The organism is Caulobacter sp. GW821-FHT09B11, from assembly GCF_059418205.1.
Genome location: NZ_JBWKPK010000003.1, coordinates 114585 through 170180, shown reverse-complemented (window position 1 = coordinate 170180; position 55596 = coordinate 114585). Strand labels below are relative to the sequence as shown.

Below are 55596 nucleotides of genomic sequence, written 5' to 3'. Positions count from 1 at the left end.
CCTGCGCCGCATGCACGATCGCTTCGGGTCGCCTGGCTTCCTTGCTGCGTACAATGCTGGGCCGGATCGCTACGCACGATACCTCGCTGGCGAGCGGGGGCTGCCGATGGAAACCCGTCTCTATGTGGCCCGGTTGGCCCCTTTGGTGCGTCTTGAAGCGGCGCCGACCGTCGTCATCGATTGGCGCTCGTCAGGCCTGTTCGTGGCTGGCGGACCGCGTCCCGAACTGGCTGGAGCCCGTCCATGACCTCCGAGCGTCAGAGGCCCGGGATGGTTCTGGGCAGCGAGGAAGAGAGGCGAGGGAAGCCTCACCTCCAAAGGCAACGTCTAAGGCAAGTTAAAAGGACAGGGACCATTGCTGCGCAAGTCCCTGATGGTGTTGGTGATTTCGAGGGACCTGCAGATCGCGTGCGGCCCTGTGATCAGCGAAAGTCCCTTAGAAACAGCGACTTGATAGGGACCTTTCACCTAACGGGCCATTGCCATGGGTCGTGACGATGAATTCGAGCTACGGCTTGGCCGGCTCGGTGATCGCGGCAAAGGCCAAGGGCGCGTCCGGGCTTTCACCGCCGACGTCATCGCCGCCACCCGGCGCGCCTCGAGCGGGATGATCAGTCAAGGCCGCGCCGTGCGAAGTCGGTCATTCGGGCGAGGGCGCGTCTCGGCTGAGCGGGCCAGCACACGCCGCGTCGTGGTCAAGGCGCGTGTCGTCCGTCACCAGGGCGCGCGGTTTCGGGCCGCCAGCCTGGGGACGCACCTCTACTACCTGCGCCGGGGCGGCGCCGGCAGGGATGGCCGAGCCGGTGAGGCTTTCGACCGCGACGGCGTCGCCGATCACGAAGCCTTTGCGTCCCGCTGCGAGACCGACCGCCATCACTTCCGTTTCATCGTTTCCCCGGAGGACGCCGACCGCCTGGCTGACCTTCGAGCAACGTCTCGTGACCTGATGGCGCAGATGGAACGCGACTTGGGCACAGCCTTGGACTGGATCGCCGTCGACCACTGGAACACCGACAATCCGCACCTCCACGTGCTTGTCCGGGGCGTCGGGGATGACGGCGCTGATCTGGTGATTAGTCGCGACTACATCAGCCGGGGGCTTCGCCAGCGGGCCGAAGCTCTCATGACCGAGGAACTCGGGCCCCGAACCCAGAAGGAGATCGATCAGGCCCTCGACCGGGAGGTCAAGGCGGAGCGGTGGACCAGCCTTGATCGACGGTTGCGAGATATCGCAGCGAGGGGCGATGGCGTTGTCGATCTTCGTCCTGCGGATCGGTTCGGATCCAGTGACTACAGGAGGCTCATCGGGCGGGCCCAGGTGCTTGAGCGGTACGGTCTGGCTGACGAGGTCGCTCCGGGGCGATGGCGTTTGGCGACTGATCTTGAGGCGCGCATGCGCGAACTCGCCCTCCGTGGGGACATCATCAAGTCGCTGCACCAGGCCATGGGCGCTGAAGAGCGGGACGCTGCAGACCTCGTCATTCAGGGCGGTCGGATTGAGGCGCCGATCGTGGGCCGGCTTGTCGAACGCGGGCTCCACGACGAGCTCAATGGCGAAGCCTTCGTCGTTGTCGATGGGACCGACGGTCGTTTGCACCACATCAGGCTCAAGGACTTGGGCGCGGCGGGCGACACGCCTGTAGGCGGTCTTGTTGAAGTGCGCGGTGGTAACGGCGGTGAAGCGGGAGCGCAGCTTATCCACCGCGCCGATCTGTCGATCCAGGCCCAGGTCTCTGCTGATGGAGCCACCTGGCTTGATCGCCAACTCGTCGTCGCTGAGCCGGCGCCGCTCGCCAGGCGAGGGTTTGGGGTGGAGGTTCGAAACGCGCTCGCAGCGCGACAAACCCACTTGGCCGGACAGGGGCTTGGGCAGGTTCGCGATGGCCGGTTCGAGCCGGCGCCTGGCTTGATCGCCAAGCTCCGCGACGGGGAACTCGCCCGGGTGAAAGCCGAACTTGGCGCCCGAGCTAGCACTGCGCCAGCGGGGGAGGGCGAGACCGTCGCGGGGACCTATGTGCGCCGCCTGGACCTCGCCTCAGGGCGGTTCGCGATGATCGACGATGGGATGGGGTTCCAGCTCGTGCCTTGGACCCGGGCGCTGGAGAGCGAGATCGGACAAGAGGTGCGGGGGACGGTCATGAAGACCGGGATGGATTGGACTTTGCGGAAGAAGCGCGGGCTTGGCCTTTGAAGGTGCAAGCAGATGAGCGGTACGAAAATTCTATGGGGCCAGATCATCGTCGTCGCGGCCCTGGTGATCGGCGGCGTATGGCTGGCGACGCAATGGACCGCCTGGCAGCTGGGGTACCAGCCTCGACTTGGTCCGCCGTGGTTTGAGCTGGGTGATCAGCCCATCTACCCGCCGCCGGCCTTCTTCGTCTGGTGGTTCATATTCGATGCCTATGCGCCGTCGGTGTTCGCGCGCGGCGCTTTCATCGCGGCCGGTGGCGCGCTGCTCGGCGTTGGCGCGGCAATCGCCATGTCGATCATGCGCGCCCGCGAGGCCAAGTCCGTTACGACCTATGGGTCGGCTCGCTGGGCCAACCTGCAGGATCTTCGCGCCGCAGGCCTTCTTGGCGAGCACGGTGTGATGCTCGGGCGGTTCGACGGCCACTACCTTCGCCACTCTGGTCCCGAACACGTGCTGTGCTTTGCGCCGACCCGAAGCGGCAAGGGCGTGGGGCTCGTCGTTCCAACCCTGCTGACCTGGCCCGGCTCGGCGGTGATCCACGACATCAAGGGGGAGAACTGGAGCGTCACCGCCGGCGCCAGGGCGCGTTTCGGTCACGTTCTGCGCTTCGACCCTACCGATCCAACGAGCAGCGCCTACAATCCGCTGCTGGAGGTTCGCCCAGGCCCGACAGAGGTCCGAGACGTCCAGAACGTCGCCGACATCCTTGTCGACCCGGAAGGCGCGCTCGAGCGGCGCAATCACTGGGAGAAGACCTCCCACAGCCTTTTGGTCGGTGTGATCTTGCATGTGCTCTACGCCGAGGCCGACAAAACCCTCGCCGGCGTCGCCAACTTCCTCGCCGACCCATCGCGCAGCATCGAGGCGACGCTCAGGGTGATGATGACGACAGCGCATCTTGGCGATGGCGTCCATCCCGTCGTCGCCAGCGCGGCGCGCGAACTCCTCAACAAGAGCGACAACGAACGCAGTGGAGTGCTCTCGACGGCGATGAGCTTCCTGGGGCTCTACCGCGACCCGGTGGTGGCCGCGGTGACCTCGCGGTGCGACTGGCGGATCGCCGACCTGGTGGAGGCCGACAAGCCAGTGAGCCTCTACCTGGTGGTGCCGCCGTCCGACATCAGCCGCACCAAGCCGCTGATTCGGCTGATGCTCAATCAGATCGGCAGGCGCCTGACCGAAGGACTGGAGATCTCGCGATCGCGACGGCCGCTGCTCTACATGTTCGATGAGTTCCCGTCGCTCGGGCGCCTCGATTTTTTCGAGACCTCGATCGCTTTCATGGCTGGCTACAAAATCCGCACGTTCCTGATCGCTCAGTCCCTGAACCAGATCGAAAAGGCGTACGGGCCCAACAACTCCATCCTCGACAACTGCCATGTGCGGGTGGCGTTCGCGACCAATGACGAGCGCACCGCCCGCCGGGTCAGCGACAGTCTTGGCACCGCCACAGAGATGCGGGCGATGAAGAATTTCGCGGGGCACCGCCTGTCGCCGTGGCTTGGCCACTTGATGGTCTCGCGCCAGGAAACCGCTCGCGCGCTGCTTACACCGGGCGAAGTGATGCAGCTCCCGTCGCAGGACGCCATCATTTTCGTCGCCGGCACGCCGCCCATTCGAGCGCGCAAGATCCGCTATTTCGCTGACGCACGCTTGGCGGATCGCGTGCAGCCGATCGGCGATGCGGCGACTACCCTTCAATCGGCCGAAGGATCAGCGTGGGACCGGTTTTCGATTGCAGCGTCCGGGGCTGGCATTGTGCGACCTGCACTAGATTCGGGTGACGAGGGCGGCCTGCAGCAGGCGCCGGAATTGGCCGGTCATGAGCATGTGCCGATGTCGCCGGCGCCATCGGACGAGCCCGAGCAAGATCTGGATGGCGATGAGGTGCAGCAGGGCGGAGAGCTCCAGCGGCGTTTCGCTGGGGTCGCGCGACAGGCGGCAATGGACCACGACGACGGCATTCCGCTTGGCGGTGATGCGTGAAGATCGCGACCAAGGTTTTCTTGCCGCCGGAGACGATCCGCAAGCTGGACGCGCTGGCTCAACGGACGGGCAAGGGTAAGTCGGAAATCGCGCGTGCGGCGATCGAGTCCTACCTCTCGCCAGATGCCGCGGAGGCCGCCGAAGCCGCGGTCACCCGGCGCCTCGACCGACAGGCGAGGCAGCTTGACCGGTTGGAGCGGGATCTGACGATCGCGACCGAGGCGTTGGCGCTGCTGGTGAAAACTTGGCTGAAGGTGACGCCAGCAATGTCGATGGCGGAGGACCGCGCCGCGAGCGCGAAAGGGCAGGAGCGCTATGCCGCGTTTGTGGATCTGCTGGCGCGGCGATTGTCGGAAGGGAGGCTCTTAAGGAAGGAGGTCCTGGCGGAGAGTGATTATGGCCGGATTTGACTGATCGCTGACCTTGGGAAGGTCCGCTAGGTGCTAGGGCCGCTCAGCCATTTCGCATAGGCCCGGATATCGATCATCGGAACCGTCGCAGTTTCCTGGAGACGCGCGATCAGCTCGAAGAGAAACGCCGTCGCCGGCTTTTCCATCGGGGCCACGACGTGGCAGCCGCCGCTGTCGCAAGAGAACAGCCCGTGTGCGGCGACGCAGCCGAGGTCCAGGCGATCGTGGGCAGACGTCGTCGCCAGCGCGGCCTTCAGAGGCGCTCCCAGGGGAGGGGACCAGTCGCTCTCAAAGGTGAGCAGGCCGCCTAGGATGTGCTGCAGCGGCTTGGGCGGATAGGTTCCGCCGGCGTGCGGAATCGGAAGGCTCGTTCGGTGAAGGGCTCGAACACTGGCCACCTTGTCCTTGGCGTAGCCGACCTGCGCGGCGTTGATGGCCTGCTTGGCCTCGAAGACCGCGTAGACGCTTTCGGCCGGGATGACCGTTGCGCCCTGGTAGCTGAAAATGAAGGGCGAGTACTGCCGATCGAAGACGACGACGTCGATCTGGTCGCTGAACCCGCCGAGGCTGTCGACCACGTGGGCGGAGGCGGCGCTGTAGCGCTTCGGCAGGTAGCTCTGCAGGAGTTCTAGCCAGACGGCCTCGCTGGCGTCCCCCTTCGTACCGGGGTGACCGAGGGTCTTGCGCACGGTCTCCAGCTTTAGCTGGATGTCGTCGTGGAGCCCAGACAGGAGTTTTTGCAGCGACCAGGTGCTCATCGGCGGATCTCCGTCGCGGCGGCCTCGTCCTTGAAGGGCGGGGTCGGCGTCGCCCTTCGGGCCAACTCCAGCGCCCGTGCCGGATCGACGGCCCTGTGCGGATAGGCGTCGAGCACGATGGAGGGGAGCAGGCGTTGGGTCAGGTCCGACGAGGTGAACCCGTAGGGACGCGCTCCAACCTGCGGACCGGTCGCCGCGACCATGGCGTCGATCTGTTGCGGCGAGAAGCCCAACGGGTCCAGGCGGCTCGACAGGATGAAACGACGCTGGGCGTCGCTTGGCCGACCGAAGGTTAGGATGTCAGCGGCCCGACGCTGGATCGCCGGGTCCAGCGCGTTCAAGCGATTGGTGCACATGATGATGGCGGCCGGCAGCGCCGCATTGGCGATCCGGTCAATGCCGCGGATGAACGCGTTCACGCCGGCCCGGTCTTCATGGTGCATCTGCGCTGCCTCGCGCGACTGGGCCAGGGCGTCGGCCTCGTCGATCAGCAGGATGACCGCACCGCGAGACTTGCCTGGGGACTTCAGCTTGCTGGCCGCCTCGACCGTGTAGTCGAAGGCGGCGGACACCAGCTGCGTCATCTCACCGACCCGGCCCTGACCGCGGGTCGCCAGGCTGAGGGGATAGAGCGTGATGTCGATCCGCTCCTGGCGGGCGACGGCGTCGCCGATCGTCTCGGCAAGTTCGGTCTTGCCCGACCCAATGTCGCCGGCCAGCACGACCAGCGGCGGCCGGCGCACCACGGTATCGACCAGCGACTTGGCGCCGGGGTGGTGGCGCGCGGCCCAGGCGTCGAGGCCGGCGGGATTGACCAGCAAGCTCAGGACTTTGGTCAACCGGTCCTTCTGCTCGTCCAGGCCTACGAGGCGGTTCAGACGCGCCTGCGGGTCGATGTCGGGATATGCGATCCGGCGCTCGAAGAGCTCGTCCAGGGTGGGTTTGGTGTTCATCAGAAGCTCCGGACGCTAGCGCGATCGAGGGCGCGGCCGCCCGCCGAATAGGTGCGATCTTGGGCGAGGTAGCCGCTGATCGTCGGCGCGGCTGCGCCGTTGCGGCTGAAGGGCAAAGTGGCTTCGAAGGCCGTTTGCTGGGCCGAGGTCAGCGCGTCCCAGGCCGTGCTGCAGACGAGGTAGCTGGCGAATTTAGCCCCGGTGACGTCGGCGCCCGGACGGATACGTCCCGGGTCGTCGTCCCCCGCCGCGCCCTCGGCCAAGTCCCTGGCGGTGTAGCGGATGGTCGGTTCGATCCAGGCGCCGTTCCGCTGGAAGCCGTAGGTGACCTCCTTCAGATAGCCGGCCTTGAGCAGTTCGGTCGCCTCGGCCTCGAACTCGGCGATGCGCGTGTCGCTGGGCGAGCCGTAGAGGCGCTGGATCCGCTTCAAGTCGGTGGCGACCTTCGCGGCCATATGACGGGCGTGCGTGACCGTGAAGGTCACCGTCTCGGTATAGCTGGAGCTGTACGACATCGGGCGCCTCAGACCTGGAACTGGGAGCCGAAGACCTTCTGCCAGTAGGCGACGGTCAGTTGCTTGGTGGGGGCGTAGAGCGCCGCGTCGATCGCGTCGCTGGCGTCGAGGGCCGCGTCGACGATGTCCGCCGCTTGCGCCGTCGTGTAGAGGCGGGCGACGTTGTTGTCGGCGTTGACCGGGTCGATGATCCGGACCGGTCCGGCATGGGCCGGCACCGTATTGGCGGCATAGTAGTCAGTGAAGGCGATCTGGTCCTTCAGGCCGCTACGCGCCAGGTAAGTGAAGAAGTTTTGCAGGGCCTCGGGATAGTCGGAGAGATCGAGCCCATCGTCGCAGAGCTTGGCCATGATCATTTCGATCATGAAGCTCTTGAAGCGGAAGCCCTCGCGCTCGGCTTTCTGGCGTCGCGCCCAGAACTTCACGAGCCGCACGACCTGGGCGAAGTCGTTCGGCTGCGCCTGCTTGCGCTTCTTGGCGAACTCCAGGTGGCGCGGAATGCTGGTCTTCAGGAACGAGCCATCGTCCTGGCTGACGAGGTTGCCGTACCAGTCCGGATCGCCATCGTAGAGGATGGGTACGATATCGACGTCCAGTCCGGTCCCCTTGAAGGACACGGTGACGCTGTAGGTCTGGGGCTGGACCTGGTCGGGCGTGAAGTTCGGGAACGCCTTGCGCAGCCGTTCGGCCAGATAGACGAGCAGGGCGTCGATCTGCTGGGGCGCATTGGCGCCGCTGATGTAACAGGCGACATCGATGTCGTTGAGCGAACGGAGCGCCGTGCCCTTGGCCAGGCTTCCGGACAACAGCATCTTCTTGAGCGTGAAGTCGGGGTGTTCGGAGAGATAGCCCTCGAGCTTCTCACGCAGGCGCCGGGCCTGCGCACGGTACTCGTCAGCCTTGTCTTTCGGGAGATTGACCTTGTCCTGCGCGAAGCTGACGAGGTCCTTGTGATCTACGTGGTCGCGTGACACGCGCCGCTCCTGTCAGAGCTTGATGGGACAAGCTGTTGCTGGGGGCTATCGTGCGTGTTGAGCAGGTCAAAACCTGTCACCCTCGCATCGAGGCGAGATGAGGCTGGGGAGCCGGGCGAGGATGGACAGGAGTGTTAGCGCCAGGCCGAGTTGGAACTTACCCTGGAAGGTTGGTGATCCATGTCCCTGCGGAAGCAAGCTGGTCTTTGGTCGCTGCTGCCTGCAGCGGGACGGCCGCCCCTATCTGCGGCTCGGTTCGATACTGCCGCCAGGCGAGCCGACCGGGTACGCCCATCCCAGATGCTACCTGGCCTCCTCGTGCAATTGCTCAACGGCGATCAGCCGCGAGCACTATATCAGCCGCGGGATGATTGCGGGGCCTGAGGTGAAGGTCCAGGGCATGCCCTGGCAAGCCGAACCTGTCCTTCGCTTGTCTCCTGACGCCCTGACTTCGAAGGTGCTTTGCCGACGCCACAACCAGGCCCTATCGCCTCTGGACGAGCATGCGCTTCGTGCTTTCCGCGAGGTCGGCAAGGCGCGCGACCATGCGACTCGGCGCTCGCTCAGCCGGCGCCCCTACGCGGCGATCCTGTCCGGCGAGGCGCTTGAGCTTTGGGCGCTCAAGACCATGGCCGGCTGCTACGCGTCGGGCATGGAATTCATGGTGGGGCCACGGCGTTTCCGGGAAGCCCCGCCGCCCATGGCCCAGATCGCGGAAATCCTGACAAGCCCGCGACCGAGGGCTCTGGTAAGCCTGGATATTCCGGCCGAGGCAGAGGCGCACGAGGCGTCCCTCGGACGGTCGGCGGTCTCCATCATCCCTCTCTACGAGGATGGAGACGACATGATGAGCGCCTTCATGGTCCGCATGCATGGCCTTGGGTTCAAGTTCCACTTCAAGGATAGCGGGACTGCGCAGGACGCGGCTGGATTGGTTCGACCCCACATGGTCGACCTCATCGGGCCCCTGCGCAAAAGCCGCCTCTACCTGGGCTGGCCCGAAGCCGTGACGGGCCGATATGTCTTTATCAAGCTGCGACAGTCCGACGCCGTGCCGCGTGAGCGAGGCCGTCCAGGGCGATCCGAGCGCGGCGATTGACGGGCGGCGAACGCGCCGGTTCGCCGATAGGCTTTGCGGGGCGGCGTCATCGAGCATCGCTGGCCGCCTTCGATCACCCCGTGATGGGGTACTGGCTTTGTTCCCGTGACAGCTTTTGACCTGGCTGGAGCTCAAGGTGGGGCGTCAACACCCCCTCCCCAATGAGGTTTCCGATCATGGCTACGCGTTATGTGAACAAGTCCGGCAAGGATAAGGACGGCGACATCACCAAGCTCTGCAATGCGGGGCAGACGTGGTCGCCGCGCCTGAAGGCCGACGCGATCTACGACATCGAGAACAAGATCCACGACTACTACGTGTCGTGGACGGACGGCCAGACGACCCAGATCAAGGTCGTCAACGGCGCGACCGGCAAGTACCTGCGCACGCAGCGGGACGGCTCGACGAAGAACAACCTCGACGACCTGCCCGACTGCTAGGACCTTGTCCATCGCGATGCGATCGGAACGGCGTGTCCGTTCCGATCGCCACCGCCTTCACGGCAAGGCGGGAAAGTCGCCCCTTCGATGGCGCTCCACCATGTCGCGCAGCGCCCGAGGCGCGAGCACTTCAACCGCATCGCCCCAGGCATAAAGATGCCAGCACATCTCCAGATGCCCCGACGCCTGAAACCGGACGATCAAGCCGCCATCGGCGGTTTCTTCCAAGGTCTGGGTCGGATGGAACGTGTAGCGGCGAGCATGGGCCGCGGCGTGGGGCGCGAACTTCCAGACCACTTCGCCGTGCTCGGCCTGGCTGATGTAGGATCCAAACGCCTGCTGGGCGTGGGCCTGGATGCTGAAGCCCTGGTCGGAGACGAAAGTCTCGGCCAGGACCTCCGCCTGTTCGATCTCTTCCACTCGGTAGTGCAGCAGCTGGCCGGCGGGTTTGGCGGTGTCGCGTGCGACGAGATAGCGGCGCACGCCCAGCAACAGCCCGTGTGGCGCCACGGTCCGATCGCGCGGCGCCTCATCGGTTCGTCCCCGGTAGCGGATGCGCAGCAGGAAGGGGCCTTTCAGGGCCTCGGATATGGCCTCGTCGACCGACGGGTTGGCTGCCCGTCGCGGACCTGGTCTTGCGGCATGGCCGAGGGCTTCGAGAAGGGCCTCCTCGTCGGCCTCGAGCCGAACGCTCGTCTGGGCGGGGATCAGGGCCCGCACCTTCAGTTCAAGCTGGCGCACCAGTCTCGCCTCGGCCTCCATGCCCTCGACACGAAGGGTGTTGCGCGTGGCGGCCAGGGCGCTGAGCTCCTCGGCCGTGGGCGTAAGCAGCGCGGCCATGGCGCGGGTGGGCAAGCGCCAGCAGGCTCGGCGGTCGTCCTCGGTCGTGTGCTCGGTAAGCGGAAAACTGGCGCAGAGCGCATCCGTCATCCGCTGGGCCGTGCGGCGAGACACCGAAAATTCCGCCTCGATGTCGGCCAAGGTCACCCCCGTCCGGCGTGCGGCCATCGTCGCTAGGCGAATGAGTTCCTGGGCCTTGTTGAAAGACAAGTCGCACCCCTCATGCGTGACAGTCCAGCATACACCCGTCATGGTGTAGCTTGAATTAGGGAGAAACGCTCGTGCGAATGATCGACGGCGCGCTGCGCCTCTCGGCTTCAGACCTCATGCGCTTCAAGGGCTGCGCGCACGCGACCGCGCTTGACCTGCGGCAACTGGAACTGGGCGACCTGGAGCCTGACGACGACAGCGCCGAGGCCCAGCTGCTCCAGAAGCAGGGCGATGATCACGAGCTGGCCTTTCTCGCCAGCCTCAGGGAACAAGGGCGTTCGATCATCGAGATCCCCAAGGACGGACTCTCGCTGGAGCAATCGGTCGCCCTTACCCAACAGGCTCTGGCTCAGGGCGCGGATGTCATCTTCCAGGGCGCCTTCCTGGGCGGCGCCTGGGGCGGCTACTCCGACTTCCTTGAGCGCGTCGAAAGGCCCTCCGCCCTGGGCGACTATTCCTATGAGGTCGTCGACACCAAGCTGAGGCGCTCTCCAGACCCCAAGCACGTTCTCCAGCTGGCGCTCTATTCGGACCTGCTGGCCGATGTACAGGGCTTGCCCCCCGAGCAGGCGCATCTGCAGCTTGGTGATGGCAGCCGGTTCTCGGCGTCGCTGGCGGAGTTGTCCGCCTATGCTCGTCTTTCTCGGTCCAAGCTGGAGACCTTTGTCGCGTCGCGCCCCGCGACACGGCCCGAGCAGGTTGGCGCATGTAACCTCTGCCGCTGGCGTACGAAGTGCCGCACGGAATGGGAACAGGGCGACAGCCTGGCGCTCGTGGCGGGTGCGACCCGCGGCCAGAGGGTCAAGATCGAGGAAGCCGGCGTTCGGTCAATGGCGGCATTGGCGGCTTTCTCCGGAAAGATTCCGAACCTGGCTGGGCCAACGCAGGAGAAGCTCCAGGCCCAGGCCCGCCTGCAGACGGCGCGGCGGGCGGGCGGCGAGCCGTCCTTTCTCCTGAAGCCCTACGAGGCCGGGCGGGGTTTCGGCCTTCTGCCCGAGCCGGATGAAGGCGACGTTTTCTACGACATCGAGGGCGATCCCTATTTTCCGGGAGGGCTGGAGTATCTTCACGGGTTCTGGCTGAAAGTCGGCGGGCAATGGACGTTCAAGGCGTTCTGGGCCCACGACCGCGGCGCCGAGGGCAAGGCGGTCGCTGACCTGCTGGCTTTTCTGGTCGAACACTTCGCCAGGCACCCCAAGGCCCACATCTACCACTACGCCCACTACGAGGTCGCCGCGCTCCGTCGCCTGACGGCGCAGCATCGCACTGGCGAGGCGGCCATGGACCAGCTGCAGCGGGAGCTGCGGTTCGTCGATCTCTTCCGTGTGGTCGCGGGGGGACTGGTCGCTTCCGAGGGAGGCTATTCGATCAAGGATCTCGAGGTCTTCTACATGAACAAGCGCGGTGGCGAGGTAGCGACCGCCGGTGCCAGCGTGGTGGTCTACGAGCAGTGGCGCGAGCAGGGCGATGCGGCCCTTCTCGAACAGATTCGCGACTACAACGAGACCGATTGCCGATCGACCCAGTTGCTCCGTGACTGGCTTGTCGAGAAGGTCCGCCCCAAGGGCATGGCCTGGCGGCAACCGGGGCCCGCACCCGAGGCCGGACCGCTGTCGAACGTGGCTGAGGAAGACGCCGCCCTCGCTGAATTACATGTGCGGCTGGAGCCGGTTTTCCAGGCCTATGGCGACGAGGTTGGCCAGCTCCTGATGGACTTGAGCGATTTTCATGCCCGCGAGGACAAGCCGACCTGGTGGTCGATCTTCGATCGTCTGGGGCGTGAGAGCGACGACCTCATCGAGGACCTGGAGTGCATCGCCGGCCTCGAAGCGACAGGTCCTGCTGTTCCAGACAAGCGATCCTTCGTGCGGACCTATGCTTTTCCAGAACAGGAAACCAAGCTGCGATCGGGCAAGCGCCCATGCGTCAAGCCGGCTGACGCGCCGATCGCGGTCGAGCTCAAGGATATTGATCCTGTCGCCCGCACCCTGAGCCTCAGGAGCACGGCCAAGAATTTCGTGCTGCCCGAGCGGCTCGACCTCGTTCCGCCCAAGCCGATCAGCAACGGCCCGTTGCGCGACGCCGTGGCCGCGGTCAGGGATGGGTTCATCGCCGGAGCTCCACATCCGGCCATCGAGCAACTGCTGCAGCGTTCGCCGCCTAGGTTCTCCAACGGCCTGCGGCCCCAGGGCGTGGTCGATCCGCAAGGAGCCCTGCCGGAAGAGACCAGCAGCGCCATCGCCGCCATGGATCGAACGGTTCTGGCGATCCAGGGACCGCCAGGCACGGGCAAGACCTATGTCAGCGCCTGGGCGATCGTGGATCTGGTAAAAAGCGGCCGGCGGGTCGCCGTCTCCTCCAACAGCCACAAGGCCATTGCAAACTTGCTCGAAGCCGTGGATGCGCGCGCCCGGGCGATGGGTGTCAGGTGCAACATCGTGCAGAAGACGTCCGAGGATGATGGCGAGGAGGCGGAAGCCTCCGGCATCACCCGGGTCAACGATAACGACGCGCCGGAGATCGCCGCCGCGCACGTGGTCGGCGCCACAGCCTGGCATTTTGCCCGATATGGCCAGGCGGCCTTCAGTCACCTATTCGTCGACGAAGCGGGGCAGGTCTCGCTGGCCAACCTGATCGCCATGTCCAGGTCCGCGCAGAACCTGGTGCTGGTCGGCGACCCCATGCAGCTGGCCCAGCCTCTGCAAGGCCTTCATCCAGGGCAGAGCGGCCAATCCTGCCTCGAATACCTGATGGCCGGCCATCGCGTCGTGCCAGCCGATCGCGGCGTCTTCATGCCCTTGAGCCGGCGCATGCATCCGCACGTCTGCGGGTTCATCTCCAAGGCTGTCTATGAAGGGCGGTTGCGCAGCGACGAAGGGGCGGCCCGGCAAGTGCTGGCCAACGCCGCCGGCAAGCAACTGGTCGGCGCATGCCTGTCTCCGATCAATCACGTGGGACGTTCCCAGGTCTGTCCCGAGGAGATCGGCGCGATCGCCGCGGCGGTCGACGAACTCCTGGGGGCCACCTTCCGGGACCGAGATGGCGGCGAGCGGCTGATCGGCCATGGAGATATCCTGGTGGTCGCGCCCTACAACGCCCAGGTCAACGCCTTGCGGGCCGCGCTTCCCCCCGCGGTCCGTGTGGGGACCGTGGACCGCTTCCAGGGGCAAGAGGCGCCGATCTGCCTGATCTCGATGACGACCTCAAGCGGGGACGAACTTCCTCGCGACATCGAGTTCCTGTTCTCGCTCAACCGCATCAACGTGGCTATCTCGCGCGCCCAGGTCACCGCCCTGATGTTCGCCAGCCCGGCGCTTCTGGAGACGCCCTGTCGGACCATTCGCGAGATGTCGCTGGTCAACACCCTCTGCATGCTGGCCGAGTATAGGCCTGAGAACATGGAACCTAGCTAGGAGGCATCCGATGCGGGGTGCAGCTTTTATCGCCGAGCGAAAAAAGCGGAGTGTCTACTTCCTGGAGATGAGCGAAGGACTGCTTCTGGCGCAGCGCCAACCTCGGCGGCCCTTGGTAACTGAGGGGCCTTAAATGCGGTCGGCGCAGAAGTTGTCACGTCGCAGCATTATCCGCTAACAATTCCTATGCCTACGCCAACTGCGTTCACCCTTCGACAAACTTACTCGAGAGCAGAGATACGCTTTCGGGTTGGCGATCCCGGGCGTGGCGGAGCTTGGGACACAGGATACCGCCAATATCGTGGCGAGTTTTACATCTTCGCCGGCGTAGGCGTCGCGGGGCGCACCGGTCACGATTACCGAAACCGCTGGGACGGCGACCGGTTGGTGTGGGAGGCGAAGGGCGAATCCAAGCTGGATGACCCGCAGGTTCGCCAGCTGATCGGCGGCCGCTGCCCTGTCCACATCTTCACACGTGAAAACGACCGGGACTCGTTCGTCTACGAAGGGTTAGCAACCGCCGTGGAAGCCACCGACACGAGCCCCGTGGGTGTGGTGTGGTGCTTGGATGCTGGGTTCCGGCCGCCGCTGGCGGTCGACGAAGTCGCCGAAGAGCTCTTGCGGCTGGGCTTCGTCCTCGAACCCGCGAAGGTGAAGTCGCAGCGGGCCCAACGTGGCGACCTCGTGATCTATCTGAAGCGCGAGAGCGATAGCTTTGTGCTTGTCATCGATCCGCGCAACGCGGACCGATGCGACGCGCTAAGGCGGATCCCTGGCGTTCGCCGACCAACGCCAGCGGATTGGTTCGTACATAACCAGTCCTTCTTGCACTTCCCGACCCGGATGCACACCGGCTCTACGCCGCGACCGCATGGCCTCGACTTTGACGTAGACAGTGCAGAGGCGCTTGCCGAATTTGTGGTGACGCTAGGCGGAGGTTCTGGCCCAACTCGGCAAACTGAGGCTCGCACCGACGGCCCCACCGAGACACAGGTTCTCCGAGCGGTCCGACTGGCGCAGTCTCAGTTCCGAAAAGACTTGATGGAGCGATGGTCGCGGTGCTGCGCGCTAACGGGCCTACCATTGCAGGACTTACTTCGAGCCTCACACCTCAAGCCCTGGCGTGATAGCAGCGACGCGGAACGGCGGGACCCAGACAATGGCTTGCTGCTCGCGGTTCACGTGGACGGTCTATTCGACCGTGGATTGATATCGTTTAATGATGATGGCCGTCTGATCTGCAGCTCGATGCTGGAGCCTTCCGTTCTCGACCGACTGGGCCTTCACAACGGGCTGCGCATCGAGGGGTTGTCAGACGGCAATCGGAGATATCTTCGAGTGCATAGGACGACGTATTTCGATCGCGACGCGGACTTGTTACTCCCGGCGACTGTCGCCCCCGTTTAGACGCCGACCCGTGAGCACGACGGCCGACTTGGTCCGCGCAAATCTCCTTTGTTCGGCGGGGGCGGCAAGTTCCCTGATGCCGAGATACTGAATGCGTTCGGGTCTACGCCTCAAACGCTGGACCCGAGCATTGCGATGGTCCATCAGCCTGCTCACAGAGTAACCTGTGATCGGCCCACTTTCCGTCAAAGGCAGCGGATGGTGCGAAGAAGACTCTCGACTTCGTCGAACGACATCGTCTTTTCGCTCCAGTTGTCCGGGCGGGTGGCGTCGTAGTCGCCGGTCCAGGGCTCGTGGGTGCCGCCGTCTCTGGCGCCAAGGATCTCGCCCTGAGATTCCAGCCGGTAGTTCGGCATCGTGCCGTTGCCCGTCGTGCCTAGCCGCAGGCAGACATCGGGCTGGGTTTTGCGGGCCAGCCGCAGTTGATGCAGCGCCTTGCTGACGTAGGTGTCCTCGTTGTGGAGCGAGGTCCGCAGATCCCAGAGGGTCACATCTTTCGGGAGTGGGTTCGCCACGAGCAGGTCCCAATGCTGGCCGCGGTCGTCTGAGCCGCCTGTCGATTTGTATGGGCCCAATTGCTGCGCTTCCAATACGTCGGATGCGGTCGTAGGCGTTTTCGACGCTGAGAAGTCCCATTGTTTCGCGGGATTTCTCTTGTCGGACGGCCTGTTGAAGTTCGCTCGACCGAGGTCTTCTTACTCGTTCCCGTGAACCACGGGGACCGCGATGGACCAGCCCGAAAACGCCGAACTGACCCGTAGCCAGCGTATGCTCCGCTCGGCCCTCGGACCGCTCCTGCTGGCTCGCCTGGCCGACCCGGGCGTGGCCGAACTGATGGTCAATCCTGATGGCCGCGTCTGGGTCGATCGCTTCGACGCCGGGCTGGTCGACACCGACCTCTTGGTTTCGGCCGCGAACGCCGAGCGGATCATGCGCTTGGTCGCCCACCACGTCGGCGCCGAAGTGCATGCCGGTAGGCCGAGGCTCTCGGCCGAACTCCCCGGGACAGGGGAGCGGTTCGAGGGGCAGATGCCGCCTGTTGTGGCCGCCCCAACCTTCGCCATCCGCAAGCCGGCGCGCGAGCTTTTCACCCTCGACGACTACGTCCGCACGGGCGTGATGGACGCCGCCCAGGCGCTGGTTCTGTGGGAAGCTATTCGCGAGAGACGCAACATCCTGGTGGTCGGCCAGACCTCCAGCGGTAAGACGACCTTGGTCAATGCGCTGCTGGAGAAGGTCGCGCAGACGAGCGATCGCATCATTCTCTGCGAGGACGTCGGCGAGATCCAATGCGCCGCGCCCAATCTGGTGGCGATGCAGACCGTCGAGGGCGTCGTCTCCCTGACCGATCTCGTCCGATCGACCCTGCGCTTGCGCCCCGACCGCATCATCATCGGCGAGGTGAGGGGCGGGGAGGCGCTCGACCTCATCAAGGCTTGGGGCACTGGGCACCCCGGAGGCATCGGAACGCTCCATGCCGGCTCGGCGCTCGGCGCGCTTCTGCGCCTTGAGCAATTGATCCAGGAAGCGGTGGTCACCGTGCCGCGCGCCCTGATCGCAGAGACCATCGACTTGATCGCCGTACTCGCCGGCCGCGGCCGACAGCGACGCTTGATCGAGCTTGCACGCCTGGAGGGCCAGGCGCCCGACGGCGCCTACCAGCTCAGCCCCGCCTGAGACCCTAAGCCCTCAACCCCCTGACATTCCAAAGGAGATTGGTTCGTGTCCACGAGCCTTACTTTGTCGCGCGCCTGTGGCGTTGCGCTTGCCCGTCGCTGGGCCCGTCTTCCGCGCGTCGATCACTGGCTTCTGGCCGGCCTGACGGTCTCGGGAAGCCTTCTGTCGGCCCAGGCCTACGCCGCCGGCTCCTCGATGCCGTGGGAGGAGCCGCTTCAGCAGATCCTCGAGTCGATCGAGGGGCCCGTCGCCAAGATCATCGCCGTCATCGTCATCATCATGACGGGCCTGGCGTTGGCGTTCGGTGACAGCACCGGCGGGACCCGACGGCTGATCCAGATCGTCTTCGGACTGTCGATCGCCTTCGCCGCCTCCAGCTTCTTCCTGTCGTTCTTTTCGTTCGGCGGCGGGGCGGTGATCTGATGGCCGGCGATCGCGCGCTCAGGTTCGCCGCTCCGGTCCATCGGGCCCTTACCGAGCCTGTCCTGCTGGCAGGCGCACCGCGCGCGATCGCCCTGGTCAACGGCACGCTCGCCGCGGCGCTGGGCCTGGGGCTCCGGCTCTGGCTGGTCGGGCTGCTGGTCTGGTTCGTCGGGCATGGCCTCGCCGTCTGGGCCGCTCGTCAGGATCCGCAAATTTTCGACGTGGGGCGCCGCCATGTGCGCCTCCCCGAACGTCTCGGGGTCTAAGATGCTCGATCTTCGCGAATATGCGCGCCGACCCAAGGCGCTCGTCGATTACGTGCCGTGGGCGGCCCTGGTCGCGCCTGGCGTCGTGCTCAACAAGGACGGATCGTTCCAGCGCAGCGCCGCCTTCCGTGGCCCCGACCTGGACTCGGTGACGGACGGGCAGGTCGCCGCCGTGGCCGCGCGCATCAACAATGCGCTTCGTCGCCTCGGCTCTGGATGGGCGCTCTTCATTGAGGCCAGGCGCGATCCCGCCGAGACCTACCCTGACAGCGCCTTTCCTGATCCGGTCTCCGCACTGGTCGACCACGAGCGGCGCGCGGCCTTCCTGGAGGAGGGCGCTCACTTCGAGAGCCGCTATTACCTGACGCTCCTCTATCTGCCGCCCGCCGAGCAGAGCGGGAAGGCTGCCGGGTTCTTCATTGAAGGGCGGGCGTCTGGAGCGATCGATTGGCGGGGTGAACTCTCCAACTTCGTCGACCGCAGCAACCGCGTTCTGGCGCTGGTCGAAGGCCTGATGCCCAAGGCGGCTTGGCTCTCCGACGCCGAGACGCTCAGCTTTCTCCAAGGTGCGGTGACGACGCGTCGCCAGTCGGTCGGCGTTTCCGATACCCCGATGCACCTGGACGCTATGCTCTCCACCGAAGCGCTCGATGGCGGGCTCGAGCCTCGACTGGGCGGGGCGCACCTGCGGGTGCTCTCCATCGTCGGCTTTCCCGGGCAGACCACGCCGGGCCTCCTCGACGACCTCAATCGCTTGGCGTTCCCGTATCGCTGGACGAGCCGTGCGATCTTCTTGGACAAGATCCACGGTCAGGCCCTGCTGGCCAAAATCCGGCGGCAGTGGTTCGCCAAGCGCAAGTCGATCGCCGCGATCCTGCAGGAGGCCCTGACCCAGCAGCCCGCCGCCTTGGTCGACAACGACGCGGCCAACAAGGCCGCCGACGCAGACCTGGCGCTCCAGGACCTGGGCGACGACGCCGTCGCCTACGCCTACGTCACCTCCAACTTCGTGGTCTGGGACGATGATCCCGCCCGTGCTGACGCCAAGTTGGCCTTGGCCGAGAGCGTCATCACCGGGCGCGATTTCACCGTGATCCGCGAACGCGTCGGCGCGGTTGAGGCTTGGTTGGGCACGCTGCCGGGCAACCCCTACGCCAACGTCCGTCAGCCGCCGCTCTCGACGCTGAACCTGGCGCACATGGCACCGCTGTCGGCGGTGTGGGCTGGCCCCGAGCGCAATCCCCATCTGAGCGGCCCGCCGCTGTTAATGGCGCGCACCGAAGGCTCGACCCCTTTTCGGCTGTCGCTCCACGTCGGCGATGTCGGCCACACCTTGGTGGTGGGGCCGACGGGGGCGGGCAAGAGCGTCTTGCTGGCGCTGATGGCCTTGCAGTTTCGCCGCTATGCTGGCGCGCGGGTCTTTGCCTTCGACTTCGGCGCTTCGATCCGCGCGGCGGCGCTCGGAATGGGCGGCGGGTTCCATGACCTTGGCGGTGTGCTGCGCGACAGCGCTCGGCCGGCCGTGAACCTTCAGCCGCTGGCCCGCATCGACGAGGAGAGCGAGCGGGTCTGGGCCGCCGAATGGCTCGTCGCGATCCTGGCGCGGGAAGGTGTTTCGGTTACGCCCAAGGTGCGTGAGCACCTGTGGTCGGCGTTGGCCAGCCTTGCGACGGCGTCGGTCGGCGAGCGCACGCTGACAGGCCTGGTTGCCCTGTTGGCGAACCTCGATCTCAAGCGCGCCCTGGCCGCCTACTGCCTTGGCGGCGCGTGGGGGAGGCTGCTCGACGCTGATCATGAAGTCTTGGGCGACCCCGAAGTCGAGGCTTTCGAGACCGAAGGCCTGTTGGGAACGCCGGCTGCCCCGGCCGTGCTGGCCTATCTCTTCCATCGCATCGAACGCCGTCTCGATGGCGCACCGACCCTCATCCTGATCGATGAGGGCTGGCTTGCGCTCGACGATCCGGCCTTCGGCGCCCAACTGCAGACCTGGCTTGGGACGGTCCGCAAGAAAAACGGCGCGGTCGTCCTCACCACGCTGTCTTTGGTTCAGGTGGAGAAGAGCACGATCGCTCATGCGATCACCGAGCTCTGTCTGACGCGGATCTTCCTGCCCAATGCCGCGGCGCTCGATCCGGTCGCGGCTGCCGCCTACGAGCGCTTTGGTCTCAATGGGCGGCAGATCGAGCTCATCGCCCGGGCCACGCCCAAGCGCGACTACTACCTGACCTCGCTGGCCGGCGAGCGGATGTTCGAGCTTGGGCTCGGTCCTGTCGGCCTGGCGTTCACGGCCGCGGCTTCCAAGGCGGACCAGGCGCTCATCGCGCAGATCCTCGCCGCGCAGCCTCGTCAGGACTTCGGCGAGGCCTGGCTTCGCGCCCGCGGTCTGCGCTGGGCCGCCGATCTTCTCGCTCCCTCAAACCCCTCGGAGACTGTCCGATGATCTCGATGCGTCGCCGGCTCTTGCTGGCGTTGGCCTTGGCTCTGCCCGCCAGCTCTGCCTTCGCCCAGTTCACGGTCTTTGACCCCACCAACTACGCCCAGAATGTCCTGCAGGCCGCGCGCGCCCTTCAGAGCGTCAACAACCAGATCTCCTCCCTGCAGAACCAGGCGCAGATGCTGATCGGCCAGGCCAAGAACCTGGCGAGTCTGCCTTACTCCTCGCTCGCAACGCTGCAGGGTCAGGTCGCGCGCACCCGTGAGCTTCTCGGTCAGGCTCAACGGCTGGCCTATGACGTGTCGTCGATCCAGCAAGCCTTCACCCAGAACTACGGAGCCGCTGGCCTGTCGGCCACCAACGCCGACTTGGCCGCTCGCGCCGATGCGCGCTGGGCGACATCGGTGGCCGGCTTCGAAGACGCGCTGAAAGTCCAAGCCGGCGTCATCAAGGGGATCGATGGCAGCTCCGCCGAGATGGCCGCCCTGGTCGGTCAAAGCCAAGGCGCCAGCGGGGCTTTGCAGGCTGCACAAGCCGGCAATCAACTGCTGGCGCTTCAGGCCCAGCAGTTGACGGGCCTCACCGCGCTCGTCGCCGCGCAGGGGCGGGCGCAGGCGCTTGAGGCCGCTGATCGCGCCGCCGCCAGGGCGGACGCCAAGGCACGGTTCTCCCGCTTCATGGGAGACAAGCCGTGAGACGCGCGGCTGTCTGGGCGGTGGCGCTTCTGATGGTGTTCGCCGCCGCGGCCTTGGCCGTGAGTTCGATCAAGCCGGTCCCGACGACGGTCGCCGCCACGACGCCCTCCTCGGGCGCCAATGAGCTCGCGCGTTGCCGCGCGGCTGGAGAGGCGGCGGGTCAAGATCCCCGGTGCCGCGCGGCCTGGCGTGCGGCGCGCGCACGCTTTCTAGGGGAGTAGTCCCTGTGAACGACACCGGCGTCATCGACACCTTCTTCCAGACCTTCAACAGGTACATCGACAGCGGATTTGGCCTCTTAGCGCCTGAGGTTGGCGGCATGGCCAATATTCTGGTCGCGATCGACATGACACTGGCCGCCCTGATGTGGAGCCTGGCCGCGGGCGAGGACGTTCTGGCCCGGTTGATCCGCAAGGTCCTCTACGTCGGCTTCTTCGCCTTCCTGATCGGCAATTTCCACGCGCTTTCGAACATCGTGCTGGCCAGCTTCACGGGACTTGGCCTCAAGGCGTCGGGCGCTGGCCTGTCGGCTGAGGACATGCTTCGGCCGGGCAAGTTGGCGGCCCTGGGTATCTCCGCCGGCAAGCCGCTCCTGGTCGCCGCCGGCGAGCTCTCCGGTTTTCCGGCCTTCTTCGAAAACATCGTCCAGGTGCTGGTGCTCCTGGTCGCCTTCCTGCTTGTGATCGTCGCCTTCTTCGTGATGGCGATCCAAGTCTTCGTCGTCCTGATCGAGTTCAAACTGGCGACCTTGGCGGGGTTTGTCCTTGTGCCGTTCGGCCTTTTTGGTCGGACCGCCTTCTTGGCCGAGCGCGTGCTCGGCAGCGTGATCGCCACCGGCGTCAAAGTGCTGGTGCTGGCGGTCATCGTCGGCATTGGCTCGACGCTCTTCGACCAGTTCACGGCGTCATGGACCGACGGCCAGCCGACCCTTGAACAGGTCTTGGCGCTCGTTTTGGGGGCGCTGACGCTGCTGGGTCTGTCGATTTTCGGACCTGGTATCGCGTCTGGCCTTGTCTCGGGGGCTCCGCAGTTGGGCGCGGGCGCCGCCATCGGAACCGGTCTGGCGGTTGGCGGTATGGCCATCGCCGGCGCGGCTGCGGCTCAGATGGCCGTGGGGGCTGGAACGAGCTTGGCCGCCGGCGGCGCCGCCAGCCTGGGCGCTGGACGCGCCCCGCCGAGCGGAGGCGGGGCCGGCGGTGGCCCGCAATCACCTGGACCTTCACCGTCGCCGGCGGGGGGCTCTGGCCAGGCGGCGCCTTCAACGGGCCCTAGAGCATCGGGATCACCGGGGCAGGGGGCGCAGGGCGGCCCTGGCGACAACGGTGAGCCGCCGCAATGGGCGCGCGACCTCAGGCGGCGCCAAGACTTGGCGCATGGCGCGGGCGTGGCGGCGCATGCCCTTGGCAGCGGCGACGGCAGTGGAGCGGGCGCTTCACCTTCTCTCTCGGAGCAGCAGTCATGAACCCCTTCAAAGGTAGGCCAAGGGTCAGTCACACGCCCGCGCCTGAAACGCCCTACCAGCGCGCCGGCCAGGCCTGGGACGATCGTATCGGATCGGCACGCGTCCAGGCCGCCAACTGGCGACTGATGGCGATCGGCCTCTTGGGTTTGTCGGGAGGGCTTGGCGGCGCGCTGGCCTGGCTTTCCGCCCAAGGCTCCATCACGCCGTGGGTCGTTCAGGTCGATCGCGCCGGCGCGGTGCAGGTCGTTGGACCCGCGACCCGCGATCACGCCACGAGCGACGCGGAGATCACGACCGCCCTGGGCGGCTTCATCGAGAGCGTTCGGTCGATCTCAAGCGATCCGGTCGTGGTCGGTAGGTCCTGGGACCGCGCCTACGCCTTCGTCGAAGGCGATGCGGCGCGCTTCGTCACCGCCTACGCCAACGAAGTCATGGAAGGGCAGATCGGCAAGGTGCAGGTCGCCGTCGAGGTCACGAGTGTCCTTCGGGTCTCGCCAAAGACCTTCCGTGTCGCCTGGACCGAGCGTCGCTACGCCCAGGGCGCGCTGGCCGCCACGGAGCGGTGGTCGGCCATGGCGACCATCACCCAGCGCAAACCCCGGACCGCCGAGGAGATCAAGGCCAACGGCCTGGGCCTGAAGATCACCGCCCTGACCTGGACCAAGGAGCTCGGCTCATGATGACGCTCCTCATGGGGCTGCAAGCCGCTGTGGCGCTGGTCGCCCCCGCGCCCACGCCACGGACGATCAAGGCTCCGACATCGAGCGCCCCGATCGAGTTTCCGTTCGAGGCGCGATCGATCTATCCGCTCGTCGCCGCGCCGGGACGCATCACCGACATCGTCCTTGAGCCGGGAGAGCGTCTCGTCGAGACCAACCCCATCGCCGCCGGCGATACCGCACGATGGGTCATTGGCGACACCACGAGCGGGCAAGGCGAGGTGCGTCGGGTCCACGTCCTGGTCAAGCCGACGGCCCATGACCTTTCGACCAACCTCGTCATCAACACTGACCGCAGGACCTATCTGCTGGATCTACGGGCGTCCTCGACGGGCTTCCTTTCGCAACTGAGCTGGCGCTATCCGCAGCCTGCGGCCGTGACCGTCTCGATCGCGCCCCCGGCGACCGAACCCGCCCCAACGCCGCCGCTTCGCCTGAACTTCAGCTATCGGGTCACCGGTCGCGGCGACTTCAAGCCCCAGCGCGTCTACGACGACGGCGCGCGGACCTATCTCGACTTCCCGCCGGCGGAGGCGATGGGGGAGTTGCCGCCGGTCTATGCGATCGGGCCAGATGGAAAGGCGGCCGAGCTCATCAACTTCAGCGTCGCGGGACGCACCATCGTTATCGACCGGCTGGTCGAGCGCCTGGAGTTGCGGATGGGCCTGAAGGCTTTGGCCAGGAGTGTCCGGATCACCCGTATGGCGGAGGTGGTTCGATGAGCCCGGATGCTGCGTCGTCAACCGACGCCAAGGCCTCGATCGAGCGCGAGCAAAATGCCATCGCCGACAGCCTGAAGATCCGTGGCGCGGGGCCGCCGGTGGCGCGCGTCTCGCGCAAGGCCCTGGTCGTGGTCGGCGGTCTACTGTCTGCGAGCCTGGCCGGGGCGATCGGCTGGTCGCTGACGCAACACCCAAGGTCTGCACCGCCAACCGTGGACGAGACGCCTGTCGCCGCGCCTCAGAGGCTTGCCGAACTACCAAAGGACTATCTACAGCGGGGCGCGACGCCGACCCTGGGCCCCCCGCTGCCGGGGGATCTTGGCCGCCCGATCCTGAGCGCGGAAGCTCGCGCCCAGGAGCCGAGTCCAATTGAGGCGCTACCAACGTCATCCCGTGCAGACCGGTCCGCGCCGGATCCTGTCATGGCCGAGCGCCGCGCCAAGCTGGATGCAGCACGGTCGAGCGGTCTCTTTCTTCCAACCGTCACTCGAACGGTGGTGGTTGATCGACCCGAGCCCAGGCCTGCGGCTGCGGGGGGCGATGAGCGCACCACCAGCCCTGAGCGCCTTCAGGCGCCAGCATCGCCCTATCTCCTGCAGGCCGGAGCCGTCATCCCCGCGGCGCTGGTCACCGGCTTGCGCTCAGACGCGCCCGGCCTGGCGGTCGCCCAGGTGACCCAGGACGTGTTCGACAGCCTCGGCGGTCGCCACCGGCTCATTCCCGCCGGCGCGCGTTTGATCGGCGAGTACGCGGCGCAGACCGCGGCGGGGCAGGTCCGCCTAGCGGTGGCTTGGACCCGGCTGATCCTCCCTTCGGGGCGTTCGATCATCCTCGACAAGCTTCCTGGGGCAGATGCGCAAGGGATGGCCGGGCTCCAGGATGGTGTCGACCGTCATTGGAACCAGGTGTGGACGTCAGCGGCGCTGAGCACGGTCATGGCTGTTGGCGCGGAAGCCGGCGCTTCGGACGAAAGTGATCTAGCTCGGGCGGTTCGGCGCGGCGTCAGCCAGAGCGCTAGCGACGTCGGCGGCCAGATGGTCGGCAAAAGCTTGGCGCTTACCCCGACGCTTACGATCCGGCCCGGGGCGCCCCTTCGCGTGCTCCTGTCTCGCGACCTGGTGCTCGAGCCCTATACGCCGGAGGCTTTGCAATGAGCCGGCTGAAGATCTCGATCATCGAAGACGACACGCCCGTTAAGGTCAGCCTCGACCTGCCCGCAGGCATCCACCGTGACCTGGTCGACTACGGCAAGGCGATGGCTGAGGGCGGTGGAAAGGCCATCGAGCCCGCCAAGCTGATCCCTGAGATGCTCCGACGCTTCATGGCGTCGGATCGCGGCTTCGTCCGAGGCCGGAAGCGGGCGCCTTGAGAGCCATTGCAACGCTTATGGCCAAGCTGCGTTGATCAGGTATCCCCAAAACGATCCTGCTGCCCCGGCGCTTGCGCCGGGGTTTTCTTGTCGTGGCTTCGGTTTCTGCGCGCGCTGCGACTCATGGTGTTGTCCGCCGTCTGAGTACGTCGGAGGGCGCCTATGACGCCGGAAGCCTTCATTTCGATCGCCAGTGGTCTGGCGATGGTCAAGGCGCACACCGTGATGGGTGCGGTGCGCCTGGCTGTTCATGGCAAAACCTTTGCGACCGTTGGTTGGCCCGAGGCCGGCTGGGCGGTGCTCAAACTCCATCCGATGGAGCAGGCCGAGGTGCTGAAGGTCTCCGATGCTCTCGCCCGAGAACCGGGGCGACGCGGCCAGAACGGCGTGACGCTGGTCCGAATTGCGCAGGTAAGCGAAGCGGTCGCCAATCGCATCCTTCTGGCGGCTTGGCGCAATGCTCAGTCTGGCCCCGCCAGCCTGGCCAAGGCGGGCTAGCGAGCAGCACGATGTCCGGCGCTGCGAACGACCTTGCCGCCATGGCCTCGACGCTCGAGGCCAGTGGCGAGTACCGCGTGTTGCGCCGTCTGGCGCCGCGGCCGCGCCTGCCGATCCCCAACGGCCTTCCGACCCGACTTGGCCTCTTCGTCGATGTGGAGACGACGGGATTAGATCCCAAACAGGACGAGATCATCGAATTGGCGATGGTGCCGTTTCGTTATGGTCTCGACGGCGTCGTGTACGAGGTGCTCGAGCCGTTCCATGGCCTTCGGCAGCCGAGCAGCCCAATTTCACCCGAGATCACGGCCCTGACCGGCATCGATGACGCCATGGTGGCTGGCCATTCGATCGAGCCAGACGCCGTGACGGCTGCAGCCGCGCCAGCGGCGCTGGTCATTGCCCACAATGCGGGGTTTGATCGACGCTTCCTTGAACGCTTCTGTCCGACGTTTTCGACCAAGCCCTGGGCCTGCTCGATGAGCGAGGTCGACTGGAGCGCTGAGGGGCATGAAGGCGCCAAGCTCGTTTGGTTGGCCGCTGGCGCTGGCTTCTTCTACGACCGTCACCGGGCCACCAATGACTGCTTGGCGGCGATCGAGCTGCTGGCGACCGAGCTCCCGCGCAGCAAGACGACGGCGCTCACCCAACTGCTCGAGAAAGCCCGGACCGCCAACTGGCGGATTTGGGCTCAGAACTCGCCGTTCGCCATGAAGGACAAGCTCAAGGCCCGTGGCTACCGCTGGAACGGCGACGACAGCGTGCCGTCTCGCTGCTGGTACATCGACGTTGGCGACGAGCTCAAAGACGCCGAGCTCAGCTTTCTGCACGAGGAGATCTATGGCGGCGAGATCGACCTGCTGACGCGGCGGATCGATGCATTCGACCGGTTCTCGGATCGCTGTTGAACGCGGTCGCTGGAGGAGGAATGGCCACGCTGCACCACGAATTTGATGACGGTGATCACCTGCAGATCTCGTATTCGGATCTGGAGCGGTATCGCGACTTTTGCCTGGCCCAAGTCCCGCAGGCGCGGCCCTTCAGCGACCGGATCGCGATGTGCTTGTGGCTCGAGCTCTACGCCTTGCAGCGTCGGTACGACATCCAGCCGCACGACCTGCTGCATCCGATCATCGACGTTGAGGCCGGCGACACCGCGGCTGGGATCAAGCCCGCGACCCAGTTTCGTCGAAAGCCCCTAAAGGGCCTTTGGCACAAGCACTGGACGAACCCGAGGTTCATGGCGGCCAACCTCTTGGCCGCGATGGAGCGGGGCAATCCTGAGCAGTGGATCTTTGAACTCGTCAAAGAGGGTGAGTTGCTCACCGAGGAGGCGCTCGGCAAGATCTCCGACCGGTTCACGACCGGCGCCTACGAAGACCGCTGGGCGACCAAGCAGATCACGGGCGAATGGATCATCTTCCTCAAGCGCGACGGGCTGAACTACTACCTCTGTCATGGCACGCACCACTCGGGTGACGAACGCCTCGACGAGAAGATCAGGACGATGTGCGTCTTGGATTTTCCAGACATCGATCAGTGGCTCGCTGACGCCGCCAACGGCCCGTAGGGGCGCTCTAGCGCGAACCGGCCCAGATGAGAAAATCGAGCTTCTTGGTGCTTGAGATATCGCCGGCGCCGGGAGTTTCGGCGAAGGCGTCGTCGAACCACGCTGACCAGGTTCGCGCGCCCGTTTCAGCGCTGAGCCGAACGAGCGCGTCATCGAGTTGGCCGTAGAACGCAACAGCATGCTCAGGCGCATGGCTGAAGACCGGCTTGGGGAGGTGGTCGGCCAAGAAGCGCGCGACGATGCTGTCGATGATGGGCGCCTGCGGATGGAGCGTTGCGACAAGCTTGCTGCAGAACGAGGCTTCAACTCGGCCGGTCGCCGCATAGAGGCCGTGAACGACTTCGGCGAACAGGTCTCGATGGGGAAGGGTGGAGGCCTTGGATCGTTCGAACGCTTTGTAGAAATGGCCTCGCCATTCCCCGTTGCGACGCACGCCGTAGAAGCCGTTGAAGCGGCGCTGGAACATCGCCGCCTCTTCAGAGTCGATCGCGACTCTTTGGGCCTCTCCCAACAGCCAGAGATAGGTCGGTACGGGGCCTGGCTTGCGCTTGAGAAGGTTCGACTGAGCCTTGGTCGCCAGCGCGGAAAGGTTGGGGAATTCGGATCGAGACATGCGCGTCATGGGTCAAGCAAACGCTACTGTTGTCCATGCTGAACTTTTATAGCTTGCTGGCTGAAGCCCTGGGAGTTCCGTCGATGAGACGCAGCTTTCGATGGCTGGCGAACTCTGGGTTTTCCAGAGCCATCGTCTGCAAGCGCGTCCACTTCTCTCCCATCTGGCCGACATCGATCACCACATAGTAGCCCTGCTTCGATCGCTCGGCGTTCTCGTAGGCTTTGAGCTGCTTGTTGTAGCCTTCGACCACCTTGCCGTTGGTCGAAAGCTTGATCTCGACCAAGACCCTGTCGCCGCCGTCGGAAAATTTGAAGTCCACAGGTCCAGCGCCGGCGTCGGACTCCGGTGAGATGTCCAGATCGTTCGCCTCGCAATAGGAGACGGCGATGGCGAAGAAGAGGAGCTGCGCGAAGCGCTCGTGACGTGGCTTGTCGTCGACGTAGAAGACCCGCCAGAGCCGGTTGTCTTCCACCAGATGGGTGAATTGATCGATGATCGTCTCGACGACGCGCGTGATGCGTTCAAGGCGGCCCAGCTTTGGATCGTCTTTGATCTCTAGGGCGTTGACAGCCACGGTCGCATTGGCGATGTGACTCCACGCCAGAAGGCCCTGAGGATCTTTGTAGAGATCGTAAGGCTGCTTCTCGACGATCTTCAGGAGATCCAGGAAAGCCTGGAATTTCTCGGCGCTCTCCATCGCGCGTTGCTTGATGTTTTCCTTTTCAGCCTTATGTCTGATCTTGAAAATCTCGCCGATGTGCGCGTTTACCCGGCCGCGAAGTTCGGAGTTTTGTTCCGCCGCGAACTTCAGTTCGCGTGGGTCGTCCATCAGCGGCAGATGTTTGAGCACGTCGTCGGCAACCAGAATGACCGGGTCGCCTTTGTTGGAATGAGGGTTCTTCAGCAGGTTGGCGTCTTTGCCGTTCAGCCGGAAATTCTGCCGCAACAGCTTCTTCCCGGTGTCGGCTTCGAGTTTGTCGAGGATCCGATGATTGAACTTGATGATGCAATCGATGGTGATGCTGGCCACCATGTCGCTGATAAGGTCCGGGCCGATACCCTTCTCGAACAGGGGCATCGAGGAGAACATCTCGGGGTCTTTCACCCCCAATTGGATCACGCTTTTGGCCCACCGAAGTCCGCGGAGTGACAGCGTTGTGCCGAAGCCGCGCCCTCCGTCCGAACGCTGGCTGTAACCGAGACAAGTCCCGCCCATGCCGCGGGACTCAGAGAAGCGAAACTTGGCGAGCGCGCCTTGCCAGGCCTTGTCGCCTTCGCCCTCTGAAATGGCGATCAACCGGTAGATCTGCGTGAAATGCGCTTCGTAGGTCTCGAAGGCGCACTCAGAGAATTCCTTGTGTTTGCTGTCGGGAAGAAGAAATGGGTCGATGAAGAGCGGCGCGTCCACGTCGAGCGTGGGGTTGAAGACGCCTTGCTGCTTCAGCCACGCTTCGTCGACGCCGAATTGGTCGGCGAACGTAATCCCAACAGCCATTACGCCCCCGCGTTCTGCAGCTTGAAGTTGGTCAGCATGCGCCTGTCGCACGTCGCTGGCGAGATCTTCTGGCGCGAAGGGTGCCGATTATGAGGTTCGGCTCACGTGCCTAGGAGAGAAACCGATATCTTTCAGGCCCTGAGCGATCGTTGCCTCTGCCATCCCGGCCCCTTGGTCGGAGGAGGCGGAGAGGACGTCGATGATGTCAGCGGTTCGATTTCCCACGCTTGGGCCATTGGATTCTCCCTAAGGCCTGGCTGATCGATCAGTCTGCCCCGACAGGGTGTCGGCGCGCTTTTGCAGGACCAAGCGTTGGACCACGCGCATCGGCGCCAATCACGATTTGCATCACGGGCAGGGGGATTATTGACATTCGTTCGCTGGGAGCGATCCAATCCCCCAGTGGAAGTGGGTCACGGCAAGCCATGACCCACCCACCCCTAGCGGGTGATCTGAAGGTCGATCTTCACCTTGGCGCGAACCAGCGTGACGACCATCAGGATCAGCAAGCCCGGGATGTGGAGAGTCAGATCCAACATCACGGTTACTCCCAGGTGTTGCGGTTCCCAAGAACCGCAACACCTAAGCTATGGGCGATGCACGAGGCTGTCAGATCACATATGATTGCGACTGGCTCCGCTTGACGAGGCTAACTCTTCTCCCAAGACGGACGAAAATTCACCATTAGACTAGTCGCTACGAAGTAGGCGACGAGAGCGGCATTGGATTATCTGACGCCCGCTCAATGACTTAACCTTCGGATCTATTCTTCCCCGTGATGTCGCCGGACGGCGAAGGGTCTTGTCCCGCGCCGGTTGCTGTGGGCTTGAGCCTTCCACCTTGTCGCAGCACGACGAGCCTCAAGGGCGACATTAGGACGGGGCGTTCTAATCGGGACCTGGAATCCAAACGTTTCTTGCTGACCAACGACCCGCCACGGCCGTCGCGGCGACGCGCGCGGCATGGCTGCACATGAGGATCACACCGCGCGGAGGGCTAGTGTCGCTGGCCCCGCTTAGGCGAGCTTCTCGATCAAGAACTGCGCGCCCAGCCGCAGGCCAAGCTCGTCAATGCTGTGGCCCAGGCCAGGCGACATGTGGGCGCCAACCTCGAAGCCGAGGCTCTTCAGGCCAGCTTCGGCCTGGTGGAGCGAGGCGACCGGCAGAACGTCGTCGCGGTCGCCGTGGACGAGTAGCACCGGCGGCTTGGTCACGACCTCGGCCGCTAGCGCCTCGGGATCCGCAAGCATCCCTGAAAAGCCAATGATGCCGGCCAGGGCTTTGGCGCGTCGTGGGCCGACGTGGAGGGCCATCATCGTTCCTTGGCTGAAGCCCACCAGGGCGAGCCTGTCCTCGCTTAGGCCATGGGCCGCAAGCTGGGCGTCGATGTAGGCGTTCATGGCCGGCGCCGAGACACGCACCCCGGCGGCGCGAGCTTGCGGCGTCAGGCTCGTGAGGGACCACCACTGGCGTCCGTACGGCACGCCGTCGCAGGGCTGGGGAGCGTCCGGCGAAAGGAAAAGGGTATCGGGCAGGGCCTTGGCCCAATAGGGCGCAAGGTCGATGAGGTCGATGCCATTGGACCCCTAGCCATGCAGGAAGATCACGAGTGACTTGGGGGCGCCGCCCGAGGCGGGGGCGGCGCTAGGCCCGTCGAGCATGAGGGTTTGGGTCACGCCGATCCTTGTCGATAGAGGCGGGGAGAGAAGAGCGGCTAGACTAGCATGTCCCGAACGAGCGGGACGACCTGCTCGCCATAGAGGCTGATGCTCTCCAGCAGCTTCTCGTGGGCCAGTGCACCGGCGCTGTACTTCATCTGGAAGCGTGCTGCGCCCAGCGCCTTGACCGTCGCGGCGATCTTGCGCGCCACGGTCTCGGGCGATCCCACGTAGAGCGAGCCATGGGCCGCTTCCTGCTCGAACTCGGCCCTACCCATCGGCGGCCAGCCGCGTTCGGCGCCGATGCGGTCGCGCATGGCCTTGTAGTCGGGCCACAGCTCCTCGCGCGCCTGCTCGTCAGTCTTGGCGACATAGCCCGGCGAGTGGACGCCGATCGGCTGGACGGGCTTGCCGAGCTCGCCGAATGCACGCTGGTAGAGATCCACGTACGGCAGGAAGCGCTTGGGATCGCCGCCAATGATGGCCAGCATCATCGGTAGCTCATAGCGGGCCGCGCGCACCACGGATTCCGGGCTGCCGCCGACGCCGATCCAGGTCTTGAACGGTTGGTCGCCCTGGCGCGGGAAGACTTCCTGGTTGACCAGGGGAGGGCGCGTGCGGCCTTGCCAGGTGACGGCTCGCTCGCGCAGCAGGGCCGCGAAGAGGTCGAGCTTCTCCTCGAAGAGCTGGTTGTACTGCGACAGCTCGAACCCGAAGAGCGGGAAGGACTCGGTGAACGAGCCACGACCAAGGATCACCTCGGCGCGGCCGCTAGAGGCCGCATTGAGGGTCGAGTAGCGTTGGAAAACGCGGATCGGGTCGTCCGAGCTTAGGACCGTGACCGCCGAGCCGAGCTTGATGCGGGAGGTCTGGCCCGCGATCGCGGCCAGCACCATCTCAGGCGAAGAGACGGCGAAGTCCGCCCGGTGGTGCTCGCCGATGCCGAAGAAGTCGATGCCAACCTGATCGGCGAGTACACCCTCGGCGATGACATTGCGGATCACTTGGTCGTGGGGCAGCAGCGCGCCATCGGGCCCGGTGGTGACGTCGCCGAAGGTGTCCAGGCCAAGTTCGAGAAAGCTCATGGGATGCTCAGGTTCATCGGGAGGCGACACGCCGTCCCGGCACGGCCGATAGATAGGTTCGCGATCCGCCACCGAAAGAGGTGCAGTTTCTCCGGGCCCGATCGCATCGATGAGCGCCGACGTTTTCCGAGGGCGAAACTGTCCTAGCGGCGGTCGGCGATCGTCTCATGTTCAGGCGGTGTGTCGTGGCAGTCGGCCAACGTAGCAAGCGCCGATCGTGCGATCGCATCGGATGTTGCTGAGAGAAAATTCAAGCGAAACGACAGGCAGATCGTTCTGCCATTGCGTTGATCGTGATGGAGCTTGGTTCTCCATATTGTCGTTTCATTCTCTAAATTCTCGCGGCCATCCGACGCTGATTTGCATGATCTACATTCAAGGCGTGGATCGGAGTGCGAGGTATTGGCCCGACTGCTCGAACGTTTAACCGCGCTTCAAGTGCGCCGATTGGGTGGAGGCTTACACCCCGACGGCGGTGGTCTTTATCTTCAGGTCATCGGTGACGCCGGGCGGTCGTGGATCTTTCGCTATTGGATAAATGGCCGTGAGCGGCAGATGGGCCTTGGCGCAACCCACACCGTGTCGCTGGGGCAAGCCCGTGACGCCGCGCGTGAAGCGCGCAACCAGCGACTAGCCGGCCTGGATCCCATTGAGGAGCGTCGCAAAGCCGAAGTCGTTCAAAAGCTCGAACAGGCCAGGAATGTAACTTTCGACGACGCCGTTGACGCCTACATCGAAGCGAACAAAGCCGCCTGGCGCAATGACAAGCACGCCAAGCAGTGGAAGACGACGCTCGACACCTATGCTTCACCCCGCATCGGCGCCCTGCCGGTCGCGGACGTCGAAACCCGCCACGTCCTGTCCGTGCTTGAGCCGATCTGGAAGACCAAAACAGAGACAGCGAGCCGGGTCCGCGGTCGGATCGAAAACGTGCTCGACTGGGCAACCGTTTACGGCCATCGCGTCGGCGACAATCCCGCCCGTTGGAAGGGGTATCTGGACAAGATCCTCCCCGCCAAAGCGAAGCTCAAAAAGGTCCGGCACCACGCCGCGCTCCCGTTCGCCCAGATGCCTCATTTCATGAGGACACTGGCTAGGGTTGGGGGGATCTCAGCTCGAGCGCTGGAGTTCACGATCCTGACGGCGGCGCGGACCGGCGAGGTCCTTGGGACCGACTGGAGCGAGGTGGACCTGGTGAAGAAGGTCTGGATCGTGCCGGCTGCGCGGATGAAGGCTCACAGAGAGCACCGCATCCCGCTGAGCGCGCCGGCCATCGCAATCCTAGAGGCAATGCGCTCGAGGTGGGTCGAGGTCGAGTCGAGGCGGTGGAGGGGCAAGAATGCGCCGCCGTTGTCTGACCCTACCGGGCCGGTGTTCTTCGGCCAGCTGGCGGGCAGAGCCTTGAGCAACATGAGTATGCTGAAGGTGCTCAAGGGACTCGGGCGCAGCGACCTGACCACCCATGGCTTCCGAAGCACCTTCAGCGATTGGGCGGTGGAGACAACGAACTATCCGACCGAGATGGTCGAGATGGCCCTGGCGCACACGATCGGCAGCAAGGTGGAGGCGGCCTACCGCCGGGGCGATCAATTCGCCAAGCGCCACGCCTTGATGGCTGACTGGGCCTTGGCCTGCGGGTTCAAGTCGGCCTGAGTTGCGAATGCGGGCGCGCCCGGCGATTCGACCGGTGCGTCTCGCGCGGTGGCATAGGGACACTGGCCTCGCCAGATCGGAAAAGAGGTTGGTGCCGACTGGAATCCGCCGGAAGGTGAGACTGGTCGCCCGCCTAAGTTAGAGGTCGGTGTCCACCCACGGTCACAGTCGGCCATCGGTGTTTGGGGTGGAAAAGGCCAACGGCGTTAGCGCCGACCGTGGGTAGGGACTGGGGTAGGGCGCGAAGAGCGGAAACTCTAAATCCTTGGAAAATAAGGGAAACCTTGTTGATCCGCCGGACTCCGTCTCCGCCAACTCCCTAAATTGCTGATTTTATTGGATAAAGCGCAAGCTTAAGCCCCTCGGGGCATGGCCCTTTGCCCCGGTCGCGGCGTGTGGACACCCGCGCTGGTTTAGATCGTCCGGCATAAGTATCTGTATTTAATAGAAAAGGGCACCGATTTTGGCGGTGGGCTCGACTCGGTGGAGGACGGGCTTCTCGCCGGGGGCCGCAGCGCGTCGATCGGGACGGGCCGGCGAAAAGACGTCCGACTCACCCCCGCCATTGGCAGGCACGCCCGCGTGGAGCCGAGCGGGCGTGTCGCGGCGGCCGAATCCGAGGCCTCGACGCCGCCTCGGGGCGCGAAGAATCAAAGCGGCCCCGGGACGTTCCGCTTCGGCGACGTGCGGGAGACCTCCGTGCCTAGACCAACGACTAGGTGACCTAGTCCCAGCGGGTCGGGCGAACGCTACGCCCGTCCAGATACGAAGCCGCCGCCCGCCGGGCTATTGCCTGGGAATGCGTTGAACGCTTTCGCCGAACGGTCGGCGGACGCGGAACGCGCGAGGTTCCGGCATGGCGACGCAGATTTCGAAGACGCGGCTGGAAGCCTTCAGCGACGGCGTGATCGCCATCATCATCACGATCATGGTGCTGGAGCTGCAGCCGCCCAAGGGCGGCGACCTGGCCGCGCTGATCCCGCTGCTGCCGACCTTCCTCGGCTATGCGCTGAGCTTCACCTATGTCGGCATCTACTGGAACAACCACCACCACCTGCTGCGCGCCGCCGGCGGCATCAACGGCTCGGTGATGTGGGCCAATCTGCACCTGCTGTTCTGGCTGTCGATGATCCCGTTCGCCACGGCCTGGATGGAGCAGAGCCATTTCGCCCGCGTGCCGGTGGTGACCTACGGCGTGCTGCTGCTGATCACCGGCGCGGCCTTTCGGGCCCTGGTCTGGCGGCTGGCGCGCCACGAGGGGCGGGGATCGCCGCTGGCCGCCGCGCTGGGCGGCGACTGGAAGACCAATCTCTCCATCGCGGGCTACGCGGCCGGCGTGCTCGTCGCCGTCGTGTCTCCGGCGGCCTCGCTGACGCTCTACGTGGCGGTCGCCGCGCTGTGGCTGCTTCCCGACCGACGCGTCGTCCACTTGGCCGACGGTCGTCACCCCGCCGCCGAAAACTGATCGGCGGCCTTCTCAAGATCGAGGACCACATGGATTTCGAAGGTGAACACCAGGGCAAGATCGCGCTGGTGCTGGGCGGGTCGCGCGGCATAGGCGCGGCGATCGTCGAACGGCTGGCCATGGACGGCGCCAAGGTGGTCTTCACCTACTTCGCCTCGCCGGACCAGGCGCAGGCCCTGGCGGGCCGGCTGGGCGGCCAGAGCTGCGAGGTCGCCGCCGTCCGGGCCGACAGCGGCGATGCGGGGCAGGTGGAGGCGGCGATCGACGAGACGCTGGCCCGGTTCGGCCGGCTGGACATCCTGGTGGCCAACACCGGCGTCCTGCATCGCGGGCCGATCGGGCAGATCTCGCTGGAGGAGTTCGACCGGGTGATGGCGGTGAACGTGCGCGGCGCCTTCGCGGCAGTGCGCCATGCCGCTCCGCACATGACGGACGGCGGGCGGATCGTCACCATCGGCAGCAACATCGTCGCCCGCGTCGGCTTCTCCGGCGCGACCCTCTACACCATGGCCAAGGCCGCCGTGGCCGCCATGGTCAAGGGCGTGGCGCTGGACCTCGCTCCGCGCGGGATCACGGTCAACAACATCCAGCCGGGCCCGACCACGACCGACATGACCTCGGCCCATGTCGAGATGATCCTGCCGTTGATCCCGCTGGGGCGCATGGGCCGGCCCAGCGAGGTGGCCGGACTGGTTTCCTACCTGGCGCGGGGCGAGGCGGGCTTCATCACCGGCGCGAGCCTGACGATCGACGGCGGCGTATCGGTCTAGGAAAGGCGGCGGGCCGCTTGCGGGCGGCCCGCTCGCAGGGGTCAGCGGCCGAGCGTGACGGCCAGCTTGCCGCGCCGGCGGGCGGCCCACAGGGTCGCGACCCAGCCCAGGATCGCCGGCAGGGTGACGGCCGGGAAGTCGCGCGGAAGCACCGAGGCCGAGCAGATGCCGACCGCCACTTCCCAGAAGTGGAACAGGGCGTGGCCCGACAGCCAGATCGTCGGCGCGGCCCACAGGAACAGGCGCAGGTCCGGTCGCGCCGCGCCGCACAGATAGGCCGCGCCGATCAGCATGAAGATCAGGCCGATGTCGCGGATGAAGTGCTGGTTGTAGGCGCCGGTCGAGGTCACGCCAGGAACGGCGAAGTACCAGGCCTCGGGCGCGATCAGCATGAACAGGCCGTTGGCGATGGCCGCCGCGCCCAGGACGGCGGCCAGGCCGATGATGAGGGATTTCGTCATGGTGTCTCCTCGGTGCGGACTTGAAGAGGCGGTGTCTGGAAAAGCGAAAGCCACGCCCCGGCTCGCTGGGGAGCCGGGGCGTGGCGGAAGACGGCCCAGGGTCGCGGGGTAGGGGGACCGGCCGTCTCCCGGCGTCGAACAATGGGGGAGAGTGTTCGACGCGTCTCAGGCCGCGGAAGCGGCCGGCTGCACGGCGTGGCCCGTGCGCGCGGCGACCTGCAGGCGGTTCCACGAGTTGATCTGGCCGATCAGCAGCGACAGGGCGGCGATCTCGGCGTCGCTGAACTGGGCCTTGACCAGGGCGTAGTCGGCGTCCGGGGCGCGGGTGGTGGCGATCCAGGTCAGGGACTCGGTCCAGGCCAGGGCCGCGCGCTCGCGGTCGGTGTAGAGTGGCGACTCGCGCCAGGCGTCGAGCATCTGGATCCGCAGGTCGGTCTCGCCGTGCGAACGGGCATCCTGCACGTGCATGTAGATGCAGAAGGCGCAGCCGTTGATCTGCGAGGCCCGCAGGCGGACCAGCTCGGCCAGGCTGTGCTCGAGGCTGGTCGCGGCGATGGCGGTCTCGACCGCCAGCATGGCCTTGGTCACTTCGGGAATGAGTTGGAAGGGGGCGAAGCGGGGCGTGTTGGTCATCGTCGTTTCCTCTGTGACGGTGAAGACGCCGTCACAGTGCTCGCCGGCCCGGGATGGGGGCCATCGTGCGCGAAGGGCGAGATCTTAGGCCCTTGGTCTAGGGGGCGAGGCCGACGCTTGCCGCCCAGGCCGGCAAGCTGTCCGGCGGGCGGGGGACGGTACGAAAGGCGACGGCGCCTCTACGCCTTTGGGCCAGGTCCGGCTCGCCGAAGGGGTGGGCTTGGCGGCGCGATCCCAGGCCTTCGATCCTGTCGGCTCGTCCTTGGGCGAGGGTTTCGGCGCCGCGGCATGCCCTGGCCGGCCGGTGGCATAGACTCTGGTACCGATGGTGCGTTCCGGCGCTTCTCCTAGGCTTTACGGGCTGTCCTTCTGGAGGAGAACCAAGATGAAGATCGTCGTTATCGGCGGCACCGGCCTGATCGGGTCGAACGTCGTCGCCAAGCTCGAGCGCCTGGGCCACGAGGCCGTCGCGGCCGCGCCCAACACCGGCGTCAACACCATCACCGGCGAAGGCCTGGCCGAGGCCCTGGCCGGCGCCGAGGTCGTCGTCGACGTGGCCAATTCGCCGGTCTTCGACACCGCGCCGGCCCTGGAGTTCTTCCTGGCTTCGGGCCGCAACCTGCTGGCGGCGGCCGCGGCCGCCGGGGTCAGGCATCATGTCGCCCTGTCGGTGGTCGGAACCGAGCGCCTGCAGGACAGCGGCTACTTCCGCGCCAAGATCGTGCAGGAGGCCCTGATCCGCGCGTCGCCGATCCCCCACACGATCCTGCGCTCGACCCAGTTCTTCCCGTTCGTGGCCGGCATCGTCCTGGCCGGGACGGTGGGAGAGGCGGTCCACGTCTCGCCCGCGCCGGTGCGGCCGATCTCGGCCTTCGACGTCGCCTCGGTCCTGACCGACGTGGCCCTGGGCGAACCGACGGGCGGCCTGCTGGAAGTGGCCGGGCCCGAAGCCTTCGGCCTCGACAAGTTCGTCGCCCGCTACCTCGCGGCCAAGGGCGACGCCCGCAGGATCGTCGCCGATCCCAAGGCGCTCTATTTCGGGGTCGAGCTCGACGAGCGGTCGCTGGTTCCCGGCGCTGATCCGATCCTGGGCTCGGCGACCTTCGAGGACTGGCTGAAGACCGCCGTCCCGGCGCCCGCGCCGGTCGGCTGATCCCTCGACCAGACCAAGACGGCGCCGGACACAGGCCATCGTGTCCGGCGCCGTTTTCATGTCCGCTCACCGGAGGCGCCGACGACGGCGGGGCAGGGGAGTTTCGGTCATAAACCGCGGAGGATGCGCGCGCCCAGGGTATCCCGGGCGCGCGCCGTTCTATCTCAGGCCCCGGCTGTGGAGGCGCGGCGCAGCCAGAGATCGAACTCGGTATGGCCAAAGCGCGGAACGCCGCCCGAAAGCAGGGTCTCGTCGCCCAGCGGCGTGCCGAAGTAGAGCGCCCGCGGGTCGGCCACGACGACGCGACCGTCGCGCCGGGCGGTCATGTAGCGCCGGACCAGGTCGTCCAGGCGGTAGGGGTCGGGACCCGCCACCTCGATGGTCCCGTTCACCGGCGCGCGCTCCACGAGGTCGGCCAGCGCGGCGGCGACGTCGTCTGCGGCGATGAACTGCACCCGAGCCGGATTCAGGCGCACCGTCTCGCCGTCCAGGCCGTCCTCGATGATCGCGCCCAGGAACTCGAAGAACTGCGTCGAGCGCAGGATCGAGAACGGCACGGCGCCGGCCTGGACCAGCTTCTCCTGGGCCAGCTTGGCGCGGAAATAGCCGCTGCCCTGCAGTCGCTCGCAGCCGACGATCGACAGCGCCAGGTAATGGCGCACCTCCTCTGAAGCGGCCGCGGCCAGGATGTTGCGGCTGGAGGCCTCGAAGAACGCCATGGCCGGCCCATCGTCGAACGACGGCGAGTTCAGCACGTCGACGACGACGTCGGCCCCGACCATGATCTCGTCCAGCCCCTGGCCGGAAACGACGTCGACGCCCGAGGCGCGGGACGCGACGCGGACCTCGTGGTTGCGGCGGCGCAAGATGTCCACCAGCCTGGATCCGACGACGCCGGTTCCGCCTGCGACTACGACCTTCATGATGCTCACCCTTGCTTGCGACGGTTCTGGTTGGCGGGGACGGGCGCCTGCAGGCTGGCCCGCAGCCAGTCGTGGAAGCGCGTCGGGGCCAGGCGAGGGGCCTCGCCGGGCAGCAGCGAGGCCTCCTCCAGGCGGGCGCCGAAATAGGGGGCCTCGACGTCGACGGTGACCCGGCGCGGGTCCTCGTAGGCGGTCAGCACCTCGGCGGCGAGTTCGTGCAGGGCGAAGCGCTCGGGTCCGGCGACCTCGACCGTCCCGTTCAACGGCTGACCCAGGGCCAGGTCGGCCAGGGCCTCGGCGACGTCCTCGGCCGCGATCGGCTGCACGCGGGCGGGCGACAGCACCACCTCGCGGGTCGAGCCGTCCTGCACCACGCCGCTGATGAATTCGAAGAACTGGGTCGAGCGCAGGATGCTGAAGGGCGCGCCGGAAGCCCGGACCAGGTCCTCCTGCCGTTTCTTGGCGCGGAAGTAGCCGCTGGCCTGCAGGCGGTCGGTTCCGACGATCGACAGGACGACATGGTGGCGCACGCCGGCGGCCTTGCCGGCGGCCAGCAGATTGCGCCCGGCGGTCTCGAAGAAGGCCATGGCCGCCTCGCCGTCGAGCGACGGCGACTGGGTCACGTCGACGACGACGCCCGCCCCCTCGAACGCGGCCTCCAGGCCCTGGCCCGTCACCGCGTCGACGCCGAAGGAGGGCGAGGCTTCGAGGACGCGATAGTCGTCCTGGCGCAGTTTGTAGACGAGCTTCTCCCCGATCCGCCCGCTGCCGCCAACCACCACGATCTTCATCTGCAAAGCCTCCCGTTGCGGCCCGAAGGCCTGGACGGGAAGGCTAGGGGGCCGGCGGGGATGGGAGCCATTGGGAGAAAGGGACAGGCCGACCTATACGGCCGTACAGGTCGGCCCTCGGTTTCGAGGGGGCGGCCTCGTCGTCAGGGCTCGGGCGGTCGGTGATGCGAGCAGCGGCTCAGGGCCGCGGCCAGATGCCGGAGCAGGACCTGGTCGCGGATGGGCTTGATCAGGTAGGCGACCGCGCCCGAGGTCAGGGCGCGCGAGCGGGTGACGGCGTCCGAATTGGCCGAGATGATGATCACCGGAAGCCCGGGATCGACGCGCCGCATGTGCTGCTGCAACAGCAGGCCGCTCCTGCCCGGCAGGTTGAGGTCGGTGACCAGTCCGGAGAACCGGCCGGGGACGTAGTCGCCCAGGAAGGCGTCCGCGTCGGCGAAGGTCAGGCAATCGAAGCCCGAGACCTCGAGCAGTTCGCCCAGCGCCTGACGCAGCGCCTCGTCGTCGTCGATGATCGCGAAAACAGGCACGGTGGACAAACTGGCGGCCCTTAGTCGGCGAACGGCGATCGCGGGTCTTATCCATCGTCCCGATCCGCGGCCGGTCCTATCTATCCAAAAGGTCTATCCCGGGATCTGGTCCCGCAGATGCTCGGGCAGGGACTGCCAGGCGCGCACCAGATGGGTGACGAACGGCGCGCGCATCTTCTTCATCACGCTGCTGCGATGCAGCTTCACGGTCACCTCGGTGATGCCGAGGTCGTAGGCGACCTGCTTGTTGAGCGCGCCCTGGACCACGGCGCGCATGACCTGCCGCTCGCGCGGGGTCAGGGTCAGGAACAGGCCCGCGTTCTCGCGAGCCGTCCGGGCGTCGCCGCGCTTGGCGAGGTCGGCGGTGATGGCCTTGTTGACGGCGTCCAGCAGGGTCTGGTCACGCGCCGGCTTGGTCAGGAACTCGACGGCCCCGGCCTTCATCGCCTGCACGGTCATGGGGATGTCGCCGTGGCCGGTGAGGAAGATGATCGAGGTCAGGATCCCGCTGGCGGCCAGTTGGCCCTGGAAGTCCAGCCCGCTGAGGCCGGGCATGCGCACGTCCAGGATCATGCATCCCGGGCGGTGCAGCACGTCGGCGTCCAGGAGTTCGCGCGTCGAGCCGAACCCCGCCGCCTCGATGCCCACCGACTCCAGCAGTTCGCAGATCGACAGGCGGACGGCGTCGTCGTCGTCGACCACGATGACCAGCGGCGCGAGGTCGCCGCCCCGGGCCTCGACGGACGCAAGGCTGCGCGGTTCGCCGGACGCCATCAGGCGAGCCGCCGGCGACCAGGCGTTGGCGTCGCGGACGCCGTGGTCCTGCGCATAAGAGACGAGCTCAGTCATCGGAAGACCTCCTGCGCGCTCCGGCCCTGACGGCCGTGATCCGTGTTTGCTCTCTGGTCCTGGCCCGATCGCCCAGCCAGCGGTCGGCCTCGGGACCGAATTGGGGCGGGGCGGGGATGTTCCGGACCACGTCGAGCAGGCTGGTCCGGGCCAGTTCGGCGCGCATGCTCTTCTCGGCGCGCAGCATGATGGCGTGGATCCCGCAGACGCTGCGGGTGGCCCAGGTCGGCGCCTCGCCGTCGAACAGCGCGCAGCCGCGGCGGACTTCCCGGCAGTTGAGCAGCGACTTGCGGCCGTCGATGGCGTCGGCGATGTCGAGCATCGAGATGGCGTCGGCTGGCCGCGCCAGGCGGTAGCCGCCGTTGATGCCGCTGCTGGCGACGACGATGCCGGCCTTTTCAAGCCTGGGCATGATCTTGGCGACCATCGCAGGGGGCACGCCCTGCAGGTCGGCCAGATCGCGGCTGCTGGCCGGAGCGTCCCGGGCCACCAGCCAGGTCAGGCAGTGCATCCCGTATTCCACCGCGACGCCATAGAGCGCGCCGCCCCCCGAGACCGCCGGCGGCGCCTGTTTCCGATGCTCGTGTGGGTGTGGCTGGGAGGGTTTCATCATAACGCGACCTTGATGGGTCTGCGTTGTAATCCCGGCGCCATCACCGCGTGCAAGGCCTAACCTATGCGGGCACCCTTCTGGGGGGAGGCGGCTTCCCCCCGGACCGGGCGAAAAGCGCGCCCGGCGCCTTCAGCCCTCGTTTTCGGCGTCGATTTCCGCCTCGGCCTCGGCGGCCGTGCGGCCGTCGACCTGGAACTCCACATGGGCGGCCAGGAAGGCGATGCGGCCGGCGAGAGCCTCGAACGGCGCCTTGGGCGCGCCTCGTAGCTCCAGGCCATGTTGTCGACGATGTGCTGGTCGCGATAGATCGTGAAGCAGCGCGCCTCGCCCCTGTGCGGATTGTGCACGACCTTGTCGGTCTGGCGCAGGAAGATCATGAACACGTCCCGGCGCGGGAAGTAGTGGACGGGCGTCCGTCCGGCCTCATGCACCGTGACCACGTCGTCGCTGTCGGCGATGTCGTGACCCTCGAACAGGGCTCTCACGCGTCCCGGCTCGCGCGTCAGGGTGAAGGTCTTGTCCGTGTCCTCGACAGTCATGGCCGTCTTGCCTTTCCACATTCGACGGGAGGGGTTGAGCCGGACAGGTAGGGTGCTCGCCTACCGCTTCGTTGGTCGCAGGATGAAATCGGAAAAAATCCTGCGTTCACCATCCCTGTCACGTCCGATTGACACGGCTCGCGCTCATTGGGGCGGCGATCGGGCGGCGGTTGTAGCTATCCGCTGGACGGGGCGCTGCGGCCTTCGCGACCGACGAACCGGCGGTCGATCCTCGAAGGAGGCCCAGGCGCGCCGATACCAAGGCATAGGGCCGCGCCGCCGTCGGGATTGATTTCGAGCGCCGCGCGGCCATCGCCGACGGCTTGTCCCGAAAGGGCTTCCAGCCTGCAAAGCCGGCGCCGAGCGCCAATCCGGCGGCCGGGAGACGGCCTAAGCGATCTGGAACGCGAGACGCTCTCGCGGACAATCCAGAGAGAAAGCCATGTCCAAGACCACCACCGTCGCCGCCGCGGCGCTCGCCGCGACCGCGTTGTCGGGCGCGGCCAGCGCCCAGCCCGTTCTCGATCCGGCCGCCCAGGCCTTCGTCGCCTCCCTGGCCGGCGGCAAGCCGATCTACACCATGACCCCGACCGAAGCGCGCGGCGCGCTGTCCGGCGCCCAGGCGATCCCGGTCGCCAAGCCGCCCGCCCGGATCGAGGACAAGGTGTTTCCCGTCGGCCCCACCGGCTCGGTCCGCGTGCGGATCGTCCGCCCCGAAGGGGCGAAGGGCAAGCTGCCGATCGTCGTCCACATCCACGGCGGCGGCTGGGTCCTGGGCGGGATCGACACCCATGACCGCCTGACCCGCGAGATCGCCGCCGGCGCCAAGGCCGCCGTGCTGTTCGTCGACTACGATCGCTCGCCCGAGGCGCGCTATCCCGTGGCCGTCGAGCAGGCCTACGCCGCCACCGAGTACTTCATCGCCCACGCCGCCCAGTTCGACGTCGATCCCTCGCGCGTGGCGATCGTCGGCGACAGCGTCGGCGGCAACATGTCGGCCGCGCTCACCCTGATGGCCAAGGCCCGCAACGGTCCGAAGTTCAAGCTGCAGGTCCTGCTCTACCCGGTCACCGACGCCAATTTCGAAACCGGGTCCTACACCACCTTCGCCGAGGGGCCGTGGCTGACCCGCAAGGCCATGCAATGGTTCTGGGACGCCTATGCGCCCGATGCCGCCAGCCGCAAGGAGCCGACGGTCGCGCCGCTGCAGGCCTCGCTCGACCAACTGAAGGGCCTGCCCGAGGCGGTGGTCATCGTCGACGAGAACGACGTCCTGCGCGACGAGGGCGAAGCCTATGCCCGCAAGCTGGTCCAGGCCGGCGTGCGGGTGACCTCGACCCGCTACAACGGAACGATCCACGACTTCATGATGCTGAACGCCGTCGCGGAGAGCCCGGCGACCCGAGCCGCCGTGCTGCAGGCCAACACCGCCCTCTACAAGGCGCTGCACGAGTAGCGGGCGACGGCGCGGCGGAACGGTCGAGGCCGCCGCGCCGGACCTGACGGGGCTTGGCCTTTCAGGCCTTAGCCCAGGCGCGGCCTTCGCGGACGACGCGGATAGGGGGGAGCAGCGCCCCCCGCTCGTGTGAGGGGCCGGGCCGCGCGAGGCGGTAGCCTTGAGGCCATGACGATGTTTCCCGCGCAATCCTTCGACGGCGTCGGCGCTCCGGCCTTGCGAGCCGCGCGGCCGATCGCATCCGGCGCGAGGCGCGGGCAGCGATGAGCAGCGTCTTCCGCAGTCTGGCGCGCGGCGAGCAGGGCGACCTCGTCGACCTCGCCTCCGAGGCGGTGATCGTCTGCGATCCGGCGGGCGTGGTGCGCTACTGGAACCCGGCGGCCGAGGCGCTCTATGGCTGGCCGGCCATCGCGATGGTGGGCCTTGGCCTTTCCGATCTGGCCGCCGACACGCTGCTGCACGACGAGGAGTGGGCGCTGCTGCTGCTGGAAGGCGCCTGGGAGGGCGAGGTCCGGCGGCGCGGCGCGGTCGGGCCGGCCGTAGTCGCCAACGCCCGACGCACCGTTCGCCGCAACCGCGACGGCTCGCCGCGCGACGTGGTCGAGTACAGCCAGCCGCTCGCCGAACCCACGATGGGAGAGACGCCCGAGGCGCGAGGCGACGGCCACCGCCGGGCCAGCGCCGCCTGCTGGGAACTGGATGTCTCGGGCGTCGTCGTTGCGAGCGCGCCCGGTTGCGTCTCCGCGCTGGCCCTGCTGGACGGCTGCAGGATCATCGACGCCAACACCCGCGCGGTCCGGCTGTTCGGCGCCGCCGTCGGCCGTGAACAGATGGCCGGACGCTCCCTGGTCGACTTCTGGCCGGCCGAGAGCCGCCAGAGCGTCGCCGAACTGCTCGACGCGGCCCTGCGCCAGCCCTCGGCCTCGCCCCTGGCCCGCACTCTGGGGACGCACGGTCCGCTGGCCGGCGCCACCGCCACCGCCTGGCGTTCGGCCGAGTCCGCGCGCCAGGACGTGCTGTTCCTGATGGTCAACGCCGCGGTCGGCGACGACCGCACGGCCTGGGAGCTGCAGGCCAGCGAGGACCGCTATCGCAAGCTGATCCACTTCTCGCCGACGCCGCTCTGGCACGTCGACGCGCGGCGCTCGGGCGACGAACTGCACCGCCTGCGGGCCGAGGGCGTCACCGACATCGCCGCCTTTCTCGACGCCAATCCGGCGCTGGTCGAACTGGCCAAGGACATCGTCGTCGTCACCGAGGTCAACCAGGCGGCGGTGTCGCTGTTCGGAGCGCGCAATCCGGCCGAACTGATCCAGTCGGTCCGTTACCTGTTCTCGGCCACGCCCGACATGGCCAAGCGGGTGATGAAGGCCCACTTCGACGGCGAGCGGACCTATGTCGAGCAGGCCAAGATGGCCACCTTCGACGGACGCGTCCTGGATGTCGTGTGCAGCATCACCTATCCGACGCCGCCGGAGTACATGGACACCACCTTCATCACCATCGAGGACATCACCGAGCGCCTGCGCACCGAGGTCGAGCTGCGCCGGCTGCAGTCCAACTTCGCCCATGCCGCCCGGGTCTCGACCCTGGGCGAGCTGGCCACCTCGATCGCGCATGAGGTCAACCAGCCGCTGTCGGCGATCCTGACCAACGCCGAGACCAGCCTCCGGTGGCTGGCCCAGGCGCGGCCCAACCTCGGCAAGGTGCGGACCCTGACCGAGCGCATCGCCGTCAGCGCCGGCCGCGCCAGCGAGATCATCCAGCGCATCCGGGGCATGGCGGTGAAGCGAGAGCCCCAGCCCGCCAGGCTGGAGCTGTGCAAGATCATCGAGGAGTCCCTGACGATCGTCCGGCACGACATCGAGACCAAGGCGATCGCCCTGACCCTGACGATCGAGCCTGGGCTTCCCGCGGTGCAGGGCGACCGGGTCCAGTTGCAGCAGGTGCTGGTCAACCTGCTGGTCAACAGCATCCAGGCCATCGAGAACGGCGGCGGCGCCGTGCGCGAGATCCGCCTGGGGGCCGCCCAGGCGGGGCAGGGCGTGGCGATCTGGGTCCACGACACCGGGCCGGGCGTCGCCGCCGAGCACCTGGCCAGCATCTTCGACGGCTTCTTCACCACCAAGGACAGCGGCATGGGCATGGGGCTGGCGATCTGCCAGTCGATCATCGCCGAGCATGGCGGCGAGATCTCCGCCGCCAACCACGAGGATGGCGGGGCGATCTTCCGGATCACCCTGCCGTTCGGCGACGGAACCTGACCTTCAGCGCACGGCCTGGCGCGGCTGGCCGTGCGCCCGCCGCCAGGCGTTGGGCGGGGCGCCGTACTCGCGGTGGAACAGCCGGGTCAGGTGCGGCTGGTCGGTGAGGCCGCAGGCCAGGGCCACCTGGCTGATCGGCGTGTCGGTCTCGACCAGCATCAGGCGCGCCCGCTCCAGGCGCGCGGTGATCACATAGCGCGAGAAGCACTGCTGGAACGTCCTCTTGAAGGCGCGCGAGAAGTGGCTGCGGCTGACCCGGACCATGGTCGCCAGGTCCTCGATGCGCAGGGCGGTCTCCAGGTGCGCGGCGATGTGCGCCTCGATGCGCCGGCTCTGCCACGGCGCGAAGCCGCCCTTGTGCATCTCCTGCGCGGGGACGCCGCCCACCAGCTGGATAGCCCTGGCGATCTTGGCGCGGGCGGCGGCCTGTTCCGAGGCCAGTTCGTCCAGGGCGGCCGCCAGCAGGCCTGCGACCAGGCGGGACGAACCGGCGCTGGGAATGAAATCGGTCGCTGGGCGCATGGCGAGGTTCCGTCTCTGCATCGCTGACGCCGGACCCGTGGGCGCGCCGAACGGGGCGGGCGGCTGGGGCGGCAGCTTCGATGAGCAGCGTACGGACGGCGTCGCCGGCGATCGATCCGGGCGATGGGCAGGGCGACCCTATACCGGCGGGTAGGATCAGGCTGGCAGCGGATCGTCCGCGGCCGCCGCGCCACGCCCCAGGTCGGTCAGGGCTCGGCCTGGGCCATGGCCGAGACCTGCTCGGCGACGAAGTCCGAGAACAGGCGGGCCCGCAACGGCAGGAAGCGGCCGAAGGCGTGCAGGATCCGCAGCGGCACGGCTGGCAAGGGGGCGTGCGGCATGACGATCTCCAGCCTCCCGGCCCGCAGGTCCTCGTCCACGGTCCAGCGCAGCAGCTGGGCGACGCCCACGCCGTTCACCGCCGCCGCCCGCAGCGCGAAGCCGGAGTCGCAGTCCAGCACGCTCCGCGGCGCCAGGATCGCGCCGTCGGCGAAGCGGATGGGGAAGGGGCGGCCGCCCAGGCGGTAGCCGATGTGGCGCGCGGCCGTCAGCTCGGCCAGGGTTTGCGGGCGTCCATGGCGGTCGAGGTGCTCGGGCGAGGCGACCAGCGCCAGCGGGGCGGCGCCCAGGGCGCGGACGACGAGGTCGCTTTCCTCGACCTGGCCGGCGCGCAGGGCCAGGTCGTAGCCCTCGCGGATCAGGTCGACGTGGCGGTCGCTCATGTCGAGCTCCAGCTTCACGCCCGGATGGCGGGCCATGAACACCCGGGTCAGGGGATCCAGCAGCAGGCGGCCGAAGTCCGTGGGCAGCGACACGCGCAGCCGGCCCGTGGCCGCGGCGGCGGTCTGGACCAAGTCCTGGGCCTCGCCCAGGGCGCGCAGCAGCGGCATGACCCGCTCGAAATAGGCCGCGCCCTCGGGCGTCAGGGTCAGGGTGCGGGTCGAGCGCACGAACAGCAACACGCCCAGGCGCGCCTCCAGCCGCGCCACGCTCTTGGACACCGCCGAGGGCGTCGCGCCGGCCTTGCGGGCGGCGGCGCTGAACGAGCCGGTCTCCACCGTGTCGATGAAGGCCGAAAGCCCGGCGGCGTTGTCGAGCGCGTTGTCCATCTTATCCATCGTGGAACAGAAGATATGCTTTCGGCCGGGCTTATACGAATTTTCTTCAAGGCTATCTAGGAGGCCGAACGAAACACACGCCATGGAGCGAAGTGAAATGCACACCCTCAAGGACAAGGTCGCGGTGGTCACCGGCGGCGCCAGCGGCATCGGCCTGGCCTCGGCCCGGCTGTTCGCCGAGCACGGCGCCAGCGTGATCGTCACCGGCCGTCGGCCCGAGGCGGTCAAGGCCGCCGTCGCCGAGATCGGCCCCAAGGCCTTCGGCGTCGTGGGCGACGTCGCCGACCTTTCCCACCACGCCGCCGTGGCCGACGCCGTGCGCGAGCGCTTCGGCGGGCTCGACATCTACATGGCCAATGCCGGGATCAACACGATCACGCCGTCGCCCCAGGTGTCGCAGGACGAGTACGACGCCCAGTTCGCCGTCAACACCCGGGGGGTGTTCTTCGGCGTCCAGAAGGTCGAGCCGCTGCTGCGCGACGGCGGGGCGATCATCCTGACCGGGTCGATCGCCGCCGAGAAGGCGCTGGACGGTCACGCGGCCTATGCCGGCTCCAAGGCCGCCCTCGGCGCCTTCGCGCGGGTCTGGGCCCTGGAGTTTAAGGCGCGCCGGATCCGCGTGAACCTGCTCAGCCCCGGACCCACCGACACCGCCATCCTCGAGAAGCTGGGCGTGCCGCTCGACCAACGCCCCTCGTTCGAGGCCGGCATGGCCGCCCGCATCCCGCTGGGGCGCATGGCCCGGCCGGAAGAGACGGCCCAGGCCGCGCTGTTCCTGGCCTCCGAGGCCAGCAGCTTCGTCACCGGCGTGAACCTCAAGGTCGACGGCGGCATGACTCTGCTCTGAGCGGCGATCCTAGACCTTGGCAGGGGAGGGGCTGGTCCATCCGCGAGATAGGCCGGCCCCTGGCCCGGCGCGCATCCTGCCTTCCGAGGGCCGTCCCGCCCGTCACGGAGATACCGATGCTCAAGTCCTTCCGAGCCCTGTCGCTCGCCACCGCCCTGGCCCTGTCGGCGGCCGTCTCGGCCCAGGCCGCGGACGCCGCCACCAAGAAGCCCACCATCGTGCTGGTCCATGGCGCCTTCGCCGACGCCTCCGGCTGGAACGGCGTGGTGAGCAGGCTCTCGCGGGACGGCTACACCGTCGTCGCGGCCGCCAATCCGCTTCGGAGCCTGAGCGCCGACGCGGCCTCGCTGTCGGCCCTGGTCGACTCCATTCCCGGCCCGGTCGTCCTGGTCGGCCACTCCTACGGCGGCGGGGTCATCACCGAGGCCGCCGCCGGCAAGGCCAACGTCTCGGCCCTGGTCTATGTCGCCGGCTTCCTGCCCGAGGTCGGGGAGTCGGCCCTCACCCTGTCGGGCAAGTTCCCGGGCAGCACCCTGGGCGAGGCCCTGACCTCGGTCGGCCTGCCCGACGGCGGCGAGGATTTCTACATTCAGCCGGTCAAGTTCCACGCCCAGTTCGCCGCTGACGTCAGCCCGGCGGTCGCCGCCCTGATGGCCGCGACCCAGCGCCCGGTGACCAGGGCGGCCCTGGCCGAGCCGGCCACCGCCGCGACCTGGAAGCAGCTGCCGTCCTACGTGGTCTACGGCACGGCCGACCGCAACATCCCGGCCCAGACCGAGCGCTTCATGGCCGAGCGCGCCAAGGCCCGGAAGACCGTCGCCGTCGAGGGCGGCTCGCACGCCCTGATGGTCTCGCACCCCGACAAGGTCGCCGCCCTGATCGAGGAAGCCGCCTCGACGCGCTGAGGTTCGCCCGCCCGTCGCCGACGTGGGCGGCGGGCGGTCTTGTACGATGACGCCGGCCGATCCGCGCTTCCGGATCAATCGGCGAAAGGGCCGGCGCGGCAGAATGGGCGCTGGTCCGCACATGTGACGCGGACAGCCTTGGAGGCTTCGATGAGCAGCGCCGACCCGATCCGGATTCTCTTGCAGACCACGATCCCCACTACCGAGGACGACTGGTCGATCGCCCGGTTCAGCGCGCTGCGCGATCTGCTGGCCGGCGCCGCCGACGAAGAGGGCCGGCCGCTCTACGCCGTCCAGGCGCGGGACCGCGCGCCGATGGGCGCGCCCGATCCGGTGCTGTCGCGCCTGGAGCATGGCGACTTCGACCAGCTGTGGCTGTTCGCCGTCGATGTCGGCGACGGCCTGGCCGATGAGGACTGCGTCAGCATTTCGCGGTTTCGCGAGATCGGCGGCGGCCTGATGATCGCCCGGGACCACATGGACCTCGGTTCATCGGTCTGCACCCTGGGCGGGGTCGGGGCCGCGCATCGCTTTCACAGCCGCAATCCCGAGCCGGACGCCGGACGTCACATCCGCGACGACGAGGAGACCCAGGCCATCTCCTGGCCCAACTACCGGTCCGGCGCCAATGGCGACTACCAGGAGATCTCGCCGGTCGACCCGATCCATCCGGTGCTGCGCGACCCGGCCTCGCCCACCGGCGCCCTGCGCTACCTGCCGGCCCATCCGCACGAGGGCGCGGTGATCGCGCCCGAAGGCGCCGACGCCCGGGTGATCGCCACCGGCCGCAGCGGGGCCACGGGCCGGGGCTTCAACCTCGCCGTGGCCTTCGAGCGCGGCCCGCAGGCCGGGCGGGCCATCGCCCAGAGCACGTTCCACCACTTCGCCGACTACAACTGGCACCTGTCGGCCGGCGCGCCGACCTTCGTCTCCGAAGCGCCCGGCGAGGGCATGGCCCGCCAGCCCCAGGCCCTGGCCGACACCCATCGCTATGCCCTGAACCTGGCCGCCTGGCTCGGCCGGCGAGCGCGCTCCGCCTAGAGTTCGATGATGCCGCGCCGCGCGGCGACGGTGACCGCGTGGGTGCGGTCGGCGACGTTGAGCTTGGTGAAGATGGTCTTCAGGTAGCCCTTCACGGTTTCCTCGGAGATCCCCAGTTCCCGGGCGATCTGCTTGTTGGCCTTGCCGATGGCGACCAACTGCAGAACCATGACCTCGCGCTCGCTGAGGCCGTCGTCGAGCACGTGGATGGCGATCTCGTCGGCGATGTTGCGATGCAGGTAGCGGCGGCCCTGCTTCACGCTGTGGATCGCGTCCAGCATCTCGGTGCGCAGGCTGCTCTTCAGGAGATAGCCCATGGCCCCGGCCTTCAGGGCGCGCACGGCCTGTACGTCGCCGTCATAGGTGGTCAGCACCACGATGCGGGCGTTGGGATGTTCGTCGCGGATCGCCTTGATCGCCTCGACGCCGCCCATGCCCGGCATCTGCAGGTCCATCAGGGTCACGTCGGGCTGCAGGTCGCGGTACTGCACGATCGCCTCGACCCCGTCGCGGGCCTCGCCGACGAGCACCATGTCGGTCCGGTCCTCCAGGATCGCGGCGACGCCCTCGCGGAGGATCGGATGGTCATCGACCACGAGGATGCGGATGGGACGCGAACTCGACTCAGCCAACCTGGGCTCTCCTGAAACGACGAAGGATATTGAGCAGCCACGACCTAGCCGGCGTCTCGGCGACGTAGGCCAGTCGGGCGGGTAGTCTCACGGTGATGTCGGCGCCGGCCGCCGGCCGGTTCTCGATCGACAGCGCGCCGCCGATCCGCTGGGCGCGCTCGCGCATGCCCATCAGGCCGAAGTGGCCCGGCTTGTGCCCCTTGGCCACGATCTCGGCGGGGATGCCCACGCCGTCGTCGCGGAAGCGCACGCTGAGCTGATGGCCCGTGAAGTCGATCGTGATCTCGACCGACCGGGCCTTGGCGTGGCGGGCGATGTTGAACAGCGCCTCGCCGGCGATCCGTCCGATCTCGGCGGCGACCAGCGGATGCACCGGACGCGCCGCTCCCTGGACGACGACTTGGACGGCGACGGCAGGGTCGAACCCGGTCGCGCCGGCCCGCTCCTCCAGGATCGCCGCAAGGTCGCCGGGGCTCTCGGCCGCCCGCAGGTCGCGCACCCGGTTGCGGCCGTCGATGATCACGTCGTCCGCCCGCTTCAGCGCCGATTCCAGCAGATCCCGCGACTGGTCGCCGGCCGGCATCTTGTTGGCCACCGACTGGAAGCGCAGCACCAGGCCCTGGACGCTCTGCAGCAGGGTGTCGTGCAGCTCGCGGGCGATCCGCTCGCGTTCGCTCAGCCGCGCTTCGTGGCCGACATGGATGCGCTGCTCGACCTGCGCCATCCGCAGCCGGTAGAGCAGCCAGAGCAGCGCCAGCATCAGGGCGACGCAGGCGGCCAGGAACCAGCGCGACTGCAGGAAGGTCGGCGGGATTTCGAAGGCGATCGCCGCCCCGGTCCGGTTCCACACCCCCTCGCTGCTGGCCGCGATCACATGGAAGCGGTACTTGCCGGGCTTGAGGTTTGTGTAGAAGGCCTGCCGCCGCGAACCCGGATCGATCCAGTCGTCGTCGAAGCCTTCGAGCTTGTAGCGCACGCTCGCCTGGCGCGGGTCGGCGAAGCTGAGCACCGCATAGTCGATCTCGATGCTGGAGGTTCCTTCCTTGAGGGCCAGGGTCTTGGGGTCGCGATGGAGGCGGCCGTCGGCCGTCACCGACTTGATCGCCACGCCCGGCGGCAGGCCGCCGCGGGCGATGCGCCGCGGATCCATCCAGAGCACGCCGGTCTCCGTCGCCACCCACAGCCGCCCGTCGCCGCCCTGCACCAGTGAGCGCTGGCTGTGCGAGTGCGGGCGACTGGTCAGCCCGTCTCCGAAGCCGAGGGAAAGCGTCGCCGGCGAGAAGGCGTGGTCGGCGAAGGCGCGCTCCAGGTCCTGGGGCGCGATCCGCACCAGGGCCCGGGGATAGGCCAGCCAGGTGTCGCCTTCGGGCGTCTGGACGACGCCGCTGATGCGGCCGCGCAGGGCGCCGCGATCGGCCTGGATGGTGTCGGTCCGCCCCTCGCGGAAGCGCGACAGCCCGAAGGCGCCGGCCGCCAGGACATCGCCGTTGGCGGTCGGATAGAGGGTCAGGGCCGTACCGTCGCGGCCGGGCTCGAGCGGCGCGAACCGGGGCGTGGGGCCGTCCAGCCAGGCCAGCCGCTTCAGGCCCCACTGCACCACCAGGCGCCCGTCGGCGTCGCGCACCATGGTCGTGGGGCGAAAGTCGTCGCCGCCGGGCGGCTCGAACATCGTTTTCCACCGCCCATGGCGATAGCGCAGCAGTCCTCCGGCGGCCGCGGAGAGCCAGAAGTCGCCCGAGGCGTCGAACGCGCAGTCGTAGAGCGTGCTGTCGGTGTCTGGGCGGTCGAAGGTCCGGAGCGTGCGGCCGTCCTTCCAGACGACGACGCGGGTGGCGAAGGCGATCCACACCGCCCCGTCCGGCGCTTCGCAGAGGCTCTGGGGTTCGCGCAGGCCGCGCAGCACGGGCTTGGGATCGCCCCCTGGCGCGACGCGATAGATCGTGTCGGCCTGGCCGATGAAGACGCCGCCGTCCGAGGCCGCCAGCAGCTTGTCGCCGAAGGCCGCCGGATGGGTCAGCGACGGCTCGGACCGCAGCGTCGCGGGGCGCAGCTTGTCCAGGCCCTTTTCCGAGCCGACCCAGATGTTGCCTTCCCGGTCCTCCAGAACCTGGCTGGTCAGGTCGGACGACAGTCCATCGCGCCCGCGCAGGACCTCGACGACAGGGCGGGTTCTGGCCGGCGCGGCGGCGCCCGCGACGCGCTGCAGCCCGCCGTAGCGCGTCGCGATCCAGAGGTTTCCCGAGTGGTCGAACAGCGGCGCGCCGCGGATCTGGGCGTCGTCGGTGGGGTAGGGCGCGCCGGGGCGCGGCGGGCCGCGTCCGCCGGGACCGGTCAGGGGATAGCTTCCCCGCTTTTCCGACAGCCAGACGCGTCCCTGCGGATCCTGCGACAGCATGCCGTTGGCGCGCGGCGTCCGGCGCACGATTTCGAAGCGCTGGCCGCCAGGAGGCAGGCGGGCGACGGCGTTGCTCAGCGAGACCCAGACCCCGCCGTCGGCCGCGACCAGCAGGCTCAGGGCGTCGTCGCGCGGCAGGCCGTCGGCGGCGTTGAACGCGCGCCAGCGGCCGTCGCGCAGCCGCAGCAGTTCGGCGTTGAACTTGGCGGTGAGCGCCCAGATCGCTCCGTCTGCGCCCTCGGCCATGGCCACCACCCGGTCGGGCGCGGCCGGCATGGGCGAGACCTTCAGCGCGCCGTCCCGATAGACGGCGAAGCGGCGCGATCCGGCGAAGTTGGTCCAGATATTTCCGTCGCGGGTCGCCAGCAGCGCGCTCGGCAGGTCATGGCGCTCCGGGGCGGTTTCGGCGCCGATCCGCTCGAACACGACGCCGTCGAATCGAAACAGGCCCACGCCCGTCGCCAGCCAGAGATAGCCGTCGGATCCCTGCGTCATGGCCAGCACCGGAGCGGGGGCCTCGCCTTCCTCGGTCCATCTCTGGTGCGTGTAGTGGGCGATGCGGCGCATCTGTTCCGCCGCCGTCGACGCCGCCGGGCAGAGCAGCATCGCCATGATGATGACGGCCTTGATCGATCGCACAGTCGGTTCCGCCGCTCCCCGGACTCCGGCGTTCGGAGCTGGTGCTACTTGCTCCTCTAAACGCGGCCCGTGACAAGCCCCGGTTGGGGGGAGTGCAGGCCCCTGGGACGGCGGCGGCCGACCTGGCGGCCCGCTCCGCCTGGCCGACGGCCTGATATGCCGGGCAAGGCGGCGAGGACATGCTGCGCGCCTAGTTCGGCCGCTTGTCGCCGTCCTCGGTCCAGAACCGGCGCATGCGCGCGACGACCGCTTCGGGCGGCGAGGATTTCCAGCCGGCGGCGCGGGCTTCGGGCGGGGGCCAGGCGCCGGTGAGGACCAGCCGTCGCGTCTGGCGGGCGTCGGGCGCGCCGGGCAGGCGCCAGCCGGCCTTCTTCAGGGTCTCGATCACGCGCGGACGGGCGGCCTGCTCCTCGGGCTCGCCGGGGCGCATGGGGCCGGCCAGCACGGTCGCGACCGTCTCGCCGTTGCTGCCGACCGCCCAGGGATCGGCGCCCTCGTCGAGCAGCAGCTGGGCGATGCGGAAGTTCTGCTGCTCGATCGCGATGCGCAGCGGCGTCGCGCCGGTGGGGTCATGGTCGTTCACCCGCGCGCCGTGCTGGAGCAGCAGGCGCACGGCGCCGAGGGAGTTGAGGCCGATGGCGGCCTTCAGCGGCCAGTAGGTCTCGCGCCGCTGCGGGCCGGCGCCGGCGGCCAGCAGCTGGGTGGCGAAGACGGGATCCTTGGCGCGCAGGGCGAGGCTCAGGGGGATGGCGTCGGCGTCGCCGTCGGGCGAGACGCCCAGGTCCAGCAACGCCGTGACCATCGGCTTGTCGCAGCGGGCGATCGCCAGGCTCAGAAGATCGCCGTTGGGACCGCCGCGCGTGGTCTTCAGGGGCGGATCGGCGCGCAGGCGGCGGCTCGCCTCCTCGACATCGCCAGTCAGCACCGCCGCCATCAGGTCGCGACCGGCCTGGCCGTGGTCGGCCGCGGCCAGGGCCGCGCGAGCGTCGGGCAGGGCGGTGCCGCCGACGAAGCATGAGGCCCCCCCACCAAAGGCATGAGCAGCGTCCGTCATCATCACCATCGAGGCCGCCAGGGCGGCGATCCGGGCCGAGCGGGTCACGGACCTCAGTTGGCCGCCGCGCGATAGGCCGAGTCAAGGCTGGAAGTCAGCCAGGCCTGGCCGTGCAGGTCCAGCAGCGAGGCGTCGTCGGCCGAATGGCCCTCGGGTCCGACCGGCGTCAGGGCGTGGCGCTCGCCATAGGCCGGCGGGGCGTCGAGGAACAGGCCGCCGATGATCGCGCCGGGGATCCCGCCCACGAGGCCGCCAAGGCCCGCGCCCAGCCAGCGGTCGCCGCCGTCCTGCACCCGGCTCAGCGGATCGCCGTCGATATAGTAGGCGTCGACCTGGGGCGCGGACGCGCCGCCGGCCTGGGCGGCCTCCAGCGTCTCCTCGTGCAGGCCCGCGGCGTTGAAGGTGTCGGCCGGCAGGCCCGAGGCCACGGCCGCCGCCGAGGCCAGGCCTCCGCCCAGC

55 protein-coding genes and 1 pseudogene (2 of these 56 running past the window's edge) are annotated in these 55596 nt (G+C 67.4%); 32 read left to right on the top strand and 24 right to left on the bottom strand.

What is annotated here, in order from left to right; translation table 11 throughout:
- From AC07N1_RS03155 to AC07N1_RS03140, 4 genes are all read left to right on the top strand, one after another.
- Positions 1 to 247, top strand: the 3' portion of a protein-coding gene (locus AC07N1_RS03155) for a lytic transglycosylase domain-containing protein (protein WP_494670465.1). Its footprint begins 542 nt before the window's first position; the window shows 247 of its 789 coding nt (coding positions 543-789); its start codon lies off the left edge, out of view; its stop codon occupies positions 245 to 247.
- A gap of 237 nt (positions 248 to 484) precedes the next feature.
- Entirely contained in the window at positions 485 to 2191 is a 1707-nt protein-coding gene (locus AC07N1_RS03150) for a DUF3363 domain-containing protein (RefSeq protein WP_494670464.1), read from the top strand.
- A 12-nt stretch (positions 2192 to 2203) separates the two neighbouring features.
- Positions 2204 to 4177: a conjugal transfer protein TraG gene (locus tag AC07N1_RS03145; RefSeq protein ID WP_494670463.1), complete on the top strand. Its 1974-nt coding sequence runs from the start codon at positions 2204 to 2206 to the stop codon at positions 4175 to 4177.
- Positions 4174 to 4587, top strand: a complete 414-nt coding sequence (locus AC07N1_RS03140; RefSeq protein WP_494670462.1) for a ribbon-helix-helix protein, CopG family — start codon at positions 4174 to 4176, stop codon at positions 4585 to 4587. The genes AC07N1_RS03145 and AC07N1_RS03140 overlap by 4 nt, the downstream gene beginning before the upstream one ends.
- Positions 4588 to 4613: 26 nt before the next feature.
- On the opposite strand, the gene AC07N1_RS03135 is transcribed toward AC07N1_RS03140, so the two are convergent.
- The 4 genes from AC07N1_RS03135 to AC07N1_RS03120 are packed head-to-tail and all read right to left on the bottom strand — an operon-like array spanning position 4614 to position 7787.
- Complete coding sequence (locus tag AC07N1_RS03135) at positions 4614 to 5345, bottom strand: DUF6602 domain-containing protein (RefSeq protein WP_494670461.1); 732 nt, start codon at positions 5343 to 5345, stop codon at positions 4614 to 4616.
- Positions 5342 to 6298: an AAA family ATPase gene (locus tag AC07N1_RS03130; RefSeq protein WP_494670460.1), complete on the bottom strand. Its 957-nt coding sequence runs from the start codon at positions 6296 to 6298 to the stop codon at positions 5342 to 5344. Before AC07N1_RS03130 ends, AC07N1_RS03135 begins: the two co-directional genes overlap by 4 nt.
- Positions 6298 to 6813 (bottom strand): HORMA-1 domain-containing protein, encoded by a 516-nt coding sequence (locus AC07N1_RS03125; RefSeq protein WP_494670459.1) that lies wholly within the window; start codon positions 6811 to 6813, stop codon positions 6298 to 6300. The genes AC07N1_RS03130 and AC07N1_RS03125 overlap by 1 nt, the downstream gene beginning before the upstream one ends.
- 8 nt (positions 6814 to 6821) lie before the next feature.
- Positions 6822 to 7787 carry a CBASS oligonucleotide cyclase gene (locus tag AC07N1_RS03120; RefSeq protein WP_494670458.1) on the bottom strand — a complete coding sequence of 322 codons (966 nt, stop codon included), beginning with the start codon at positions 7785 to 7787 and terminating at the stop codon, positions 6822 to 6824.
- 97 nt (positions 7788 to 7884) lie between these two features.
- Here AC07N1_RS03120 and AC07N1_RS03115 point away from each other — a divergent pair.
- The 3 genes and pseudogenes from AC07N1_RS03115 to AC07N1_RS03105 form a co-directional block, all read left to right on the top strand.
- Positions 7885 to 8010, top strand: a pseudogene (locus tag AC07N1_RS03115) (SEC-C metal-binding domain-containing protein); the annotation flags it as partial.
- Positions 8011 to 8187: 177 nt separating this feature from the next.
- Positions 8188 to 8886, top strand: a complete 699-nt coding sequence (locus AC07N1_RS03110) for a hypothetical protein (protein ID WP_494670561.1) — start codon at positions 8188 to 8190, stop codon at positions 8884 to 8886.
- 176 nt (positions 8887 to 9062) lie between these two features.
- A complete protein-coding gene (locus tag AC07N1_RS03105) occupies positions 9063 to 9326 on the top strand; it encodes a DUF3892 domain-containing protein (protein ID WP_125158179.1) in 264 nt (87 codons plus the stop codon).
- Between the two features lie 57 nt (positions 9327 to 9383).
- Here the strand turns inward: AC07N1_RS03105 and AC07N1_RS03100 are convergent, their stop codons facing one another.
- Positions 9384 to 10307, bottom strand: coding sequence for a helix-turn-helix transcriptional regulator (locus AC07N1_RS03100; RefSeq protein ID WP_494670457.1), 924 nt, complete (start codon positions 10305 to 10307; stop codon positions 9384 to 9386).
- A 146-nt stretch (positions 10308 to 10453) separates the two neighbouring features.
- On the opposite strand from AC07N1_RS03100, the gene AC07N1_RS03095 reads away from it, so the two are divergent.
- Together AC07N1_RS03095 and AC07N1_RS03090 are read left to right on the top strand one after the other, a co-directional pair.
- Complete coding sequence (locus AC07N1_RS03095) at positions 10454 to 13789, top strand: TM0106 family RecB-like putative nuclease (protein WP_494670456.1); 3336 nt, start codon at positions 10454 to 10456, stop codon at positions 13787 to 13789.
- Between the two features lie 387 nt (positions 13790 to 14176).
- Complete coding sequence (locus tag AC07N1_RS03090; RefSeq protein WP_494670455.1) at positions 14177 to 15196, top strand: HNH endonuclease; 1020 nt, start codon at positions 14177 to 14179, stop codon at positions 15194 to 15196.
- Positions 15197 to 15381: 185 nt separating this feature from the next.
- Here the strand turns inward: AC07N1_RS03090 and AC07N1_RS03085 are convergent, their stop codons facing one another.
- Positions 15382 to 15786: a hypothetical protein gene (locus AC07N1_RS03085; protein ID WP_494670454.1), complete on the bottom strand. Its 405-nt coding sequence runs from the start codon at positions 15784 to 15786 to the stop codon at positions 15382 to 15384.
- A gap of 136 nt (positions 15787 to 15922) precedes the next feature.
- On the opposite strand from AC07N1_RS03085, the gene trbB reads away from it, so the two are divergent.
- From trbB to AC07N1_RS03015, 14 genes are all read left to right on the top strand, one after another.
- A complete protein-coding gene (gene trbB, locus AC07N1_RS03080) occupies positions 15923 to 16873 on the top strand; it encodes a P-type conjugative transfer ATPase TrbB (protein ID WP_494670453.1) in 951 nt (316 codons plus the stop codon).
- Positions 16874 to 16918: 45 nt separating this feature from the next.
- Positions 16919 to 17296 (top strand): TrbC/VirB2 family type IV secretion system protein, encoded by a 378-nt coding sequence (locus AC07N1_RS03075; protein WP_494670452.1) that lies wholly within the window; start codon positions 16919 to 16921, stop codon positions 17294 to 17296.
- Positions 17296 to 17562: a VirB3 family type IV secretion system protein gene (locus tag AC07N1_RS03070; RefSeq protein ID WP_494670451.1), complete on the top strand. Its 267-nt coding sequence runs from the start codon at positions 17296 to 17298 to the stop codon at positions 17560 to 17562. The genes AC07N1_RS03075 and AC07N1_RS03070 overlap by 1 nt, the downstream gene beginning before the upstream one ends.
- 1 nt (position 17563) lies before the next feature.
- Positions 17564 to 20002, top strand: coding sequence for a conjugal transfer protein TrbE (gene trbE / locus AC07N1_RS03065; RefSeq protein WP_494670450.1), 2439 nt, complete (start codon positions 17564 to 17566; stop codon positions 20000 to 20002).
- Positions 19999 to 20691: a P-type conjugative transfer protein TrbJ gene (trbJ, locus tag AC07N1_RS03060; RefSeq protein WP_494670449.1), complete on the top strand. Its 693-nt coding sequence runs from the start codon at positions 19999 to 20001 to the stop codon at positions 20689 to 20691. Before trbE ends, trbJ begins: the two co-directional genes overlap by 4 nt.
- Positions 20688 to 20912, top strand: coding sequence for a putative entry exclusion protein TrbK-alt (gene trbK-alt / locus AC07N1_RS03055; RefSeq protein WP_494670448.1), 225 nt, complete (start codon positions 20688 to 20690; stop codon positions 20910 to 20912). The genes trbJ and trbK-alt overlap by 4 nt, the downstream gene beginning before the upstream one ends.
- A 5-nt stretch (positions 20913 to 20917) precedes the next feature.
- Complete coding sequence (gene trbL, locus AC07N1_RS03050; protein ID WP_494670447.1) at positions 20918 to 22153, top strand: P-type conjugative transfer protein TrbL; 1236 nt, start codon at positions 20918 to 20920, stop codon at positions 22151 to 22153.
- Positions 22150 to 22833 (top strand): conjugal transfer protein TrbF, encoded by a 684-nt coding sequence (gene trbF / locus AC07N1_RS03045; protein ID WP_494670446.1) that lies wholly within the window; start codon positions 22150 to 22152, stop codon positions 22831 to 22833. Before trbL ends, trbF begins: the two co-directional genes overlap by 4 nt.
- A complete protein-coding gene (gene trbG / locus AC07N1_RS03040) occupies positions 22830 to 23594 on the top strand; it encodes a P-type conjugative transfer protein TrbG (RefSeq protein WP_494670445.1) in 765 nt (254 codons plus the stop codon). Before trbF ends, trbG begins: the two co-directional genes overlap by 4 nt.
- The gene (locus AC07N1_RS03035; RefSeq protein ID WP_494670444.1) at positions 23591 to 24748 is read left to right on the top strand and encodes a TraB/TrbI/VirB10 family type IV secretion system protein; all 1158 of its coding nucleotides are present in this window, start codon (positions 23591 to 23593) and stop codon (positions 24746 to 24748) included. The genes trbG and AC07N1_RS03035 overlap by 4 nt, the downstream gene beginning before the upstream one ends.
- Positions 24745 to 24963 (top strand): DUF2274 domain-containing protein, encoded by a 219-nt coding sequence (locus AC07N1_RS03030; RefSeq protein WP_494670443.1) that lies wholly within the window; start codon positions 24745 to 24747, stop codon positions 24961 to 24963. Before AC07N1_RS03035 ends, AC07N1_RS03030 begins: the two co-directional genes overlap by 4 nt.
- 162 nt (positions 24964 to 25125) lie before the next feature.
- A complete protein-coding gene (locus AC07N1_RS03025) occupies positions 25126 to 25461 on the top strand; it encodes a hypothetical protein (RefSeq protein ID WP_494670442.1) in 336 nt (111 codons plus the stop codon).
- An 11-nt stretch (positions 25462 to 25472) separates the two neighbouring features.
- Positions 25473 to 26369 (top strand): 3'-5' exonuclease, encoded by an 897-nt coding sequence (locus AC07N1_RS03020; protein ID WP_494670441.1) that lies wholly within the window; start codon positions 25473 to 25475, stop codon positions 26367 to 26369.
- Positions 26370 to 26389: 20 nt separating this feature from the next.
- Complete coding sequence (locus tag AC07N1_RS03015; protein WP_494670440.1) at positions 26390 to 27031, top strand: hypothetical protein; 642 nt, start codon at positions 26390 to 26392, stop codon at positions 27029 to 27031.
- Between the two features lie 7 nt (positions 27032 to 27038).
- On the opposite strand, the gene AC07N1_RS03010 is transcribed toward AC07N1_RS03015, so the two are convergent.
- From AC07N1_RS03010 to AC07N1_RS02995, 4 genes are all read right to left on the bottom strand, one after another.
- Positions 27039 to 27653 (bottom strand): hypothetical protein, encoded by a 615-nt coding sequence (locus AC07N1_RS03010; protein ID WP_494670439.1) that lies wholly within the window; start codon positions 27651 to 27653, stop codon positions 27039 to 27041.
- Positions 27654 to 27690: 37 nt separating this feature from the next.
- Entirely contained in the window at positions 27691 to 29142 is a 1452-nt protein-coding gene (locus tag AC07N1_RS03005; RefSeq protein WP_494670438.1) for a DUF8370 family protein, read from the bottom strand.
- A gap of 1015 nt (positions 29143 to 30157) precedes the next feature.
- Positions 30158 to 30715, bottom strand: coding sequence for an alpha/beta hydrolase (locus AC07N1_RS03000; protein ID WP_494670559.1), 558 nt, complete (start codon positions 30713 to 30715; stop codon positions 30158 to 30160).
- Between the two features lie 140 nt (positions 30716 to 30855).
- Positions 30856 to 31884, bottom strand: a complete 1029-nt coding sequence (locus tag AC07N1_RS02995) for an LLM class flavin-dependent oxidoreductase (protein WP_494670437.1) — start codon at positions 31882 to 31884, stop codon at positions 30856 to 30858.
- 402 nt (positions 31885 to 32286) lie between these two features.
- Here AC07N1_RS02995 and AC07N1_RS02990 point away from each other — a divergent pair, with 402 nt between their 5' ends.
- The 3 genes from AC07N1_RS02990 (at position 32287) to AC07N1_RS02980 (ending at position 35772) form a co-directional block, all read left to right on the top strand.
- Positions 32287 to 33537, top strand: coding sequence for a tyrosine-type recombinase/integrase (locus AC07N1_RS02990; RefSeq protein ID WP_494670436.1), 1251 nt, complete (start codon positions 32287 to 32289; stop codon positions 33535 to 33537).
- An 856-nt stretch (positions 33538 to 34393) separates the two neighbouring features.
- Complete coding sequence (locus AC07N1_RS02985; RefSeq protein ID WP_494670435.1) at positions 34394 to 35002, top strand: TMEM175 family protein; 609 nt, start codon at positions 34394 to 34396, stop codon at positions 35000 to 35002.
- A gap of 29 nt (positions 35003 to 35031) precedes the next feature.
- Positions 35032 to 35772, top strand: coding sequence for an SDR family oxidoreductase (locus AC07N1_RS02980; RefSeq protein ID WP_494670434.1), 741 nt, complete (start codon positions 35032 to 35034; stop codon positions 35770 to 35772).
- Positions 35773 to 35813: 41 nt separating this feature from the next.
- Here AC07N1_RS02980 and AC07N1_RS02975 read toward each other — a convergent pair whose 3' ends face one another.
- Together AC07N1_RS02975 and AC07N1_RS02970 are read right to left on the bottom strand one after the other, a co-directional pair.
- On the bottom strand, positions 35814 to 36233 hold the full coding sequence (locus tag AC07N1_RS02975; RefSeq protein ID WP_494670433.1) for a hypothetical protein: 420 nt from the start codon (positions 36231 to 36233) through the stop codon (positions 35814 to 35816).
- A 165-nt stretch (positions 36234 to 36398) separates the two neighbouring features.
- Positions 36399 to 36866: a carboxymuconolactone decarboxylase family protein gene (locus AC07N1_RS02970; protein ID WP_494670432.1), complete on the bottom strand. Its 468-nt coding sequence runs from the start codon at positions 36864 to 36866 to the stop codon at positions 36399 to 36401.
- Positions 36867 to 37251: 385 nt separating this feature from the next.
- On the opposite strand from AC07N1_RS02970, the gene AC07N1_RS02965 reads away from it, so the two are divergent.
- Positions 37252 to 38019: an SDR family oxidoreductase gene (locus tag AC07N1_RS02965; RefSeq protein ID WP_494670431.1), complete on the top strand. Its 768-nt coding sequence runs from the start codon at positions 37252 to 37254 to the stop codon at positions 38017 to 38019.
- 164 nt (positions 38020 to 38183) lie between these two features.
- Here the strand turns inward: AC07N1_RS02965 and AC07N1_RS02960 are convergent, their stop codons facing one another.
- The 6 genes from AC07N1_RS02960 to AC07N1_RS02935 form a co-directional block, all read right to left on the bottom strand.
- Positions 38184 to 38942, bottom strand: a complete 759-nt coding sequence (locus tag AC07N1_RS02960; protein WP_494670430.1) for an SDR family oxidoreductase — start codon at positions 38940 to 38942, stop codon at positions 38184 to 38186.
- 5 nt (positions 38943 to 38947) lie between these two features.
- Entirely contained in the window at positions 38948 to 39733 is a 786-nt protein-coding gene (locus AC07N1_RS02955; RefSeq protein WP_494670429.1) for an SDR family oxidoreductase, read from the bottom strand.
- A 143-nt stretch (positions 39734 to 39876) separates the two neighbouring features.
- A complete protein-coding gene (locus tag AC07N1_RS02950) occupies positions 39877 to 40263 on the bottom strand; it encodes a response regulator transcription factor (protein WP_494670558.1) in 387 nt (128 codons plus the stop codon).
- A gap of 93 nt (positions 40264 to 40356) precedes the next feature.
- Positions 40357 to 41112 carry a response regulator transcription factor gene (locus AC07N1_RS02945; RefSeq protein ID WP_494670428.1) on the bottom strand — a complete coding sequence of 252 codons (756 nt, stop codon included), beginning with the start codon at positions 41110 to 41112 and terminating at the stop codon, positions 40357 to 40359.
- Positions 41105 to 41623 carry an RrF2 family transcriptional regulator gene (locus AC07N1_RS02940; RefSeq protein WP_494670427.1) on the bottom strand — a complete coding sequence of 173 codons (519 nt, stop codon included), beginning with the start codon at positions 41621 to 41623 and terminating at the stop codon, positions 41105 to 41107. Before AC07N1_RS02940 ends, AC07N1_RS02945 begins: the two co-directional genes overlap by 8 nt.
- A gap of 158 nt (positions 41624 to 41781) precedes the next feature.
- Positions 41782 to 42264, bottom strand: coding sequence for a DUF427 domain-containing protein (locus AC07N1_RS02935; protein WP_494670426.1), 483 nt, complete (start codon positions 42262 to 42264; stop codon positions 41782 to 41784).
- Between the two features lie 442 nt (positions 42265 to 42706).
- Here AC07N1_RS02935 and AC07N1_RS02930 point away from each other — a divergent pair, with 442 nt between their 5' ends.
- Together AC07N1_RS02930 and AC07N1_RS02925 are read left to right on the top strand one after the other, a co-directional pair.
- Entirely contained in the window at positions 42707 to 43720 is a 1014-nt protein-coding gene (locus tag AC07N1_RS02930) for an alpha/beta hydrolase (protein WP_494670425.1), read from the top strand.
- Between the two features lie 263 nt (positions 43721 to 43983).
- A complete protein-coding gene (locus AC07N1_RS02925; RefSeq protein ID WP_494670424.1) occupies positions 43984 to 45984 on the top strand; it encodes a PAS domain-containing sensor histidine kinase in 2001 nt (666 codons plus the stop codon).
- Positions 45985 to 45987: 3 nt separating this feature from the next.
- Here the strand turns inward: AC07N1_RS02925 and AC07N1_RS02920 are convergent, their stop codons facing one another.
- Together AC07N1_RS02920 and AC07N1_RS02915 are read right to left on the bottom strand one after the other, a co-directional pair.
- Complete coding sequence (locus AC07N1_RS02920; RefSeq protein ID WP_494670423.1) at positions 45988 to 46506, bottom strand: helix-turn-helix domain-containing protein; 519 nt, start codon at positions 46504 to 46506, stop codon at positions 45988 to 45990.
- Positions 46507 to 46712: 206 nt separating this feature from the next.
- Entirely contained in the window at positions 46713 to 47615 is a 903-nt protein-coding gene (locus AC07N1_RS02915; RefSeq protein WP_494670422.1) for a LysR family transcriptional regulator, read from the bottom strand.
- Positions 47616 to 47721: 106 nt separating this feature from the next.
- Between AC07N1_RS02915 and AC07N1_RS02910 the strand changes: the two genes are divergently transcribed.
- The 3 genes from AC07N1_RS02910 (at position 47722) to AC07N1_RS02900 (ending at position 50417) form a co-directional block, all read left to right on the top strand.
- The gene (locus AC07N1_RS02910) at positions 47722 to 48471 is read left to right on the top strand and encodes an SDR family NAD(P)-dependent oxidoreductase (RefSeq protein WP_494670421.1); all 750 of its coding nucleotides are present in this window, start codon (positions 47722 to 47724) and stop codon (positions 48469 to 48471) included.
- Between the two features lie 116 nt (positions 48472 to 48587).
- Entirely contained in the window at positions 48588 to 49376 is a 789-nt protein-coding gene (locus AC07N1_RS02905; protein ID WP_494670420.1) for an alpha/beta fold hydrolase, read from the top strand.
- Positions 49377 to 49526: 150 nt separating this feature from the next.
- Complete coding sequence (locus AC07N1_RS02900; protein WP_494670419.1) at positions 49527 to 50417, top strand: hypothetical protein; 891 nt, start codon at positions 49527 to 49529, stop codon at positions 50415 to 50417.
- Here AC07N1_RS02900 and AC07N1_RS02895 read toward each other — a convergent pair.
- The 4 genes from AC07N1_RS02895 to AC07N1_RS02880 all read right to left on the bottom strand — a co-directional run.
- Complete coding sequence (locus AC07N1_RS02895) at positions 50414 to 51049, bottom strand: response regulator (protein WP_494670418.1); 636 nt, start codon at positions 51047 to 51049, stop codon at positions 50414 to 50416. The two genes, AC07N1_RS02900 and AC07N1_RS02895, sit on opposite strands and share 4 nt — an antisense overlap.
- Positions 51042 to 54083 (bottom strand): sensor histidine kinase, encoded by a 3042-nt coding sequence (locus AC07N1_RS02890; RefSeq protein ID WP_494670417.1) that lies wholly within the window; start codon positions 54081 to 54083, stop codon positions 51042 to 51044. Before AC07N1_RS02890 ends, AC07N1_RS02895 begins: the two co-directional genes overlap by 8 nt.
- A gap of 190 nt (positions 54084 to 54273) precedes the next feature.
- Positions 54274 to 55185, bottom strand: coding sequence for an ankyrin repeat domain-containing protein (locus AC07N1_RS02885; RefSeq protein WP_494670416.1), 912 nt, complete (start codon positions 55183 to 55185; stop codon positions 54274 to 54276).
- Positions 55186 to 55190: 5 nt separating this feature from the next.
- On the bottom strand, positions 55191 to 55596 hold the 3' end of the coding sequence (locus tag AC07N1_RS02880; RefSeq protein ID WP_494670415.1) for a Tle-like phospholipase domain-containing protein. 533 nt of this gene lie beyond the right edge of the window; 406 of the gene's 939 nt are visible here — the last part of the coding sequence; the start codon falls outside the window, past its right edge; it ends in the stop codon at positions 55191 to 55193.

Coding starts and splice junctions, on each gene's coding strand:
- AC07N1_RS03020 (WP_494670441.1), top strand. CDS start 25,473: ATGTCCGGCGCTGCGAACGACCTTGCCGCCATGGCCTCGACGCTCGAG.
- AC07N1_RS02995 (WP_494670437.1), bottom strand. CDS start 31,884: ATGAGCTTTCTCGAACTTGGCCTGGACACCTTCGGCGACGTCACCACC.
- AC07N1_RS02975 (WP_494670433.1), bottom strand. CDS start 36,233: ATGACGAAATCCCTCATCATCGGCCTGGCCGCCGTCCTGGGCGCGGCG.
- trbG (WP_494670445.1), top strand. CDS start 22,830: ATGATGACGCTCCTCATGGGGCTGCAAGCCGCTGTGGCGCTGGTCGCC.
- AC07N1_RS02920 (WP_494670423.1), bottom strand. CDS start 46,506: ATGCGCCCAGCGACCGATTTCATTCCCAGCGCCGGTTCGTCCCGCCTG.
- AC07N1_RS02965 (WP_494670431.1), top strand. CDS start 37,252: ATGAAGATCGTCGTTATCGGCGGCACCGGCCTGATCGGGTCGAACGTC.
- AC07N1_RS02980 (WP_494670434.1), top strand. CDS start 35,032: ATGGATTTCGAAGGTGAACACCAGGGCAAGATCGCGCTGGTGCTGGGC.
- AC07N1_RS02985 (WP_494670435.1), top strand. CDS start 34,394: ATGGCGACGCAGATTTCGAAGACGCGGCTGGAAGCCTTCAGCGACGGC.
- AC07N1_RS03125 (WP_494670459.1), bottom strand. CDS start 6,813: ATGTCGTACAGCTCCAGCTATACCGAGACGGTGACCTTCACGGTCACG.
- AC07N1_RS03005 (WP_494670438.1), bottom strand. CDS start 29,142: ATGGCTGTTGGGATTACGTTCGCCGACCAATTCGGCGTCGACGAAGCG.
- AC07N1_RS03070 (WP_494670451.1), top strand. CDS start 17,296: ATGGCCGGCGATCGCGCGCTCAGGTTCGCCGCTCCGGTCCATCGGGCC.
- AC07N1_RS03150 (WP_494670464.1), top strand. CDS start 485: ATGGGTCGTGACGATGAATTCGAGCTACGGCTTGGCCGGCTCGGTGAT.
- AC07N1_RS02905 (WP_494670420.1), top strand. CDS start 48,588: ATGCTCAAGTCCTTCCGAGCCCTGTCGCTCGCCACCGCCCTGGCCCTG.
- trbB (WP_494670453.1), top strand. CDS start 15,923: ATGGACCAGCCCGAAAACGCCGAACTGACCCGTAGCCAGCGTATGCTC.
- AC07N1_RS03025 (WP_494670442.1), top strand. CDS start 25,126: ATGACGCCGGAAGCCTTCATTTCGATCGCCAGTGGTCTGGCGATGGTC.
- AC07N1_RS03015 (WP_494670440.1), top strand. CDS start 26,390: ATGGCCACGCTGCACCACGAATTTGATGACGGTGATCACCTGCAGATC.
- trbF (WP_494670446.1), top strand. CDS start 22,150: ATGAACCCCTTCAAAGGTAGGCCAAGGGTCAGTCACACGCCCGCGCCT.
- AC07N1_RS02945 (WP_494670428.1), bottom strand. CDS start 41,112: ATGACTGAGCTCGTCTCTTATGCGCAGGACCACGGCGTCCGCGACGCC.
- AC07N1_RS03010 (WP_494670439.1), bottom strand. CDS start 27,653: ATGACGCGCATGTCTCGATCCGAATTCCCCAACCTTTCCGCGCTGGCG.
- AC07N1_RS03145 (WP_494670463.1), top strand. CDS start 2,204: ATGAGCGGTACGAAAATTCTATGGGGCCAGATCATCGTCGTCGCGGCC.
- AC07N1_RS02955 (WP_494670429.1), bottom strand. CDS start 39,733: ATGAAGATCGTGGTGGTTGGCGGCAGCGGGCGGATCGGGGAGAAGCTC.
- AC07N1_RS03030 (WP_494670443.1), top strand. CDS start 24,745: ATGAGCCGGCTGAAGATCTCGATCATCGAAGACGACACGCCCGTTAAG.
- AC07N1_RS03110 (WP_494670561.1), top strand. CDS start 8,188: ATGCCCTGGCAAGCCGAACCTGTCCTTCGCTTGTCTCCTGACGCCCTG.
- AC07N1_RS02915 (WP_494670422.1), bottom strand. CDS start 47,615: ATGGACAACGCGCTCGACAACGCCGCCGGGCTTTCGGCCTTCATCGAC.
- AC07N1_RS02925 (WP_494670424.1), top strand. CDS start 43,984: ATGAGCAGCGTCTTCCGCAGTCTGGCGCGCGGCGAGCAGGGCGACCTC.
- AC07N1_RS02960 (WP_494670430.1), bottom strand. CDS start 38,942: ATGAAGGTCGTAGTCGCAGGCGGAACCGGCGTCGTCGGATCCAGGCTG.
- AC07N1_RS03135 (WP_494670461.1), bottom strand. CDS start 5,345: ATGAGCACCTGGTCGCTGCAAAAACTCCTGTCTGGGCTCCACGACGAC.
- AC07N1_RS03105 (WP_125158179.1), top strand. CDS start 9,063: ATGGCTACGCGTTATGTGAACAAGTCCGGCAAGGATAAGGACGGCGAC.
- AC07N1_RS03035 (WP_494670444.1), top strand. CDS start 23,591: ATGAGCCCGGATGCTGCGTCGTCAACCGACGCCAAGGCCTCGATCGAG.
- AC07N1_RS02935 (WP_494670426.1), bottom strand. CDS start 42,264: ATGACTGTCGAGGACACGGACAAGACCTTCACCCTGACGCGCGAGCCG.
- AC07N1_RS03130 (WP_494670460.1), bottom strand. CDS start 6,298: ATGAACACCAAACCCACCCTGGACGAGCTCTTCGAGCGCCGGATCGCA.
- AC07N1_RS02970 (WP_494670432.1), bottom strand. CDS start 36,866: ATGACCAACACGCCCCGCTTCGCCCCCTTCCAACTCATTCCCGAAGTG.
- AC07N1_RS03095 (WP_494670456.1), top strand. CDS start 10,454: ATGATCGACGGCGCGCTGCGCCTCTCGGCTTCAGACCTCATGCGCTTC.
- AC07N1_RS02900 (WP_494670419.1), top strand. CDS start 49,527: ATGAGCAGCGCCGACCCGATCCGGATTCTCTTGCAGACCACGATCCCC.
- AC07N1_RS02930 (WP_494670425.1), top strand. CDS start 42,707: ATGTCCAAGACCACCACCGTCGCCGCCGCGGCGCTCGCCGCGACCGCG.
- trbE (WP_494670450.1), top strand. CDS start 17,564: ATGCTCGATCTTCGCGAATATGCGCGCCGACCCAAGGCGCTCGTCGAT.
- trbJ (WP_494670449.1), top strand. CDS start 19,999: ATGATCTCGATGCGTCGCCGGCTCTTGCTGGCGTTGGCCTTGGCTCTG.
- AC07N1_RS02910 (WP_494670421.1), top strand. CDS start 47,722: ATGCACACCCTCAAGGACAAGGTCGCGGTGGTCACCGGCGGCGCCAGC.
- AC07N1_RS02940 (WP_494670427.1), bottom strand. CDS start 41,623: ATGCACTGCCTGACCTGGCTGGTGGCCCGGGACGCTCCGGCCAGCAGC.